Here is a 57,671-nt window from a genome sequence, read left to right on the forward strand (position 1 = left end):
AAACGGGTGAAGGCTGGGTGTGGGGTACGGGCGGACGAATTGCGGACGAGCTTGCTCACTATGACGCTCCCTTTCTGCTTTTTATTTTTATTTTTGTCATACGTCGTCGTACAACATTGGCGCAGATATTTGCGGGATTTTCAGGGGTTGTCAATCGGAAGTTATACGATGACCTGTGGCAGGAAGCTGGCTGTCTCAGGGCGAGTGTTGCGTCGCCGAATTCGCGTTCGCCTTCTATTACTGGCCAACCTCAAACGCGTAAGCGCCTTCGCTCTTGTGACTATCGACCGACACGACATGCCACTCGACTTTGTAGTCGCCTTCGGTCAAGGGGACAGCCGGGGTGACAATCAGAGTCCTTTTATCAGGACCTTGAGTGACCAGGCTTTTTACCAGAATGTCGTCACCATCGTGGCTGATCGTGACTGTGCACAAGTCGGCTTCGACACCTTCGGAAAAAGTCAGGCTCAATTCCGCGGGGGCGCTGACGGTGCTATCGGCGGCGGGCATCTGGCTTTTTAGATGGGCGTGAGCAAACACGGATGAGGCGCAGAAAAGCGAGGCGAGCAGGGCGGCGGTCAGGGTGTTTTTCAAGCGCATGTTGAGTCCCTCAGCGGCAGGTTCGAAGTGAGGTCAGTCTAGCCGCGCAAGGCCGGTTGCACGAAGTTTGCCAGTCCCCTGTCGCCGCGAGGTAGAGCGGATGCTAGTCTTGTTTAATGTTGTTGTCAGGGAGCCCTCATGGGCAATCACAAGATCGAGATTCGTCGCAGTAACGTCGAGAAAATTCTGCTGGGGGCCGAGAAGGTCTTCGCCGAGAAGGGCTTTGGCAGCACCGCCATGGCCGACATTGCTGCCGAAGTGCAACTGCCGCGCTCCAACCTGCATTACTACTTCAGCACCAAGACCGAACTGTACAGCGCCGTGCTGTTCGACCTGCTGGAAGTGTGGAAGCAGGACGCCCTGTGCTTCGAGATGTTCGACGACCCCCGCGTGGTGCTCAGCAGCTACATCCGCGCCAAGATGAACCACTCGCGCAGCCGGCCCTACGGCTCGAAAGTCTGGGCCAACGAAATCATCCACGGCGCGCCGACATTGGGTGCGACACTGGATGCGAGCCTGTACGACTGGGCCAAGATGAAAGAGGCGAAGATCCGCCAGTGGGTGGAGGACGGGCGCATCCTGCCGGTGGAGCCTTCAAGCCTGCTGTATATGATCTGGGCGTCGACCCAGCACTATGCCGACTTCGATCATCAGGTGAATATCCTCAATGATCACCAGCCGCTGTCGGACATGCAGTTCGAGCGGGCGGTGCAGACGGTGACGAGTGTGATATTGCGGGGGATTGGGTTGGAGCCGTAGTCAGTTCAGAAACACGAATCGCCGGAAGAGGTGGCGGCCTCGTCGCACTCGACAACTTCTACAAGACAGAGCACGGGAGCAACGGATAAGCCGCATGGGAGCTGTCGAGTGAAACTAGCTGCGATCTCATGTTGGCTATTGATCAAAAAGCCACATAATTATGCAGATCGTGATTACGGCCCCAAAAACGACATGTCACTGTCCACTCATAGTCGATCACTACATACTAATTCCTATTATCCGCTTGCCTGAGACTCGAACGTACGTCGGTGTCACTCTTGAAAAAACACAGCCTCGTTGCACCCGACAACCAGGTGCTCCAATCGGTCGCGTATGTAAATTTTCTTGAAGATCTGCAGGGTGAGTCATGTCCTTGGTTTTGTACTTTTTCTCATGTTGGCTTCCCAACTATCATAGCTCTTTTCTTTGATCTTCAGGTGCGTAATGGCAAGAGCTTCTAGTGTGATTTGTTGGGGGGACGCAGCTGGAGCTTCACGGATATGCGCGCGGAGTTCTTGAATCACCTGAGATTGTTTTGATGTTACTAGTCGGGTAATGCGCCCCTGTGGAACAAGGTTGTCATATATCTGTGCTTTGTACACACTATTACTCATGTCTGCTTTTTTTAGTTTTTCTTCAGGTAAATATCGTATAAGGGTTGTGGTCGACGGGACATCTTGCTCGACGATATCCGGAATTGATGGTCGTGTAGGTCGTGATGTGCCGGGTGCCGATTCCAAAGTATTAAAGTTTGACTGTTGTGAGCGATCCAACGATCTAGGGCCGCTCGCTGAAGGGCGCCTTCGGCTAATGTTGATGGATGAGGCAACTAAAGGAACCTTTATTTGAGGAGGATTTTTTGGTGTGGTGAAGACGGGTGCGTTGCCAGTTGGATCATAACGATTTATCGGGTCGCCCTTACAGTAGGCATAAGGGTTGATCCCGCCTTCCCCAAAGGGACTTAGGTTGTCCGGACTATTGAACCGCATCAATACCGGATTGAATGCGCGCTTCCCCCGTCCCAGCAGATAGTGCCCGGTTACCGCATCAGGAGATTCGCCATTAAACCCGAGCAAACTGCTAAAACCGCTTTCAGCCGGGTAATGGCCGTAAGCTGTATGAGCGAAGTACTCGGATTCGTATTGGGTCAAGCTGTGCAGCAACGAATGGGCTTGGTCGGCTGCCAGCAGTGTGTTTTCGTTTAAGCTAGCTGCGGCTTTACGCTGTGCAAGTGGCTCAGCCTCATGGCGAAAAATCGCCCGTTGCGAATGCTCTCCCAGTTCCGTCGCCAGGTAATTGCCCTGATAGAACCGTTGGATGCTTCCGTGAGCCGAAATGCCCGTGGCTGACAGACGATCCACGGCGTCGTAGTGATACCGCTGGAGCATTTTCAAGGAGGAGGGCATGAGGGCGGTCCCTGGAGATAACGTGCTCTCAGAATGTGATTTCCCTCGGTCCTTGTCTACTAGCAGAACTGATAGTCCGTACGTCGGTGTTGCGCTTGAAGATCGCAGCCTCGTTGCACTCGACAGCTCCTACAGGGGGCTTTGGCGCCTCGGAACCCGGTTAGAGCTGTCGAGTGCAACGAGGCCGCGATCTTTTGCTTGCTAGCGATCAAACAGCCACATGGTGCGGATTGCGCGGATCGTGGCTCCAGTCCAGGAACGGCTTGCCGCCTTCCATCGGTCCCATCTCCAGTGCGGTTTAAAGGGCTTAATTCGGCGACATAGCTGAAGTCGATTGAATTTTAGGTGACAGGACCGCTCCTGATAATTTCGTTAGAAGTCTGCTGGTAGTTTTCGATACTTGTTTGCATGATTTTCATCCTGGGCTTTTGAAGTTTTTGTATAAGTTCCTCTCGTTTACTGGTTGGCCCAACAAAGCCTCCGAGCTTACCTGTAAGTCTCAAAAAATCTTTCCTATCTGCTTCATGGGCATAGGCAGAAAAATTGGGATTATTTTTAATGTGATTTTTAAAATTTAACTCAACATCAGATAGCTTGAGCAGTGCTCCAGGTGTTGCATTGTTTGATGAAAGGTGGTGGGTGGCGGTATGCGAAAGATCGTATTCAAATGGCCGTGGGTGATTTTTAGAAGTGTCAGACGGCGATGATCGCGTCTTTTTAAATGTTCGAATCTTGATGTGCTTTATAGTCCTGTCGACGGTTGAACCTCTAAGGCTTAATGGGTCTCGCGGTTGAGTGACAAATTTTAATGTGTGCGCATTTGTCTGCATTGTAGGAGTGATTTTAGGCGCTGCCGGGGGCCTCATACGGACATTCCCGGTGGGGTCATAATAATTTATAGAATCGCCCTTACAATAGGCATAAGGATTGATCCCGCCTTCGTCAAAAGGGCTCAGGTTGTCCGGACTATTGAATCGCATCAATACCGGATTGAAAGCGCGCTTTCCCCGTCCCAGTAGATAGTGCCCGGTCAACGCATCAGGAGGTTCGCCATTGAATCCGAGCAAGCTGCTCAATCCGCTTTCAGCCGGGTGATGACCGTAGGCCGTGTAAGCGAAATGCTCGGCTTCGAATTGCGTCAAACTGTGCAACAACGAATAGGCTTGGTCAGTCGCCACTAGTGTATTTTCGTTTAAGCCATGCGTGGATTTATGCTGTGCCAGGGGCTGTGACTCGTGGCGAATGATCGTCCGCTGCGAATGCTCTTGCAGTTCCGTCGCCAGGTGGTTGCCTTGGTAGAAACGCTGGGTGCTTCCGTGAGGTGAAAGGCCCGTGGCTGACAGACGATCTACGGCGTCGTAGTGATACCACTGGAATATTTTCAAGGAGGAGGGCATGAGGGAGGTCCCTGGAGGTAACGTGCTCTCAGAATCTGATTTCCCTCGGTCCTTGTCTACTAGCAGAACTGATAGTCCGTATATCGGTGTCGCGCTTGGAAGATCGCAGCCTCGTTGCACTCGACAGCTCCTACAGGGGGCTGTGTTGACCCTGAGATCCGGGTAGCGGCTGTCGAGTGCAACGAGGCTGCGATTTCTTGGGTGCTAAAAATCAAACAGCCACATGGTACGGATTTCGCGGATCGTGGTTCCAGTCCAGAAACGGCTTGCCGTTCTCCATCGGCACCATCTCGATACAATCCTGCACCGGGCACGTGATCTGGCACAGGTTGCAGCCCACGCACTCATCCTCGATCACTTGGTACTTATGCGTGCCGTCCGCCTGCTTGACGCTGGCCACCGCCTGGTGCGAGGTGTCTTCGCAGGCAATATGGCAGCGACCGCAACCAATACACGCCTCCTGATCAATCTTCGCAATCACCTGATAGTTGATATCCAGGTACTTCCAGTCGGTGGTATTGCCCACCGCGCGCCCGGAAAACTCGGCGATGCTGGCGTAACCCTGACTGTCCATCCAGCGTGACAGGCCGTCCTTCATCTCCTCGACAATCCGGAAGCCATGCAGCATCGCCGCCGTGCACACCTGCACCGAACCGCTGCCGAGCGCAATGAATTCGGCGGCATCGCGCCAGTTGCCGATGCCGCCAATGCCGCTGATCGGCAGGCCTTGGGTCTGCGGGTCGCGGGCGATTTCGGCGACCATGTTCAAGGCGATCGGCTTGACCGCCGAGCCGCAATAGCCGCCATGGGTGCTTTGGCTGCCGACCATGGGATTGGCGACCATGCGCTCGAGGTTGACGCTGGTGATCGAGTTGATTGTATTGATCAATGACACTGCATCCGCACCGCCACGGTGCGCCGCGCGGGCAGCCACGCGGATGTCGGTGATGTTTGGCGTCAGCTTGACGATCACTGGCAATGAGCAATAGGTCTTGCACCAGCGGGTGACCTGCTCGACGTATTCCGGCACCTGGCCGACCGCCGCGCCCATGCCGCGCTCGGGCATGCCGTGGGGACAACCGAAGTTCAGCTCGATGCCGTCGGCCCCCGTGGCCTCCACCAGCGGCAGGATGTGTTTCCATGATTCTTCGACGCAGGGCACCATCAGCGACACGATCAGCGCGCGGTCCGGCCAGTCCTTTTTGACCTGGGTGATTTCCCGCAGGTTGATCTCCAGCGAGCGATCGGTGATCAGTTCGATGTTGTTAAAACCGAGTACTTCCCTGTTGGCACCGAAGTGCGCCGAATAGCGCGACGAAACGTTGACCGCCGCCGGGTCTTCCCCCAGAGTTTTCCAAACTACGCCACCCCAGCCGGCCTCGAAGGCGCGGACCACGTTGTAGGCCTTGTCGGTCGGCGGTGCGGAGGCCAGCCAGAACGGGTTGGGGGACTTGATGCCAGCGAAGACAATCGACAGATCGGCCATTTACGCAGCCTCCACGTTGAGCATCAGTTGAGCGTTGATCGCCTCGGCGGCGCGTTTGCCGTGTTGTACTGCCTGCACGGTGAGGTCCTGGTCGAGGCTGGTGCAGTCACCGCCGGCATACACGCCGGGGATGCTGGTGCGCAGTTGTTCGTCCACCAGGATGCGATCGCCCTGACGCTTGAGTTCTCGGGCTAAAGGGTCGGCGAGGGCGCTGGAATCGAAGCTTTGGCCGATGGCTTTGAAGATCGCATCAGCGGCCAATTCAAAGGATTCACCGGTGGTTTGCAGGCGACCTTCAACCAGATGTGTGCGAGCGAAGCGCATGCCGCGAACGTTGCCCTGGTCGTCGAGCAGCACTTCCTCGGGCTGTGCCCAGGTCAACAGGCGCACCTGATTGGCTTTGGCGATGTCTTGTTCGTGATGGGTGGCACCCATGTCTTCCACGCCACGGCGGTACACGAGGTTGACGTCGTGTGCCCCAAGACGCGCCATCTGCACGGCCATGTCGATAGCCGTGTTACCGGCGCCGAGCACGATGCAATGGTCGGCCAGCGGTAACAGGCTCAGGTCATCGGCCTGGCGCAGTTCGCGGATGTAGTCGGTGGCGGCCACCAGACCGGGCGCGTCTTCATGAAGTAGACCAAGCTGTTTGCTGGCCGCCAGGCCGATGCCGAGGAATACGGCGTCGAATTGTTGATGCAGGTCGCTGAGGGTCAGGTTCTCTCCCAGTTTCTGCCCGTGGCGGATTTCGATCCCACCTATTTCCAGGAGGAAGTCCAGCTCCTTCTGTGCGTAATCGTCCACCAGTTTGTATTTGGCGATCCCGTATTCATTCAGGCCGCCGGCCTTTTCCCGGGCTTCGAAAATCACCACGTCATGGCCGTGCATCGCGCTGCGGTGGGCGCAGGACAACCCGGCGGGACCGGCACCGACCACGGCGATGCGCTTGCCGGTGGCAGCACTGCGCGCGAACGGGTGCTCGTGGAAGTGCGCGTTGTCCACGGCATAACGTTGCAACAGGCCGATCAACACCGGCGCGCATTCATGGGCGTTGTTGCGCACACAGGCTTGCTGGCAAAGAATTTCCGTCGGGCAGACCCGGGCGCAACTGCCACCGAGGATGTTGGCAGAGAGGATTTTCTGCGCCGCACCCTGCACGTTGTCCTGGTGGATGTTGCGGATGAACGACGGGATATCGATTTCGCTCGGGCAGGCATTCACGCAGGGTGCGTCGTAGCAGTACAGGCAGCGCGAGGCTTCCAGATGGGCCTGGCGATCGTTGAGTGGTGGCGCCAGGTCGGTGAAATGGCCGGCGAGGGCGGCCGCACTTTCATAGGGGTGCGGTAGGTGGGTCAAGGTCTTGATCACGGTATTTGGCCTCACGGTTATTTGAGGTGCTGCCTCTGCTGGGCATTGTTTTTGTGTTGTCTGTGCGGGCCTCATCGCGAGCAAGCTCGCTCCCACAGGGATCTCGGGTGTTCACAAAACCTGTGGGAGCGAGCTTGCTCGCGATAGGCCGCAGGCCGCTTTCAGCGTTTAACAGCAGTAGGCTGATTCAACTCAGCCCGCTTGCTCAGCAAATCGAATACCGCCGGATAAGCCGGCCGTTCGATGTACCGCCCGGCACCGCGCTCAGCCCGCAAATCGCCATCGGCCCAGACCACGCGGCCTTGGCTGATGGTATGGCTCGGTACACCGCGCACGATCTTGCCTTCGAAAATATTGAAGTCGACCTGCTGGTGATGGGTCTTGGCGGAAATCGTCCGCGTACCTTGCGGGTCCCACAGCACCAGGTCGGCATCGGCACCGACGCGGATCGCGCCTTTACGCGGATAGAGGTTGAAGATCTTCGCGGTGTTGGTGGAGGTCAGCGCGACGAATTGCTGCATCGAAAAGCGCCCGGTGTTCACGCCTTCATCCCACAACACGGCCATGCGGTCTTCGATGCCGGCGGTGCCGTTGGGGATCTTGCTGAAGTCGTCCTTGCCGGCGGCTTTCTGCTCGGCGCAGAAGCAGCAGTGATCGGTGGCGGTGGTGTGCAGGTTACCCGCCTGCAAACCGTGCCAGAGGGCCTCTTGATGACCGCGAGGACGGAACGGTGGGCTCATCACGTAGCCGGCGGCAGTCTGCCAGTCCGGGTGTCGGTAGACGCTGTCGTCCAGCAGCAGATGCCCGGCCAGCACTTCGCCGTAGACCGGTTGGCCCTTGGCGCGGGCGTAGGTGATTTCGTCGAGGGCTTCCTTGGTCGAGACGTGGACCAGATATAGCGGCGTGCCCAGGGTTTCGGCAATGCGGATGGCGCGGCTCGCGGCCTCGCCTTCCACCTGCGAGGGGCGCGACAGTGGATGCGCTTCGGGCCCGGTCATGCCCTGGGCCATGAGTTTGCGTTGCAGGTGATACACCAGCTCACCGTTTTCCGCATGCACAGTCGGCACCGCGCCCAGTTCCAGGCAGCGCTCGAAACTCGCCACCAGGGTGTCATCCGCCGCCATGATTGCGTTCTTGTAGGCCATGAAATGCTTGAAGCTGTTGACCCCGTGATGAATCACCAACTCGGCCATTTCTTCGCGAACCTGTTCGCTCCACCAGGTAATCGCGACGTGGAAGCCGTAATCGGACGCCGACTTCTCGGCCCAGCCGCGCCACTGATGGAAAGCCTCCATCAAGGATTGCTGCGGATTGGGGATCACGAAGTCGATGATCGACGTGGTGCCACCGGCAAGACCCGCCGCCGTGCCACTGAAAAAGTCTTCGCTGGCCACGGTGCCCATGAAGGGCAGTTGCATGTGGGTGTGGGGGTCGATGCCGCCAGGCATCAGGTATTGACCGCTGCCGTCGAGTATCTCGGCACCTGCGGGAACGTCGAGGTCTTCGCCGATGGCTTTGATTACGCCGTCTGCGCAATACACATCGGCGCGATAACTTTCATCATGGGTGATAACGGTAGCGCCACGGATCAACAGAGACATTCCGAGTTCCTCGCAGGCATGACCGACTGATGCCGGTTCTAGATGTTTTATATGACGTCAGCGTCAACCGTTGTATTCCTGTCATCGCTGTCAGGATTAAAAGCTAGTCTGAGTTATGGGAATGAGCAAGAATATTTTTTATAAGCTTATGACTGGTTTAACTAATTGATAAATAAAGAAATAAAACTTAAATCACCAAAATGGTGAGGCCTCTCACCATTTTGACGCACTTGACAGGATCCAAATATGGTCAAGATTTCTTATGTGAAATCAGCCGTTTGAGGATGGTCTATGGTTGATGCGCGACTTTGAAAAAAACATCAATGCACCAGATTGAGTCCTGACTGTTCGGACAACTTGGCTGGCATTCGGCCTGAGTGACATGACAAGTAACCGTGGACGACCGAGTAAAACTGATAAACATCAGTTGGTTACAGAGTGTTTATGGATCTGCCCGATGCGCAAGCGGGGCAACCGGCACGTTTATTGAAGCCGCCAGCCCCTGATGAGCAAAAAATAATTCAAAGAACAGTGGAGCGGCCATGCAACAGATCAGATCGCAAGTGAACGAGCGCGACGGCTTGTTCGAGCTGGAAGCCGGCAGCGATGTCCTCGACAGTCCCCGTTACAACCACGACATAGCACCGACCAAGGTGCGCGAACGAACCTGGAACAAATGGCACATCACAGCGTTATGGGTGGGCATGGCGATTTGCGTGCCGACCTATACCCTGGGCGGGGTGCTGACGGCGTACTTCGGCCTGAGTGTCGGTGAAGCGCTGCTGGCGATTCTGTGTGCCAACATCATCGTATTGATCCCGCTGACGCTCAACGCCTTTCCCGGCACCAAGTACGGCATCCCGTTTCCGGTGTTGCTGCGCTCGTCCTTCGGCATCTTCGGTTCCAACATCCCGTGCCTGATCCGCGCCCTGGTGGCCTGTGGCTGGTTCGGCATCCAGACGATGTTCGGTGGCCTGGCGATTCACCTGTTCCTGGGTTCGGTGTTCGAGGGCTGGAAATCCCTGGGCGGCACCGGCGAGGTCATAGGCTTCATGGTGTTCTGGGCGCTGAACCTGTGGGTGGTGATTCGCGGCGCCGAGTCGATCAAATGGCTGGAAACCCTCTCGGCACCGCTGTTGGTGCTGGTGGGGGTCGGGTTGCTGGTGTGGGCCATGCCGAACGTGTCGATGACCGAGCTGCTGGCGATCCCGCCCAAGCGTCCCGAAGGCGCGGGCGTGGCCAGTTACTTCGCGGCCGGGCTGACCGCGATGGTCGGGTTCTGGGCCACGCTGTCGCTGAACATCCCCGACTTCAGCCGCTACGCGAAAAGCCAGAAAGACCAGATTGTCGGGCAGATCATCGGCCTGCCACTGACCATGTTCCTGTTTGCCTCCCTGGGCGTGGTGATGACAGCCGCCTCGGTGAAGCTGGTGGGCGTGACGGTGTCCGACCCGGTGACCCTGATCGGCCATATCCAGAGTCCGGTCTGGGTGGCGCTGGCCATGGCGCTGATCATCATTGCCACGCTGTCGACCAACACCGCGGCCAACATCGTTTCGCCAACCAACGACTTCCAGAATATCGCCCCCAAGGTGATCAACCGGACCAAGGCGGTGATGCTCACCGGGCTGGTCGGGCTGGCGTTGATGGCCCATGAACTGCTGAAAAAGCTCGGGCTGATTGTTTCGGATGTGAGCCTGGAAACGGTCTATTCCAACTGGTTGCTCGGCTATTCCAGCCTTTTGGGGCCGATTGCCGGGATCATGGTGGTGGATTACTTCCTGATCAAGAAACAGCGGCTGGATCTGGCGGGCCTTTATCGCGATGACGTGTATCCGGCGTGGAACTGGAACGGTTTTATCGCCTTCGGGGTGCCGGTGGTGTTGACGCTGCTGTCCCTGGGCAGCGACGTGTTCAGCTGGTTCTACAGCTATGGCTGGTTTACCGGCTCGGCCCTTGGCGGGTTGATTTACTACGGGCTGTGCGCGATGCGGTCCAGCCCATCAGTCGCGAAATCTGCGGTGTGATGACTGGCCCCTTCGCGAGCAGGCTCGCTCCCACATTTTGGAATGCAATCCTATGTGGGAGCGAGCCTGCTCGCGAAGAGGGCCTCGAACACAGCAAAAAAAATGCCTGAAGAAACCTATAAGAACAGCCAGAGGAGATCCCCATGAACGCGGCCATAGACGTTCTGCAGTCCACCCATCAGCACATCAACCGCGACCGTCTGTGGCAGTCGCTCATGGAACTGGCCAAACTCGGCGCCACGGTCAAGGGCGGTGTTTGTCGCCTGGCCCTGACCGACCTCGACCGCCAGGCCCGGGACACCTTCGTCAAATGGTGTATCGATGCCGGCTGCACCGTCAGCATCGACGCCGTCGGCAATATCTTCGCCCGCCGTCCCGGACGCAATCCGGACCTGCCACCGGTGATGACCGGCAGCCACATCGATACCCAGCCCACTGGCGGCAAGTTCGATGGCTGCTTCGGTGTGCTGGCCGGCGTCGAAGTGCTGCGCACCCTCAATGACCTGGGCATCGAGACCGAAGCGCCGCTGGAGGTGGTGGTGTGGACCAACGAAGAGGGCTCGCGTTTCGCTCCGTGCATGATGGGCTCCGGCGTATTCGCGGAAAAATTCACCCTCGAAGAAACCCTGGCCAAAGTCGATGCGGAAGGCGTGACCGTCGGCGAAGCCCTGAACGCCATCGGTTACGCCGGCCCGCGCAAAGTCAGCGGCCACGCCGTGGGTGCCTATTTCGAAGCCCACATCGAGCAAGGGCCGATTCTCGAAGACGAACGCAAAACCATCGGCGTGGTAATGGGCGCCCTTGGGCAGAAGTGGTTCGACCTGAAACTGCGCGGCGTCGAAGCCCACGCAGGCCCCACGCCGATGCACCTGCGCAAGGACGCCCTGGTCGGTGCCGCGGTGATCGTCGGCGCCGTCAACCGCGCAGCCCTCGGCCACCAACCGCACGCCTGTGGCACCGTCGGTTGCCTGCAAGCCTATCCCGGTTCGCGCAACGTCATCCCCGGCGAAGTGCGCATGACCCTGGACTTCCGTCACCTGGAACCGGCGCGACTGGACTCGATGATCGCCGAAGTCCGCGAAGTCATCGAAACCACCTGTGACGAACACGGCCTGACCTATGAACTGACACCCACCGCCGACTTCCCGCCGCTGTACTTCGACAAGGGCTGCGTCGAAGCGGTACGCGGCGCCGCGCAAGGGCTTGGCCTGTCGCACATGGACATCGTCAGCGGCGCCGGGCACGACGCAATCTTCCTTGCCGAGCTGGGCCCAGCCGGGATGATCTTCGTGCCGTGCGAAGGTGGCATCAGCCACAACGAAATCGAGAATGCCGCCCCGGATGACCTGGCGGCCGGATGTGCGGTGCTGTTGCGGGCGATGCTGGCGGCTTCGGCGGCGGTGGCCAAGGGGGCGCTGGCTGCTTGAACCCTGTGACGTGCGCTGAATGATTCAGCGTACGTCACTAGTCATGGGACGACCGTCTCCCGAAGATTTTCACTGACCACAAGATCCACTTGATGAATCGGTTTGCGCCGATGCCTGAGCATCCCGCCCTGGCGCTGATTCATCACCGCCGTCATCTCGGCGAGTATCGCCAGCGCCACGCTCTGCGGCGTATCGCCACCCAGGTCGAGGCCCATCGGGTAGTGCAGCGCGGAGTTGCCCGGGCCGATTTGCGCCAGCAAGCGTTCGGTGCGTTCTTTGGGGCCGAGTTGGCCGATGTAGGCGGGCGCGGCTTGCAGCGCCAGCCCGAGCCAATGGCGGTCCTGGCGGTAGCTGTGGGTCATCACCGCCACAAAGGCGCCGTCGATCAGCGGGGCCAGGTCGAACGGGTTGTCGAGGCTGGCGAGGACAACGGCATCGGCTTGTGGGAAACGTTCGGCCCGGGCGAAGTGACTGCGGCTGTCGACAACGCTGACGTGCCAGTCCAGCAGTTTGGCCATGCGCACCAGCGGCTGTGCGTCGTGGCCGGCGCCGATAATCACCAGGCGGGGCGGCGGGGCGATGTACTCGAAAAATACTTCGACCTCACCACGTGCGTTGCTGTAGAGCCGTGTCGAGGACTTTTTCTGCGCCAGTGTCTTGTGCAGGTCACGGCTGATCGCAATATTCAGTTGCTGGTTGCGCAGGCTGCCCTCGGTGTCTGACAGCAGGCGGTCACCGACCCGGGCAGAGGCATCGCGGGAACTGGCAATCACCGTGGCCATGGCGGCCGGTTGTTGACGGTCGCGCACGCGTCGCAGCAGTTCGATTGCCGGTGAAGGCGATTTTGCCCGAAGGCGTTCGAGCATGACGAATACCGTGCCGTTGCAACCCAGGCCAAAGGTCAGGGCACTTTGCTCATCGTCTTCGTCCTCGGTGGCGCCCGTGCTGTAGCGGCGCACCACCGGTTCGCCGGAATCGGTGAGCCACCAGGCTTTTTTCGCCAGGTCCTGTTCCAGGCAACCACCGCTGACGGTGCCGACGGTGCGGCCGTGGATGGGGATGAGCATCCGCGCACCGGGCCGGCGGTAGGCCGAGCCTTCCACCTTGACCACGGTGGCGAGGATGGTTTCTTCGCCGTGGTGGGCGGCAGTGTCGATGGCTTGTAAGAGATCGTTGAGGCCGGACATGGAATCAGTTCCAAAAGATGATGGAGATCCCTGTAGGAGCGAGCATGCTCGCGATGGACGTCAACGATAACGCGGGGCATCAGATAGCCCTTGTCGCCCAAGCGATCATCGCGAGCATGCTCGCTCCTACAGGGTGGGGGTGTTGATCAGTCGTCGATGTTCATCAACTGCCGCACCCCATCCCACGCCTCGGCCCGCATCCGATGCACATCCAGCCCCGGGATCACGCCGTTATCGACCACCACCCGGCCACCGACCAGGCTGTACTTCACCGTAATCGGTTCACCCGCCACCACCGGCGCTACGGCAATGTCGTGGAAACCGAAGAAGCGCGGATGCTCGAGACCGTAGATCACCAGGTCCGCCGCCTGGCCGATTTCCAGGGTGCCGACCGCCCCCAGCCCCAGCACCTGGGCACCGCCGGCCGTGCCCCAGTGGATGACATCTTCGGCGGTGGTGGCCGATGCGCCTTGCTGCGCCCGGTGAATCAGCCACGCGGTGTTCGCTTCGCCGACCATGCTCCCGGACTCGTTGGACGCCACGCCATCCACGCCAAGGGAAATCGGCACCCCGGCCTCGAACATCTGCGGCACCGGCGCGACGCCGCTACCGAGGCGCGCATTGCTCACCGGGCAGTGGGAAATGCCGGTGCCGGTTTGCGCGAGCATGCGGATTTCACCGGGTTGCAGGTGCACAGCGTGGGCGAACCACACATCCGGGCCGAGCCATTCGTGTTCGGCGACGAATTCTACCGGCAGGCAGTTGTATTTCTCGCGGCAGAAATTCACGTAGTTCTGCGTTTCAGACAAGTGTGTGTGCAGGCGCAAGCCGAGGCCGCGGGCGGTGTGGGCAAGTTCACGCAGCAGCGTCGGCGGCAGCGAGAAAGTTGGAGTGGTCGGCGCGACCACCACCCGGCGCAAGGCGTCCGGGGTGTCCTGGTGATAGCGCGACTTGAGCCGTTCGATGTCACCCACCATCTGGTCGAGGGTTTCCGGTTGCAACGCGGTTTTCGAGAAACCTGGATGGGCGCTGGCCGACTCCAGCGCGCCGCCGCGGCACAACACGAAACGCAAGCCGAACTCATCGGCCATATCGAACAGCAGGTCGCCGGTCTCGGTGGTGCCGTTGGTGTGGTAGAGGTAATGGTGATCGGCGCAGGTCGTCACGCCCGACAGCAGCAGTTCGGCCATGCCCAGTTGTGCGGCGATCCGCGCCAGTTGCGGGGTGAAGCGGTTGAGGCGCGGGTAGGGCACGCTGGCCAGCCAGCCTTGCAGGTCCTGGTTCAATCCTTCGGGGACGGCTTTGAGCAAGTTCTGGAACAGGTGATGGTGGGTGTTGATCCAGCCCGGATACACCACCGCGTGGCGCGCATCGATCAGCCGTTCGCCGGGTTGCGCTTCAAGACCTGCGGCCATTTCGGTGATGCGGCCGTCGACAATGCGGATGTCCACGGCGCCGGCCCTGGCCCGCGGGCCACGCAGGCCGGTCATCACCGCCACTGGGTTCTTGATCAGGATGTTTTGCAGTTGAGTCATGGTCGGCTCCAGTCAGAGGCTGTGGGTGGCGGATTTGCTGGTGGCGGCATCAGGCACGCTGACGCCGTTGAGGGTGGCGTTGAGCAGCACCGACACCAGGCAGGCGATCACCACACTGCTGTGTAGGAACGGCTGCGACCACTCGGGCAATTGTTTGAACAGGGCCGGGGCCAGTACCGGCACCAGGGCGGCGGCGATGGTGAAACCGACGATCAGCACGTTGTAGCGATTGCGCTCGTAGTCGACCTTGGCCAGGGTCTGGATCCCTGCTGCCGCGACCACGCCGAACATGGCGATCCCGGCACCGCCGAGGGCCGCGGTCGGCATCGAGGCGATGATCGCCCCGGCCTTGGGCACCAGCGCCACCGAGCACATCAGCAAGCCGCTGATGGCGACCACCCAGCGACTGCGCACACCGGTCAGGATCACCAGCCCGACGTTTTCCATGAAGGCAATGAACGGAAAAGCCGCGAACATCCCGGCAATGGTGCTCGCCAGGCCATTGGCGCGCAGGCCGTTGATCACCTGTTTTTCTTCCACCGGTTTATCGACGATGTCGCCGATGGCCACGAACAACCCCATGGATTCGACCATCTGCACGATCATCACCACCACCATGGTGGCGATGGGAATCAGGCTGAAGGTCGGCAGGCCGAAGTAGAACGGGTAGGGCACGGTGAGCCACGGCGACTCCTGCACGCTGTGAAAACTGCCCATGCCCAGCCCGTAAGCCAGCGCCGCGCCCACCAGCATGCCCACCAGCACCGCCATGTTGCGCAGCATCGGGCTGCCGTAGCGGGTGACCAGCAGGATGCTCAGCAGCACCACCGCCGCGACGGCCAGATACGCCGGCGCTCCGAAGTCGCTGGCATGCCGCCCGCCGCCAACCCATTCATAGGCAATCGGAAACAGCTGCAAGCCGATCACGGTGACAATGCAACCGGTGACCACCGGTGGAAAGAAGCGGCGTAATCGACCCACAAACGGTGCTATCAGCATGGTAAAAATCCCCGCGCCGATCACCGCTCCGCAGACCCCGGCGAAACCGATTTCCGGATTGCTGCCGATGGCGATCACCGGCCCCACGCTGCTGAACGCCACGCCTTGGAGGATCGGCAGGCGCACGCCGAATTTCCAGAAACCGACGGTTTGCAGCAGGGTGGCGATGCCCGAGCAGAACAGCGTGGTGCTGATCAGCACCACCGTGTCGGCCTGGGACATTTTCAGGGCACTGGCGACAATCAACGGCACGGCGATGGCGCCGATGTACGAGACGGCCATGTGTTGCAGGCCGAGGGTGAGCATTTGCCGGACCGGCAGAATCCGGTCGACGGGGTGGATGGAGGATGTTGCAGGGGTATTGGCTGACGACATGGAGAATCACCTCTAGCTGTTGTAATTCGGTAAAGAGGGGTATTCGTTCTGATGCCGATCGCAGGAACACCATTGATCCCTGTGGGACCGAGCTTGCTCGGGATGACGGAGTGTCAGCCAACAGGGATGTTGGATGTGACGGCCCTATCGTCGGAACGCCGCCCGGAGCAAGCTCGCTCCCACAGGTTTTTTGCTGTCCTGACTGGCTGGCATCAGTCATTCGTGTGCCCGGAACCGCCATCCACCGGCTCCGATGCCTTTTTTCAGCCTGCCAGGCAGGCGGCAAAGCCCTGGTTCAGGGCCGCGCGGTCCAGGTCGCGGCCGATGAACACAATCTTGCTGGAGCGGGGTTCGGCGCCCCATGGGGTGGAGGCACGAAACTCGACGAGGCTGTGCACCCCTTGCAGTACGTAGCGCTGGTCCTGATCCACCACTGCCAGCACGCCCTTCATGCGGTACAGGTTGTCGGCTTGCTCGGTGCGCAGTCGGGTGATCCAGCGGTGGAAGTCACCCAGGTTCACCGCGCCATCCACGGCGATGCCTACCGATGTCACGCTCGGGTCGTGCTCATGGTCGGGTTCGTCATGCGCATGGTGATGCTCATCGGCGTGGTGATCGTGGTCGGCACCGATTTCCATGAGTTTTTGCGTGGACTCGAAGGCGCCGATGCCAAGGATTTTCGACAGATCAATTTCGGCATAACTGGAGGTCACCAGTTCCGCCGTGGCATTGAGCCCGCGGATTTTCTCGCTCAAGGCCGCCACTTCATCATCACTGACCAGATCGACCTTGTTGATGACAATGCGGTCGGCGCAGACGATCTGGTCCACGGCCTGGTTGTCCACGCCATCGAGTTGCAGGTCTTCCAGGTGCTGGGCGATGTGCTTGGCATCGACCATGGTGACGATGGCGTCGAGTTCCACTTCATCGGCAATCGGGTCGTTGATGAAGAAGCTCTGGGCCACCGGGTACGGGTCGGCCAGGCCACTGGTCTCGATCAGGATGTGATCGAGGCGCACCGGGCGCGCCACCAGTTCACGGACGATGCGCACCAGGTCTTCGCGAACCTCGGCGGTGCAGCACACGCAGCCGTTGACCATCTCGTAGATTTCTTCGGTTTCGGAACTGAGCACCAGGTCGCCGTCGATGCCGACTTCACCGAACTCGTTCTCGATCACGGCGATCTTGCGCCCGTGGTTTTCCTTGAGGATGTAGTTGAGCAGGGTGGTTTTGCCGGCACCGAGGAAGCCGGTGAGGATGGTCACCGGGATTTTGGTGTTGGGGGTCGGGGCGGTGAATGGGGTGTTCATGTGATGCTCCTAAATAACTAAATGGTCGGAGTGCGATCAACTGTGGGAGCGAGCTTGCTCGCGATGGCGGTGTGTCTGGCAACGGGATTGTTGGATGTGATGGCCTCATCGCGAGCAAGCTCGCTCCCACAAGGTTTTGTGTGTTCTCCCCAGCGCAGCGCGGTGCCGGCGTCGAGGCCGAACAGGTCGAGGACGCGGCCGAGGCTGTGGTCGACCATTTGCGCCAGGTCTTGCGGGCGGGCGTAGAAGGCTGGAACGGGCGGCGCGATGATGCCGCCCATCTCGGTGACAGCCGTCATGTTGCGCAAATGGGCGAGGGTCAGCGGGGTTTCCCGAGCCATCAGCACCAACCTTCGACGTTCCTTGAGGGTGACGTCGGCGGCCCGGCCGATCAGGCCTGAAGAGGTGCCGGTGGCGATTTCCGCCAGGGTGCGCATGGAGCATGGCGCGACCACCATGCCCAGGCAGCGGAACGAACCGCTGGCGATCCCGGCGGCCACGTCATCGGCGCGGTGATAATGGCTGGCCAGCGCCGTGACGTCGGCCAATTTGTAATCGGTTTCGTGGGCCATGGTCAGCAGCGCGGCGCGGCTGATGATCAGGTGGCTTTCTATGTCGAGCTCTGCGAGCAATTGCAGCAGGCGCACGCCGTAGATGAAACCCGACGCACCGCTGATGCCGACCACCATGCGCCGGCGGTTCATGATTGCAGTCCTGCGAGCAGTTGGCGGGCACGGTCAAGCACGTCCTGGTCCAGTAGCGCCTTGACCCCGTCGAATCCCGAACCGCGCGTAGCGTCCAGGCCCATGCGCGAGGTGGTGCCGTCGACGGACGATGACGGGTCCAGCGGGCTGCCAGGCAAGCCATCGATGACGAAAATGTCCTGGTGCGGCTGGAAGTGTGTGGCCAGCGCCCACAGCACCTGACTGTCGTCGCTGATGTCGATGTCGCTGTCCACCGCGATCACGGTTTTCAGGTACGGGTCCCAGCCGAGCAGGGCCAGCATGATCTGCCGCGCTTCGCCGTCGCGGCTTTGCTCCAGGGCGACGTAGCAATGAAAATGGGTGCCCGAATTGGGGTAGTGCACGGCGGTGACGGCGGGGAAGCGCGCCTTGAGTTTCTCGCTCATCTCCGCTTCCCGGGGCAGTCGCGCCAAGGTCAGGTGTTCGGCGTAGCGGCCACCGACCACGTCCACCAACCAGGCGTCCTTGCGCCGCATCAGGGTATCGACCCGCAGCACATTGTTGGTCGAGCGATCCGAGGAGTAGCCGCTGAATTCACCGAACGGACCTTCATCGGCATAGGCCGCCGGATCGATCGCACCTTCGAGGACAAACTCCGCATACGCCGGGACGCCGATGCCGTAGCGCGGGGTTTTCACCAGCTCCAGCGGTGCGCCGAACAAACCGCCCGCCACCGCGCGTTCATCACTGCCGAAGGGCAAGCGTGCCGCCGCCGCGAGCATGAACAACGGATGCGCGCCGACCACCATGGCCACGCGCAATTCCTCGCCGCGCTCGCGGGCGGTTTGCAGCATGCGCCACAGGTGACCGCGTGAGTGCAGGCTGGTGGCGAGGGTCTGCCGGGCGTGGCGCATCGAGCGGTGGTAGCTCATGTTGGCGATGCCGGTGACAGGGTCCTCGGCGATGATGATCGCGTTGGTGATGTAGGGGCCGCGATCACTGGCGAAATGCTTGAGCATCGGCAACAGCGCCAGGTCCACGGCTTCGCCTTCGAAAATCTCATCCAGCACGGGGCCGGTTTCGACATAGCGCGGGGCGATGGGATGGTTGGCGCGCTTTTGGAAAGTCTCGTGCAGTTGCGCAGGGGCAACACCGAAGATCCGCGCAATACGGGTGCGGGAGGCGAAGAGGTTGGTGGCTACCGGCACTCCGAGGTTACCCACCCGTTCGCAGATCAGCAGCGGATCGCGGCCTTGGGCGGCGAGGGCGTCGACCAGGGCGGTGACGTCCTGGTCGGCGCTCAGGGAGTCGTGAATGGTCAGCACATCGTCCGGGTATTGCCGGCGATAGGCATCGATGAAATCGTGAAAATCCTGGGTATCGCCGAGCGTCGAGAGGGTCATGGTTTCACCTCGTGAAAAACAATGCTGTGCGTTCAAATCATCTTCGGGACAGCGAGGTACCTGTGGGAGCGAGCCTGCTCGCGAAGAGGCCGTGTCAGGCGACATCCGCGCTGCCTGACACTCCGCTTTCGCGAGCAGGCTCGCTCCCACAAGGGTTGCGCGTGAGGCTAGAGGTACGTGGTGGTCAGGCGAATGTCCGCCTCGGCCAGGTCCTTGGGTGGCGGTGTCGGTTCGATGCCGCACAACCGGGCAATGTTGTTGCCCAGGTAATCCTCAAGGTGGTCCTCGTCTATGCCCAGGCCTTGTGGTGCGGGCGAGCACAGCACCTCAAGCTCGCGCAACCACATGCCCGGTTCATTCGGCGGCGAGTCGGTGCCGAACACGATCTTGTTGCGTGGCAAGTCCTTGGCAAACTCGACGATCCGCGACTGGAAGCACCAGCCGGATTCGCAGTAAACGTTCGGTGTGTCCATGGCCATCCAGAACGCTTCGAACGAGTAGTTGCCGCCGGTCTGGATGCCGAAGTGACCGATGATGAAATTGACCATCGGGAACTCGCGGATGATCGGGTAGAACATGGTCGGAATGGTGTACGGGCCGTCGCCGGTGTGGATCAGCACCACGATGTTGTACTTGGCACACACTTTCATCGCCGGACGCAGCCAGTCCAGCGCCCGGTCCGGGCGATATCCGTGCATGTTGGCGTGCAGCTTGAGCATCTTGAAGCCGTATTCCTTGATGTGGAATTCCAGCTCCGCCGCACCGTTTTCCGGCCCCCAGCGCGGGTTGAAGTTGAAGTTGCCGATGAAACGGTCGGGGTACTTCACGCACAGTTCGGCGACGTAGGACATGTAGTCACGCACACCTTCGCGGCCACGGCGGTTGCCGTCGCGGTAGCCGGTGTTGCCGGGCGGTGGCTGGATGAAACCCATGTCGATCCGGCGCGGCTTGCCGTTGATCATGTACGGGCCGTCCATCAGCTTGAGCATGCGCTCGCCGGTGAAGGGTTCGCCGGTGTGGCGCCAGGCCTCGTCGACCAGGTTGGTGGGGTGCAGATGGGTATCGATAATCATCGGTTCAACTCCTGGCCAGTTGCGTGATGACGGGGCGCTTGAGTTGCGCCTCTGCTTCGGAAACGGAACGCGGCGGCGGTGTCGGCTCCAGGCCGATCATCCGTGCGGTGTTGTTGCCCAGGTATTCTTCGAGGGTGTCCTCGTCGAGGTTCAGGCCTTGCGGCGGTTCGTGGCACAGCACTTCGAGCAGGCGCAGCCACATGCCCGGTTCGTTCGGCGGCGTATCGGTACCGAAGAGAATTTTGTGGGTCGGCAAGACCTTGGCGAACTCGACGATCCGCGATTGCAGGCACCAGCCCGATTCGCAGTAGACGTTGGGCAACTCCATCGCCCATTGCATCGGTTCGAACACGTAGACGCCACCGGTCTGCACGCCGAAGTGGGCCATGATGAAATCGACGTTGGGAAACTCCTTGATCATCGGCACCCATTCCGACGGGATGCTGTACGGCCCGTCGCCGGTGTGCAGCTTGACCGGGATGCCCAGCTCGGCGCATTTCTCGAAGGCCGGGCGCACCCAGTCGAGGGCGCGGTCAGGACGGTAGGCGTGCATGTTGGCCTGCATCTGGACCATCTTGAAGCCGTGTTCGGTGACGTAGCGTTCGATCGCCTCGACGCCGTTTTCCACGCCGCAGCGCGGGTTATAGACGAAGCAACCGATGAAGCGATCCGGGTAGGTCTGGACCATTTTCAGCGTGTAGGCCATGTAGGCGTCGATGGATTCGCGTCCGCTGAGTTCACCGTCGGTCCAGGTGTAGATGGTGTTGCCCTGTGGGGGCTGGATGAAGGCTTTGTCGATGCGGCGAGGTTTGCCGTTGACCATGTACGGGCCATCCATCATCTGCAGCAGACGCTCGCCGGTGAACGGGTCACCGTCATGCCTCCAGGCGAGGTCCACCAGATCGGTGGGATAGCAACTGATATCGATGATCATTGAAGTCGATCTCCTGATAGCGGGAAGGGAACCTTGCGGTTCGCTAGCAGCCACGTTCGGGCAATCGGCCATTTCTATGCGCAAAGACTCGCGCATTCCCTCGCCTGGTCGCATCCGGCTCGGGACGCTGGCTGCTTGGGGAGGAGTATTGGAAGGGGGTGAGAGGTTCGTACAATATTAATTGGGCGGAGGTTTGATATGCGTTCGATATGGGGCGGGGATATGGGGTGGCTGTGCGGGCCTCTTCGCGAGCAGGCTCGCTCCCACAGGGGTGTGATTTCAACTGTGGGAGCGAGCCGGCTCCGGGCGGCGTTCCGACGAAGGCGTCAGTCCAGAGTGTGCCGGGCCAACTGACGAATCACCTCGACCACCGGCGCCACTCGCTCGGCCTGCCCAGGTGGCCATACTGCATACAGGTTGTAATGCGCCGCAATCTGCGCGTCGTTCAACGCCACCAACCGCCCGCTGCGCAACGCATCCGCCGCCAGCAATCCGCGCACCAGTCCCGCACCTACACCCGCTTCGGCGGCGGCAATCAGGTTGGCCGCATTGTCGAACACCACCCGCGCCGGTGGCTCGGTCGGCGGCATGCCCGCCGCATCCAGCCACGGAATCCACGACCGTCGCGTATAACCCAATAGCGGCAACTCCAGGATTTGCGCCGGACTTAACGGCCTCTGCAATGCATGCCGCTCAAGCAAGTCGGGCGAAGCCACCGCCATCACCCGATCCCCGCAAATCTGCGTCATCTCGCAGTCTTCCCAATCGCCATAACCGTAGCGCAAGGCCAGGTCCACGCGCTCGAATGCACTGCGGTCCGAGCGCGGCATCGACAGCAACACCACCTCATGGTCAGGCAACAGATCCAGCAACTGCGGCAGGCGCGGATTGAGCCAGCTCTGGGCCAGCTCACTGTCGACATCCAAGGTCAGCCTCTGCGCCACGCTGCGGTTTTTCACTGAGGACAGCGCCCGGTCGATTTGCGCCAGACCATCGGACAGCACACTGGCGAACAACTGCCCGGCGTCGGTCAGGTTGCTGCCACCGCCTTCACGCACGAACAGCGGCTGGCCGATGAAGTCTTCCAGGGAGCGGATCTGCTGGCTGATGGCGCTGTGGGTCAGGTCGAGTTTGCGCGCGGCGCTGGAAAAACTGCCGCTGCGCGCGGCCTGGATGAAAGCACTCATGGACTGCACCGACGGGTATCGCTTGTACATGCTGTTAGTCCTACTTACACAGGGTGGCAGAAATCGTCGCTGGCCCGATTGGCCCCGGTTTCCCACTATTCGATCACCAGGCCTGCACAAAGACGGGCCGCTCTTTTGGAGCCTGACAATGATCGAATTCACGGTAAACGGCGAACGACGCGAGCTGGTGGAGACATCGCCCTCCATGCCCTTGTTATGGGTGTTGCGTGACCACTTGAAACTCACCGGCACCAAGTTCGGCTGCGGCATGGGCCTGTGCGGCGCCTGCACGGTGCACCTGGACGGGGTCGCGGTGCGTTCCTGCCAGTTGCCGGTCGCCGCCGTGGCGGGGCACAACATCACCACCATCGAAGGCTTGTCGCCGTCCGGGCAGCATCCGCTGCAACTGGCCTGGGTTGCCGAAGATGTGCCGCAATGCGGTTACTGTCAATCCGGCCAGATCATGTCCGCTGCCGCGTTGCTCAATACCGGTGCCGCGGTGACTGACGATTCGATCCGCAATGCCATGACCGGCAACCTGTGCCGCTGCGGCACATACGGGCGCATCAACAAGGCCATCAAGCGCGCGGCCAACGCGCCGAAGGAGGCGTGATGACGAGCACTCGGATCGAGCTGCCGCGCCGGCAGTTTCTCAAGCATTCCGCGACCATTGCCGCCGGTCTGGCCGTTGCGTTCTACCTGCCTGCAGGCGTAAGCGCCAGCGACCCGAAAGCGCCGGCGCAGGCGTTGGCCTTCGAACCCAATGCCTGGGTGCGCGTGTTGTCCGATGGCACGGTAAAACTGGTGGTGCACAAGCACGATTCCGGCACCGGTACTCACACCGCGCTGGCAGCGTGCGTGGCCGAGGAGTTGGACGTCAACCCGATGACCGTGCAGGTGATCACCCCGGAAAATCCGTTCTTCGAGACTTACATTCACCCGGTGTGGAAAGTCTTTTCCACCGGCGGCAGCACCAGTGTGTCGCTGGAATATGATCGCCTGCGCATTGCCGGGGCCACGGCCCGCGCCCTGTTGATTGCGGCGGCAGCCCGGCAATGGAAGGTCAGCCCCGACAGCTGCACCACCGAGGCGGGGCGTGTGCTTCACCGTAACAGCGGGCGCAGCCTGGGTTACGGGGAACTGGTCAGCGTCGCTGCGCACCTGCAGGCGCCGACCGACGTCAAATTGAAAGATCCGGCGCAGTTCAAGTACATCGGTAAATTGCGCCATAAACGCGATGCAGCGGCGAAGGTGTGTGGGCGCTTCAAGTACAGCATCGATGTGGAATTACCCGAGCTGCTGGTGGCCGTGATCCTGCGCACGCCGGTAGTCGGGGCGAAAGTCTTGCAGGTCGATGCTGCAGCGGCGTTGCAGGTGCCGGGTGTGCGCAAGGTGATCGCGATCCCCGGTCGCCCGGACGTGCTCGGTGGCAATCAGGAGGGCGTCGCGGTGCTGGCCGACACGTACTGGGCAGCACAGCAGGGCCGGGCGCTGCTGGTGGTGCAGTGGAGTGATTCACCGCTTTCCGGGTTCGACAGAGAGCAATTGCCCGCAGCGCAGGCGGCGGCCATCGCCGATAAAACCGCGCAGCGGGTGACCGCGATGCAGGCCGGCGATGTCAACGCTCAGTGGGCCGGCGCGGCGCAGTTGCTGGAAGCCGATTACCACATGCCCTACAAAGTGCAGAACCCGTTGGAACCGGTGTGCATCACTGCCCAGGTCAAGGACAACGCGATCACCTACTGGGGCGGTGTGCAGGTGCCGTCATCGGCCTTGGAGGCGGCACAAACCGTGTGCCGCATCGCCAAGGAAAAAGTCACCATCAACGAGATGGTCTCCGGGGGCAGCTTTGGTGCGCGGGAGGCCAAGTACTGGTTGTTCGAAGTCGCCTACCTGGCGCAGCAGGCCAAGGTCCCGGTGAAGCTGATGAACAGCCGTGAAGATGAAATGCGCTCGCTGTTCATGCACCCGGCCACGCTGCATCGGGCAAAAGGCGCACTGGACGCCCAGGGTCGTTTGACTGCCCTGAGACTCGAAGCGGTGTCGCCGGCCTCGCCGGAGCAGTGGGAACCGGGCTACTTCGAACGCCCCGATCACATGGACTACAGCACCACCGAAGCGATCACTGCGTGGGATTTTGCCTATCGCCCGGCGCACCTGGACCTGGTCTGGGTCAAGCATGAAAGCCAGGTGCCGAGCGGCTGGTATCGGTCGGTGAGTTTCATCCCCAACGTGTTTGCCGTGGAAAGCTTCATGGATGAGCTTGCACAAGGTGCCGGGCAGGATCCGTTGGCGTTCAGGCTGGCCCATATGCACGAGCGTCCGCGCCACGTCGAGGTGCTGAAAAGAGCGGCCGAGCGCGCGGGATGGGGTCAGCCGCTGCCAGAAGGCACGGCGCTGGGGATCGCCACCAATCAGGGCTACACCAGCTTCATCGCAGTGGTAGCGCAGGTGGCCAAAAAGGATGGCGTGGCTCACGTGGAGAAGTTGACGTGCGTGGTCGATTGCGGCCTGGCGGTATCACCCGGCGGCGTCGAAGAACAAATCTACGGCGGCCTGATGTGGGGCCTCGGCCATGCGTTGTTCGACCGCATGGACATCAAGCAGGGCAGGGTGGTGCAGAACAACTTCCATGATTACCGGGTGCCGCGCATGTCCGACATGCCGGCCGTGGACATCCTGGTGCTGGACGGTGAACCGGGCAAACCTGGCGGCGTCGGTGAGTTGGGCAGCCCATCGGTGGCCCCGGCCATCGCCAATGCCCTGTTCAGCCTGACCGGCGTGCGCCAGCGCTCGACGCCGTTGAACCTGGGATAGGCGTCATGGACTTGCGTCTGTTGCGCTACTTCATGGCGCTGGCCGAAGAGCTGCATTTCGGCCGGGCCGCCACCCGCTTGCACATCTGCCAGCCACCGCTGAGCCAGCAGATTCGTTTGCTGGAGGAGGAGCTCGGCACGCCGCTGTTCGAGCGCAGTCATCACCGGGTCGAGCTGACCGCCGCCGGGCAAATGCTCAAGGAACAGGCGCCGCTGGTGTTCGAGCAGCTCAACCGTGCCCTGGACCTGACGCGGCAAACCGGCCGCGGCCAGTTGGGCAAGCTGGAAATCGGCATGATCAGTTCGGTGATGGTCGGTGTGCTGCCACGGGCCTTGCACCTGTTTCGCGAGCGTTATCCGCAGGTGTCCTGGCGCCTGCATGAGATGACGCCAGCGGCGCAGGTCAAGGCGCTCAAGGAAAAACGCATCGACGCCTGCGTGTTCCGGGTCGGCTATGACGATCCGCAGTTGCGCAATGAACTGCTGATCTACGAGCCGATCCGGGTGGTCATGCCGGTCGATCACCCGTTGGCCGCAAAACAGCTTCTGGCGCCTGCGGATCTGGCGCCCGAGCCGTTCGTGGCGCTGGAGCTCAAGCAATCGCGGTTTGCCGATTTTCTCTATCAGTGCTGCCTCCAGGCCGGATTCACGCCGCAGATCCGCCAGCAGGTAATCGAGGTACAAACCTTGCTCAGCCTGGTCCGGGCCGGTTTCGGCGTGGCCTTGTTGCCGGCATCCATCGAACAGATGGCCCCGGCAGGCCTGGTGTTCCGGCGTCTGACCCCGGCGTTGCCGGAGGTGCCGTTGTACGCCACCTACCGTGCGGACGATGATTCGCCGGTGCTCAAGCTGTTTCTCGATACGCTGCGGGAACTGGTCCTGCAAGACCGCAACAACCCTCCCCTGTAGGAGCTGCCGCAGGCTGCGATCTTTTGATCTTCGGCGCCAGCATCATTGCCAAAGATCAAAAGATCGCAGCCTGCGGCAGCTCCTACATTGGTCGCGTGCGCAGGCTGCACGATCATGAGCGCGTGTGGTCGTAGACTTCACAGGGTCACCATACTTGTGGAGTCGCAATGAGCCAGGACGTCCTGACCACGGAAACCAATCGCCGCCAGTTGCAGCAAATCATCGCCGGTCTGTCCGACGGCGTGATTCTGCTGGATCCCGACCAGAGCATCCTGTGGGCCAATGACGCGGCGCTGGCCATGCACGGCGTCGAGCAGATCAGCGATCTGGGCAGCAATGCCAAGGAATACGCCAGACAATTCGCCCTGCGCTATCGCAATAATCACGTCGTACCGGCCGACAGCTATCCAATCAACCGGTTGGCGCGCGGCGAGACCTTCAGTGATGTGCTGGTAGAGGTGACGTGCGAAGAGCGTACCTGGGTTCATCGCGTGCGCAGCCTGGTGCTGGCCGACAGCCGTGGCGAACCGGAATCGCTGGTGCTGATCATGGACGATGTCACCGACTGGGCCAGCGCCGAGCAACGCTTCGAGAAAACCTTCGCCGCCAACCCGGCACCGGCAGTCATCTGCCGCCTCAGTGATTTGCGCTACATCAAGGTCAACCCCGGATTTCTTGAAATGACCGGCTATGCCCGCGACCAGGTGATCGGCACTTCGACCTACGAGCTGGATGTGCTGGAGCAGGCCGAGAACAAGGATCTGGCCAAGCAGCGTTTACGCGAAGGTAGCACCATCCCGCAGATGCAGGCCCAGTTGCGCCTGGCCGATGGTAGCAGCAAGCAAGTGATCGTCGCGGGCCAGTCCCTTGAACTCCATGACGAAGCCTGCATGCTGTTTTCCTTCGTCGACATGGAACCCCGGCACAAGGTCGAAGTTGCCCTGCGCCAGAGTGAGGAGCGGTTTGCCAAGGCCTTTCGCCTGACTCCGGTGCCGACCATGGTGTGCAGCGCCAGCGATCAGGTAGTGATGGACGTGAATGACGCGTTCCTCGATACCTTCGCGTATTCCAGCGAAGAGGTGTTCGGCAAAACCATCGCCGAGATCGACTTCTTCCATGACAAAGGGGCGCGGACACGGCTCTTCACCGCCCTGGAGAAAACTGCAAGTTTGGACCGTGTTGACGTACGTCTGCGCAGGAAAGACAGCGAACTGATCGATTGCGCCGTTTCCGCCGACACCGTGAACATTCAGGACAGTCCTTGCTATCTGCTGGTAATGATGGACATCACCGAGCGCAAACGCACCGAGCTTGAGTTGGTGGCGGCCATTGAAGAGGTGATGAAGGATGCCTCATGGTTCAGTCGCACGCTGATCGAAAAACTCGCCAACGTGAAGAACGTCAACTCGCCGCAGTTACCCAGCGTGTCCTTTACCGACCTGACCGCCAGGGAGCGCGACGTGCTGGAACTGATCTGTGAGGGCCTGGCGGACAAGGAAATCGCCGCGCGCCTGAAACTGGCGACAAACACCGTGCGCAACCATGTCGCGACGGTCTATTCCAAACTCGATGTGCATAGCCGCAGCGAGGCGATTGTCTGGGCGCGCGAGCGTGGATTGTTTTCCAGTGCATGGCGCCCCAAGGGGCAACGGTAAGGTGCAAATGCACTACGCGATGGGGTGCAAACTCACGTTTTGGCAGGCAGGTGGCAGGCCTTAGGCTAAAAGCGGGTGAATGACATTTTCGGATCACTCCCCGCCCTTGGTCGCTAAAGGAACAGCCATGCACGACGAACGCACTACCAACGCAGTTGCTTGCCGCAGTGGGCTATCGCAATGATTCACGTGTCCCAGCTGCGCACGCAGCTAGAACGGACCTTTTCACCGCTGGCCTGTGAGTGCAATTTCACCGGCGATCATTCGTTGACCATCAAGCTCTACCACCCAGTGTCAGGCCAAGTCGATCTGGTGGTCAGCGGGTTGAACGTGGCCATGCTGCAAACCCCCGAATCGGTGGCCGCTCTCATCGACGAACTGCGATATGAGCTGCAGAGCAACAGCCTGCAACGCCCGGACCCGGTAGTGTAGGAATTGCCAGGTTTGCTATGTCTGGACGACTGAATACGCGATAAAAAGGTACAAAAGTGATTTTTCTGCAGCCCCGCCGTGAACTTTCCGGCGGTGTTCTGTTGTCACACAAATGTGTACATCCTTTTTCGCGGGTCATCCTATGAAAAGTCTTGGGAAACGCGTTTTCGCTCCTGTTGCACTCTGTGCCGTGATTCTCGGTGGCTGTTCCAGTCCGCCGCCACCTCCACCTGCTGCGCCACCCCCTCCGCCTGAAACCACCTGTCAGACCTCGGATAACACCCAGGTGATGGGCGAAGTGCGGGCGGAAGGGCAGGTGACGCGCGAAACCACCGTGACGCGGTGCGTCACACAGTAAAGATCCGGCAAAACGCAAATCCTGTGGGAGCGAGCCTGCTCGCGATGGTCGCCAACGATAACGATGGGAACCTGACTCCCCGTGGTTATCTCAGGTCCATCGCGAGCATGCTCGCTCCTACAGGGGGGGACATCACATCAGGACAGAAAACCGCCATCCACGTTCAGGGAAACGCCGGTGGTGTAGCTTGATGCGTCGCTCGCCAGGTACAGCACGGCGCCGGCCATCTCGCTTGGATCTGCCACACGCTTGAGCGGAATCTGCTGCAGCGCAGTGTTCAAGATCGCCTCATTCTTCACCAGCGCCGAAGCGAACTTGGTGTCGGTCAGGCCCGGCAGCAGGGCATTGCAGCGGATACCGAACTGCGCGCATTCCTTGGCGAACACCTTGGTCATGTTGATCACCGCCGCCTTGGTCACCGAGTAAATTCCCTGGAATATGCCGGGCGAGACGCCGTTGATCGACGCGACGTTGATGATGCTGCCGCCGCCGTTTTCGCGCATCAGCTTGCCGGCTTCCACCGACATGAAGAAGTAGCCGCGGATATTGACGTCGACGGTTTTCTGGAAGGCGCTGAGGTCGGTGTCCAGGACGTTGCAGAATTGCGGGTTGGTCGCGGCATTGTTGACCAGGATGTCCAGGCGCCCGAACTGTTCCTTGATGCCGGCGAAGACCTGGCTGATCTGCTCCATCTCGCCGATGTGGCAGGCGATGGCGGTGGCTTTGCCTCCGGCGGCGGCGATCGCGTCGGCCACGTGCTGGCAGCCCTCGAGTTTACGGCTCGACACGATTACGTGGGCGCCTTGCTGGGCCAGCAGTTTGGCGATGGCTTCACCGATGCCGCGGCTGGCGCCGGAGACGAAAGCGATCTTGCCGTCGAGGTCGAACAACTGAGTCTTGGACATGAGAGTTCCTTGTTATTGAGCCTGAATCGCTGTTCGTAGGAGCCAGGCTTGCCGGCGAAGGCGGCCTCAAGTACGCCTTCGCCGGCAAGCCTGGCTCCTACAAGAGGTGTGTTGTATCAGAGGCTGGATTTCTGGATGACCTGCAAGCTCATCTGCTCCAGCAGTTTGTTCATGTGAATGAACTGCGCGAAGCGTTTGTCCTGGGTCTGGCCATGGTAGAAGCGGTAGTAGATCTGCTGCACGATACCGGCCAGGCGGAACAGGCCATAGGTGTAGTAGAAGTCGAAATTGTCGATTTCAATGCCTGAACGCTGGGCGTAATAGTCAACGAATTCGCGACGGGTCAGCATGCCCGGGGCGTGGCTGGGCTGACGGCGCATCAGCTGTACCGGCGCCGGATCACTGGCTTCGATCCAGTAGGCGAGGGTGTTGCCCAGGTCCATCAGCGGGTCGCCCAGGGTGGTCAGTTCCCAGTCGAGCACGCCGATGATCTGCATCGGGTTGTTCGGGTCGAGGATGACGTTGTCGAAGCGGTAGTCGTTGTGCACGATGCTGGAGGTCGGGTGATCGGCCGGCATCTTGTCGTTGAGCCAGGCTTTCACCACTTCCCACTGCGGCGCGTCGGGGGTCAGGGCTTTCTCGTAGCGATCGCTCCAGCCTTTGATCTGCCGCGCCACGTAGCCTTCGGGTTTGCCGAGGTCGCCCAGGCCATAGGCGTTGTAGTCGACACGGTGCAGTTCGACGAACTTGTCGATGAAGCTCTTGCACAGGGCTTCGGTTTGCGCTGCGTCCAGCCCCAGTTCCGACGGCAGTTCGGAACGCAGGATGATGCCGTTGACCCGCTCCATCACATAGAACTCGGCGCCGATCACCGATTCATCGGTGCAGTGCACGTAGGCCTTCGGGCAATACGGAAAACCGTCGCGCAGTTGATTGAGGATGCGAAACTCGCGGCCCATGTCATGGGCGGACTTGGCCTTGTGACCGAACGGCGGCCGACGCAGGACGAACTCCTGTTCGGGGTATTCCAGCAAATAGGTGAGGTTTGACGCACCGCCCGGGAACTGGCTGATCCGTGGCAGGCCGCTCAAGCCCGGAATGTGGGCCTTGAGGTAGGGATCGATCAGGCTGGCATAGAGTTCTTCGCCAGTGCGGGTGCGGGTGGATTGGTCAGTAAGCGTCATGCTTATCCCTTCTGCTTATTCTGGAGGCCTGAAACTATTGGCTAATCTAATGCGCGTACCCGTCACCCACAACCTCGGACGGCCCTTATAGGTGAGCGTGTTGCCGGGCAATCATTGCTTTTGATACACCTGTTTGAATTGCCTTACTGGACGGCCTGCGTGACGGCTAGCGGTAGCTCGATGGGGGTCAGCACAGGCTGGCCGGAAAAAAACGCCACCAGGTTGCGGCCTACCAGTTCTACGGTGCTTTGGGTGGCCTCGGGGGAGAGTCCGGCCACATGCGGGCTCAGGATGACGTTCGCCAGGACCTTGAGAGCATCCGGCACCTTGGGCTCGGCATCGAAGACATCCAGCGCGGCACCGGCGATTCGCCGTTGCTCGAGCGCGGTGATCAGGTCGGCGGTGACCACCACGCTGGCACGGGCGATGTTGACGAAAAAACCGTTGGGTCCCAGGGCCTCGAGCACTTGTCGGTTGATCAGGTGCTTGGTGCCCAGGCCTCCCGGGGTGGCGACGATCAGGAAGTCCGAGGCTCGGGCCAGTTCGGTGGGCGTCGAGCAGAACTTGTAGGGCACATCGCTGCGGTGCTGGCGGTTGTGGTAACTCACGCTCATGTCGAAGCCCAGGGAGGCACGTTTGGCGATGGCCATGCCGACCGCGCCGAGGCCGAGAATGCCCAGGCGCTTACCGGCCAGGGAGGGGCGCATGATCTTTGGCCATTCACCCCGGCGTACGGCAGCATCGCAGCGGGGGATGTCGCGCACCAGCGACAGCAGCAACGACATGGCATGGTCCGCCACCGAGGAGGCGTTGACCCCGGCGCCATTGGTGACGGTGATGCCCCGGTCGGCAGCGGCTTGCAGGTCGACCTGTTCGAAGCCTGCGCCAATCACGCAGATGATCTTGAGGTTGGGCAGGGCGGCGATTTCATCGGCGTAGAGGCCAAGCGGGCCTCGGGTCAGGACGGCGTCGATCTGGCCGCTGTGCCGGGTGATGGCCTCGGCGCGCTCGGCGGGCGTGGGCGCCAGGATCAGGTGAAAGCCCTGATGTTCGAGAATGGGCAAGTAATCATTGATGGTTTCAACCAGTACCAGAACGGTTGCAGGCATGCTTTGCTCCTGTGGGCAGCGTAAAGTCGGGCTCGAACGTCGGTTGAGAGTGCTGGCTGCGGGAGCTTTTGGCAATCTTCCAAGCACCCGTCTTCGTAGCCATGCACCTCAGTGTAGGAGCTGGCGAAGCCTGCGATCTTTTTTGATGCGCCGAATGTTCAGGACCTCGCCGGAGGCTCTGTCAGAAAGGTCTGGGCCGCCTCGAGGATTTCCTCCGACAGGGCGTCGCCCCGGGTGGCCCGCGCCAGTGTCAGCGCGCCAACCATCAGCGAGTATTGCACCAGCGCCTGCTGCCGATTTTCACCGGCATCGTCCGAGTCCATCAGTTCGCCCAGGGCATCGAGCAGCCGGTTCAGGCCGGCCATGAACGGCTCGCGCAGGCCGCTGTCGGCGCGCTCGTGACACATGTCGCCGGCAAAGGCCACCACCGGGCAGCTTTCACCGGGGTTGTCGCGGCTGTAGACCGACAGGTAAGGCTCGATCAATGCCCGCCGCGCCGCCGCTTTGTCGTCGCCAGCGGTGATTCGTTCGCGCCATCGCGCGCCCACCTCTTTGAATGCCCGTTCGCTGGCCTCCCTGGCCAGCGCTTCCTTGGATTCGAAGTGACCATAGAAACCGCCATGGGTCAGGCCCGCCGCCGCCATCACGTCGACAACGCTGATCCCGTGCAGGCCGCGTTCGCGAAACAACCGTGTGGCGGCCTCGACGATGATTTCGCGGTTGAGGTCGGCTTGTTTGCGGGAAACGCGGGGCATGGGCGGCTCACAGGTCAATAAGTTGGCTATCAGAGTGCGTATTGGGCAATGCCATTGCCGAACGACCAGTTCTCTTTCTTCACTTCCACCAGATTAATGAAAACATCCTCCAGGCGCACGGCCAGTTGCGTGTTGAGGTTTTCGACGATGGTTTGATAGAGCAGCTTTTTCTGCTCCAGGGTTCGGCCTTCGCTCAGGGTGATCTGGATGACCACCAGGTTGTCGGTGCGCTGGATGCCCAGGTATTGCGGATCGAAGATGAAATGCTGTTCGTCGTGTTCGGCGAGGATCTGGAAGTTATCGTTTTCCGGCACGCCAATCGCGCTGCGCAGGGCGGTGTAGATCAGTTGCCCGACGCGTTTGGCGTAGGTGGGGTCCTGCTGTTTCTTGAGGTCGACGCGAACCAGTGGCATGGGATGACTCCGGAAGGTGGACAGGTTCATTAAAAATACATGATGACTGACCTTTATCAAGGGCGGCTCGGCGTTTGCCGATGAAACGATGCAAATCCCTGTGTGCGAGCCTGTGTGGCGAGGGGATTTAGCGAAACGTCGCACCGCCCCGTTCGGCTGCGAAGCAGTCGCAAAGTCAGACAACTCGGTGTGCCTGAAAGAATGCTGGGGCCGCTTCGCAGCCCAACGGGGATAAATCCCCTCGCCACAGGCTTGCTCCCACAGGGTTATGCATTGCTGGAAATTTCCCAATTGGAACCACCGTTCCTCACCTAAGTCTTTGCTTCTGTTCACTAATCCTCCAGAATCGCGCCCCTGTTTCGGCCAGGGCGCTGCCTGTCGGGTATTCCGACGCGTTCTGGCCGGGTGGCAAGTGACCGGAATGTGGAGATCCCACCGGATGAATGATCAGGCCAATAGCGTTAACGAACGCTTTGTAGCAGCGACACCCGCAACCCTTTCGAGCTGGAATCGCCAGGACACCACCTGGATGCTGGGCCTGTTTGGCACGGCGATTGGTGCGGGAACCCTGTTTTTACCGATCAACGCGGGCTTGGGTGGCTTCTGGCCGCTGCTGGTCCTGGCGGTACTGGCGTTCCCGATGACGTTCTACGCTCACCGCGGCCTGACCCGCTTTGTGCTGTCCGGCCGTGAAGGTGCGGACATTACCGAAGTGGTGGAACAACATTTCGGCATCAAGGCCGGTGCCGTGATCACGTTGCTGTATTTCTTCGCGATCTTCCCGATCCTGCTGATCTATAGTGTGGCCCTGACCAACACTGTGGGCAGCTTCCTTGAACATCAGCTGCACATCATGCCGCCACCGCGCGCGGTACTGTCGCTGGTGCTGATCCTTGGCTTGCTGGCGGTAGTGCGTTGCGGCGAGCAGATGATCGTCAAGGCCATGAGCCTGATGGTCTACCCGTTCATCGTCGCGCTGCTGTTCCTGGCGGTGTTCCTGATTCCACACTGGAACGGCGGCATCCTGACCACGGCCACCACGCTGCCTGAGCCATCGGCGTTGCTGCACACCCTGTGGCTGGCGATTCCGGTGATGGTGTTCTCGTTCAACCATTCGCCGATCATCTCGGCGTTCGCCGTGGACCAGAAGCGCCGATACGGCGAGCATGCCGAAGAACGTAGCTCGCAGATCCTGTCCCGGGCCCATGCGTTGATGGTGGTGATGGTGCTGTTCTTCGTGTTCAGCTGCGTGCTGACCCTGTCGCCGGCACAACTGGCCGAGGCGAAAGCACAGAACCTGTCGATCCTGTCGTACTTGGCCAACCACTTCAGCAACCCGACCATCGCCTTCGCGGCACCGTTGATTGCCTTCGTGGCCATCTCCAAGTCGTTCCTGGGGCACTACATTGGCGCCAGCGAGGGTCTCAAGGGCTTGATCGTCAAGACCGGCAAACGTCCAGCGCCCAAGACCCTGGACCGTATTGTTGCGGCGTTCATGCTGGTGGTGTGCTGGATCGTCGCCACGCTGAACCCGAGCATCCTCGGCATGATTGAAACCCTGGGTGGCCCGGTGATTGCGGCGATCCTGTTCCTGATGCCGATGTACGCCATCCGCAAGGTACCGGCGATGGCGCGTTATCGTGGCCAGGCGTCCAATGTGTTTGTGGTGGCCGTGGGCCTGGTGGCGATTTCGGCGTTGATCTATTCGCTGAAATCAATCCTTTGGGGGCTGTGAATCCGCTTTGATCGTTCCCACGCGCAGCAAAGGAATGCCTCAACGGACGCTCCGCGTTCAGCTTTGAAGGGACGCAGAGCGGCCCGGGATGCATTCCCACGCAGAGCGTGGGAACGATCGGCGACGCAGAACAGGCATAAAAAAACGCCGCCCATCTTACGATGGGCGGCGTTTTTTATTGCTGTGCAGCGTTAGGCTTGAACGACCGGGATGTTGGCGTTCGCAGCAACTTCACGGAACTCGGCAATCTGGTCGAAGGACAGGTAGCGGTACACATCGGCCGCCATGCTGTCGATCTTGCCAGCGTATTCCATATACTCCTCGACGGTCGGCAGGCGACCCAGGATGGAGGCCACGGACGCCAGCTCGGCCGAAGCCAGGTAGACGTTCGCGCCGTCACCCAGACGGTTCGGGAAGTTACGGGTCGAAGTCGACACAACAGTCGAGTTCGGCTCTACACGTGCCTGGTTACCCATGCACAGCGAGCAGCCTGGCATTTCCATGCGCGCGCCAGCCTTGCCGTAGATGCCGTAGTAGCCTTCTTCGGTCAGTTGGTGAGCGTCCATCTTGGTCGGCGGCGACAGCCACAGACGGGTTGGCAGCTGACCCTTGACCTGCTCCAGCAATTTACCGGCAGCACGGAAGTGACCGATGTTGGTCATGCACGAACCGATGAACACTTCGTCGATCTTCTCGCCAGCAACGCTGGAGAGCAGACGGGCGTCGTCCGGATCGTTCGGCGCGCAGAGCACAGGCTCCTTGACGTCGGCCAGGTCGATTTCGATGACTTCGGCGTATTCGGCGTCGGCATCGGCTTCCATCAGCTCAGGATTGGCGATCCAGGCTTCCATCGCTTGAGCACGACGTTCCAGGGTACGTACATCGCCGTAGCCTTCGCCGATCATCCAGCGCAGCAGGGTGATGTTGGACTGCAGGTACTCGGTGATCGAGTCTTTCGACAGCTTGATGGTGCAACCGGCAGCCGAACGCTCGGCCGAGGCGTCGGACAGTTCGAAAGCCTGTTCGATGCTCAGGTTGTCCAGGCCTTCGATTTCCAGGATGCGGCCGGAGAAGGCGTTTTTCTTGCCTTTCTTCTCGACGGTCAACAGACCTTTCTGGATGGCGAAGTAAGGAATCGCGTGAACCAGGTCACGCAGAGTGACGCCCGGTTGCATCTTGCCTTTGAAGCGCACCAGGATCGATTCCGGCATGTCCAGCGGCATGACGCCGGTGGCTGCGGCGAACGCGACCAGACCGGAACCGGCCGGGAACGAAATGCCCATCGGGAAACGGGTGTGCGAGTCACCACCGGTACCCACGGTGTCTGGCAGCAGCATACGGTTCAGCCACGAGTGGATGATGCCGTCGCCCGGACGCAGGGAAACGCCGCCACGGGTCATGATGAAGTCAGGCAGGGTGTGGTGGGTGGTCACGTCGATCGGCTTTGGATAAGCCGCGGTGTGGCAGAACGACTGCATGACCAGATCGGCCGAGAAGCCCAGGCACGCCAGGTCTTTCAGTTCGTCACGGGTCATTGGACCGGTGGTGTCCTGAGAACCCACGGTGGTCATTTTCGGTTCGCAGTAGGTGCCAGGACGCACACCGACTACGCCGCAAGCCTTGCCGACCATTTTCTGCGCCAGGGTGAAACCCTTGGTGCTTTCAGCTGGAGCTTCAGGCTTCTTGAACAGGTCGAACGGTGGCAGACCCAGTTCGGCGCGAGCCTTCTCGGTCAGGCCGCGGCCGATGATCAGCGGAATACGGCCGCCGGCGCGAACTTCGTCCAACAGGACCGGAGTCTTCATTTCGAAGGTGGTCAGGACTTCGTCGGTGCCGTGCTTGCAGACTTTGCCAGCATGCGGGTACAGGTCGATCACGTCGCCCATGTGCATGTTGGATACGTCGAATTCGATTGGCAGGGCGCCGGCATCTTCCATGGTGTTGTAGAAGATTGGAGCGATCTTGCTGCCGAAGCAGAAACCGCCGGCACGCTTGTTCGGAACATAAGGAACGTCGTCGCCGAAGAACCACAGAACCGAGTTGGTCGCCGATTTACGCGAAGAACCGGTACCAACCACGTCACCGACGTAGGCGATCGGGAAGCCGGCGTTGCGCATTTCTTCGATCTGCTTCATCGGGCCGGTGACGCCTTGTGCGTCAGGCACGATGCCGTCGCGAGCCATTTTCAGCATGGCCAGGGCGTGCAGCGGGATGTCCGGGCGGGACCAGGCATCAGGAGCAGGGGACAGGTCGTCGGTGTTGGTCTCGCCCGTAACCTTGAACACGCGCAGGCTGATCTTGTCGGCCAGGGTCGGGCGGTTCTTGAACCACTCGCCGTCAGCCCAGGACTGCAGCACGCCTTGAGCGTGAACGTTGCCGTTCTTGGCTTTTTCCGCGACGTCGTGGAAAGCGTCGAACATCAGCAGGGTGTGCTTGAGTTCTTCGGCGGCTACTGGCGCCAGCTCGGCGTCGTCCAGCAGGTTGACCAGGGTCACGATGTTGTAGCCGCCCTGCATGGTGCCGAGCAGTTCAACAGCGCGCTTCTTGTCGATCAGGGGGGATTTGGCTTCGCCCTTGGCGATGGCAGACAGGAAGCCGGCCTTGACATAGGCTGCTTCGTCCACGCCTGGCGGAATGCGATTGGTGATCAGGTCAACGAGGAATGCTTCTTCGCCAGCCGGGGGATTCTTCAGCAGCTCGACCAGGCCTGCAGTTTGTTCGGCGTTTAGCGGCTGGGGAACGATACCCAGTGCTGCGCGCTCTTCGATATGTTTGCGGTAGGCTTCAAGCACAGTTATTACCCTCATCAGTGGTCCCAAATGGGTGTCCGGGACGCTCATCCCGAAATTGCCGTACTCATGCGCTGCATGGCGTTGTGGGCCACTTAGCCAGAATTACCGACAATTCCTTACAGAAGCTGCTTTCAAAGTTTTACGCCTGCAGAACGGGAGCTGATGAGGGTTGGCGTCAGGCTTTTCCCCGCTGGAAAAACCCTTCGCCAACACCGCTCTGAAGGAACGACTGTGCTCGTGACGCTTTGAAAACAGCTTCTAACGGACATTGGCGCCTAAAAAGGCAGGCTGATTCTACGGCAAAAAAAAATTAAAGGTAAGTTGGCACCTGAAACTTTGAGGGGTGATCAATGTTAGACAAAGGGCTAACATGCCGTCCTGTTTTGCTTTTTCGCGTTTTGCCTACCTATGCCCAATCAGACCATCAAGACCCCCTGCGTCGGCCTTTGCTCCACTGTTTACGGTGATTTGGTGTGCCGTGGCTGCAAGCGCTTCCACCACGAAGTGATTCACTGGAACGGCTACAACGAGGAAGAGAAACGCGCGGTGTGGCTGCGTCTAGAGCAGTTGTTGTCCCAGGTGATGGCCGCCAAGGTGGAAATTTTCGACCCGGCGCTGCTGAGAATTCAGCTGGAGCAGCGCAAGATCCGCTTCGTGCCGCATCAGTCCGAGTATTGCTGGGCCTACCAGTTGATCGCTCGGGGCGCGCGGGTCATCAACGTTCTGGAAGCCTACGGGATGGTGCTGTTGCCGGAGTTTCGCGACTGGAACCTGCCGGAACTGCGCGATGCCATTGATCGGGAATTTTTCCTGCTCTCCGAGGCGCATTACCAGCGATATATCGCGCCGGGGTTCCTGAAAGACGCCTTTGGCGACTAATTTTAAAAGCTTCGCGAGCAGGCTCGCTCCCACATTTGGAATGCATTCCCCTGTGGGAGCGAGCCTGCTCGCGAAGACGGCCTGACAGGCGCGACGAATCTCAATGCTTTACCGCCAGCTCCTCAAGGTGATCCTCAACCTCCTGGGGTTTGAGTACCAACACATCGCTCTCCACCGCGTCGAGCACCACTTCCGCGGTATTGCCGATCAACGTCCCCGATAATCCGCTACGCGCCACGGTGCCGATCACCGTCACGGCCGCCTGCAGTTTGTGCACCATGAACGGAATCAGCACATCCGCCGGGCCCTCGGCGATGTGCAGGTGTTCGTTGTCGATGTCGAACTCGGCCTGGAACGCCGTGCATTGTTCGCGATAGCGCGCCTCGATGGTTTCGCTGAGCTGCAACGTTGGGTCGGCCGCCGACAGCATGGGCGACGGATGAGCACTGATCACATGCAGATGTGCCTTGGCCAGGCTGGCGATGTCATAGCCGTAATCGATGATGGTGTTGTGCAAATGGCGGTGTTCACTTTCCATATTGCCAACGTCGACGGCCGCCAGGATCACTTTGTCCTTCCAGGAACCGGCGGTTTTGACCAGCAGCACCGGGGTAGGGCAGTGGCGTAGCAGTTTCCAGTCCACCGGCGTCAGCAGGGCCTTTTTCAGTGAGCTGTCGGGGAAATGCTGCTTGACCACCAGCCCGCAGCCTTCGGCCTGCTGCACGTCGACGATGGTTTCGTGCAAGCTCTGGTTCCAGGCCTGCTCGGTGGTGACGCTGTAACCGTCCTCCAGCAACGCTGACTTGAGCACGCTGAGCATGGCGCTGTGATCATGCTTGGGATCACAGACCAGCAGGTGCAGGTGCGCCTGGGTCACGCCGGCGATCAGTTTGGCTCGTTTGAGCGCCAGGCTTTCCGAATGCTCGGGGTCGATGACCACCAGAATGCTGCGAATGGCTTGCATGATCGGGATCTCCTGAAAATGAAAAAGCACGGCGTTGCACAACTATAGTTCCTGCGCGGCATTCGGCGACTTGATGCATATCAACGGTGTGACTGGTGGTCTTGGGGCAGGCCGGTATAATCGGCGCCCTTCGTTTTATACCTATCTATATCTTTTTTCCGTGAGCCCCATGATCCTTCCCGAAATTCACGAGTTCCTCGGCTGCCGCACCCCGGATGGCTGGGTTCAGGCCGCTTTGGCCGATCAGGACACCCTGCTGATCGACCACAAGAATTGCGAGTTCAAGGCGGCCAGCACGGCGCTTAGCCTGATTGCCAAATATCACTCCCACGTCGATTTGATCAACATGATGTCGCGTCTGGCCCGGGAAGAGCTGGTGCACCACGAGCAGGTCATGCGCCTGATGAAAAAACGCAAGATCGAGTTGCGTCAGTTGTCCGCCGGGCGTTACGCCTCGGGGCTGCGCAAAGTGGTACGCAGTCACGAACCGGTCAAACTGGTGGATACATTGGTGGTCGGTGCGTTCATCGAAGCCCGCAGTTGCGAGCGTTTTGAGGCTTTGGTACCGCATCTGGACGAAGAACTGGGCAAGTTCTACTTCGGCTTGCTCAAAAGCGAGGCCCGGCACTTCCAGGGTTACCTGAAGCTGGCTTACCAGTACGGTGACGCCAAGGACATCGCTCAGGTAATCGACAAGGTGCGGGCCGCCGAGCAGGAACTGATCGAATCGCCGGATGTGGAGTTTCGCTTTCACAGCGGTGTGCCTGTAGCGGCTTAAGGAACTTTGCTCTAACGGCTCAAACCCAGGCGTTCATGCCACTCTGCGATCGATTCTTCGGGGTAAACGTCGAACTGTTTATCGCCAGGCTTCACTTCGGCCTCGACCCAGGGGGCCTTGGAGTCCAGCAGCAAATGCGTGTGCTGCGGTGGCACCGGTAGCGGTGTGTCGATGGCCGAGGCGAAGGGGTGGATCAGTTCCGGCCATTCGGGGCTGAACAGCCATAAACCCGAGCCGCACAGCGAACAGAAATGCCGCTCGGCGCTGCTACGGTGGGCGCGCTTCTCGCCTTCGTCCTTGAGCAGGGCATGGTAGATCGCGATGTTCTTGCGCCCGCGCACTTTGAGGCTATTGGCGTCCCCGGCAATATTGATCGCATAACCGCCACCACCCTGGGTTTTGCGGCAGATCGAGCAATAGCAGCGTTGATAGGGGTAGGGGTGGGCGCTGGTCAGGCTGAACGACACCGCGCCGCAATGGCAAGAGCCTTCGAGTTGCATGGTGGTCTCCGCTGGCTGAAGTGATTCGGTTCAGCCTAGAAGATATGTGGCGCGATTGCCGACGCCTTCGCGAGCAGGCTCGCTCCCACATGTGAAATGAATTCCCTGTGGGAGCGAGCCTGCTCGCGAAGAACGAAAACGCTGTCCCACTGGACGCCCACGGTCCATCGGATCAGCATGGGCGCCTCGAATCCCGGACCTGACCCGATGCGACGTCTCCCTTCCCTGGCAGCCCTCAGAACCTTCGAATGCGCCGCCCGTCACGCTCATTTTGGCCGGGCGGCGGCGGAGTTGTGCGTCACCGACAGCGCCGTCAGCCATCAGATCCGCCAGTTGGAAGAACAGCTTGGCGTCTCGCTGTTTGTGCGCGAAGGCCGGCAGATTCGCCCGACCATGGCCGCCGGTCGCCTGATGCAAAGCCTGCAACAAGCCTTCGAACTGATCGGCGATGCCTGCGATGAACTACGCGACCCATCGTCCCTGGCGGTGTTGCGCCTGGCGGTCACCGCCGAGCTCGCGCAAAAGTGGTTGATGAGTCGTCTCTCGGATTTCTATGCGCGCTATCCGCACATCACCTTGCACCTCTACGAACAACCGATCGACGCCACGGCACCGGGAGAGGACATAGACCTGGCGATCACCTACGGCACAGGCCCAGTGGACAGCAGTGCGTATTTCGTCCGGCCATTGCCGGCGCTGCAGTTCTTCCCCGTGTGCAGTCCCGGTCTGTTCAACCAAGGCACGCTGAAAACACCGAAGGACCTGACACGCCATTGCCTGCTGCATGACGATCAGGACGGCAAGACCTGGACCGCCTGGCTCACCAGCCATGCCGGCGATCAGCGCCCGGAACGGCAACTGTATTTCGCCCACGCCGGGTTGGCCCTGGAAGCCGCGGCCCAAGGGCAGGGCGTGGCCATGGGCGATAACCTGACGGCCCAGGAAGATTTACTCAGTGGTCGCCTGGTCCGGCCATTCACTTCAAGCATGACGGCATTGGGGCAATACGCGCTGGTGTGCGAGCGGGTTCGCCTGGAGCGGCCCGCCGTGGCGCAGATGCTCGAATGGTTCAACGATCAGCTGGTCGATTGATGAGTTGAATTCAAGTGTTCCGAAATAATCATCGTTGGCGAGGAGGACGCCAGCGAACTTAGCCTGTGGTCATTCCAATCCCCGCTGATGAGGTTTGCCCATGGCACGTTTGCTCGATTCCACTCCCAAACTCGACGGTTTCCGTTTGCCCGGCGAATTCGAAACCAAGTCCGGCTGCTGGCTCGGCTGGCCTGAGCGTACCGACGTCTGGCGCAATGGCGCCAAGCCTGCGCAAAAAGTCTGGGTGCAGATCGTCACCGCCATCTCCCAAAGCGAACCGGTCACCGTCTGCGCCTCGGCCGCGCAATTCGCCACCGCTCGCCGGCAGTTGCCGCCACAAGTGCGGGTGGTGGAAATGACCTGCAACGACACCTGGTTCCGCGACAGCGGGCCGTGCTTTGTGGTCAATGATCAGAGCGGCGAAGTGCGCGGCGTCGACTTCGAGTTCAACGCCTACGGCGGCCTTGACGGCGGCTTGTACTATCCGTGGGACAAGGACGACCAGATCGCCAGCAAAATCCTCGAAATCGAACGCTTCGACCGCTATCGCGCGCCGTTGATTGCCGAACTCGGCGGCATCCAGAGCGACGGTCAGGGCAGCATACTCACCACCGAGCAATGCCTGCTCAACCGAAACCGCAACCAGCATCTGGGCAAGGACGAAGTCACCCGGCGGCTGACCGATTATCTGGGCGCCGAGCAAGTCATCTGGTTGCCACGGGGCTGCAAGTTCGACGAAACCGACGGCCACGTCGACGATCTGGCGTGCTTCGTGCGCCCCGGTGAAGTGGTGTTGCAGTGGACCGACAATCGCGACGACCCGCAGTGGGAAATCTACCAGGAGGCCTACGATATCCTGCGCAGCACCCGCGACAGCCGTGGTCGCGAGTTGATTGTGCACAAGCTGCCACAACCGGATGTGCTGGAATGGACCGCTGAAGAGGCCGAGGGGCTGGATCAACAGGACAGCACGCATACTCGTCAGGCTGGAACAAAAATCTGCGCGTCCTATATCAATTACTACGCCGGTAACACTTCGATCGTGGTGCCGCTGTTTGGCGATCGCAATGATCAGGTGGCACTGGCGACCCTCGCCGAGCTGTTCCCGCAGCACAAGATCGTCGGCATCGAGAACTCCCGGGAAATTCTCCTCGGTGGCGGCAACGTCGCGTGCATCACCATGCCGCAGTACGCTGGCACTGCCTGCAACAAAAAGGGAGTGTAACCGTGGGCCTGCACAAACTGACTCAAGCAATATTGCTGGTGCTTGCACCCCTGTGTGTGCAGGCTGCCGACACCGCCAAACCGGTGGTGAATCTGTATATCTGGGGCGAGTACCTGGCCCCGGACACCTTGACCAATTTCGAGAAGAAAACCGGTATCCATGTCGTCGCCGATCACTTCGATTCCCTGGAAACCGTCGAGACCAAACTGCTGACCGGTCGCAGCGGTTATGACCTGGTGCTGACGGCGGGGCAGCATCTGTCCCGAGCGATCCAGAGCGGCGCCATTCAGACCGTCGACAAGCAGCAAATACCGCATTTTGCCGGTGTCGGCGAGGAGTTCCGCCAGCACATGGCGGTGTTCGATCCGGGCAACCGATATGCCGGGATCTACGCCTGGGGCACCACCGGCGTGGGTTTTCAGGAAGAGGCGGTCAAGCAGCGCCTGCCCGATGCGCCAACGGACAGCTGGGCAATGCTGTTCGATCCGGCGGTGGTGTCGAAATTCGCCGATTGCGGGGTCAGCCTGCTCAACGACCCTAACGAAGTATTCGCGGCGGTGATGAAATACATGGGGCTGGACATCAACCGCCAGAACCTCGATGACCTGAAACTGGCCGAACAGCAACTGGCGAAGATTCGCCCGTACATTCGCTACTTCGACAACGACCTGAACATCAGCGACCTGGCCAATGGCAATACCTGTGTGGCGATGTCGTGGAACGGTAACGTGGCCATCGCGGCCGGTCAGGCACAAGCGGCTGAAAAGCCGTTTTCGTTGCAGTACCGGATACCGAAAGAGGGCACGCTGATCTGGTTCGATGCCATGGTCATTCCCAAGGATGCCCCGCATCCCGAGGCGGGGCTGGCATTGATGGATTACCTGATGACGCCTGAAGTGATCGCGCCGATCACCGACACTATCCACTATGCCAATGCGATTACGGCGGCGGATACCTTGATCGACCCGGCGATTCGCAATGATCCGGGGACTTATCCGACGCAGGCGGTGCGGGCTTCGTTGTACAGCAAGAATGACAATGGCAAGGCGTTCAACCGGGCTTTGATTCGGGCGTTTACGCGGTTGAAGTCGGGGTTGTAATGACTGACGCCTTCGCGAGCAGGCTCGCTCCCACATTTGAAATGCGTTCCCCTGTGGGAGCGAGCCTGCTCGCGAAGAACGATAACGCGGTCTACCTGCCAGGCACCCGCCACAAATACCACGACGCCACAGTCCGATACGGGCTCCACGCCAACCCGATCTCAATCATCTGCTTGCGCGACGGCTGCACCTCCAACCCCTTGAGCCGGCGATAACCCTCGCGCACGCCAAAGTCATCCGCCGGCAAAATGTCAGGCCGCTCCAGGCTGTAGATCAATAGCATCTCGACGGTCCAGCGCCCCACACCGCGCAGGGTGATCAGGCGTTCGATCAATGCTTCATCGTCCATGGCCAGCGCCGTGGCGTAATCCGGCACCACGCCGTCCAGTGCAGCCTGGGCGATGCCTTGAATGGTCGCAATCTTGCTGGCGGAAAAGCCGCAACTGCGCAGTCGATCAAAATCTGTCGCCACAATCTGCTCAGGCCGCGGAAACGCCACCGATGGGTACAGCGCCAGCAACCGGCCGACAATTGCATCCCCGGCCTTGGCGTGAAGTTGCTGGTAGGCAATCGCCCGCACCAGCGACTCATAGGGATCTCGGGCCGCGTGAGGTTGATGCAGGCACGGGCCGATGGCGTCGATGTGGCGACGCCAATCCTCATCAAGGGACGCTAGAAACTCGGTGGCGGGTAAATAATCGTCCGGCATGGGCTCAGGCTTTCCCCGGCGGTTTGAGCAACGCGTTGACTTCGCCATAGGTGAAAGCCTTGAGGTCATGGCTGTCGAGCTTGCCGGTCTGCAGAAAGTTTTTTGCCAGTGTGGCCATGGCGCCATAAAGGAACTCGGCGATGCCGGAGCCGGCGCTCAAGCGGCGCACGCCCAGTGTTTGCAACTCTTCCAGTGACGGCAGGCCAGGGAAACCGAGCACATTGAGTGGCAGCGTGGTGCCCCGGCACAGCGCCGCGATCTCGTACTCCGATGTAACGCCAGCCGCGAACAAACCGTTGGCACCCGCCGCCTGGTACAACGCGGCGCGCCTCAGGGTTTCCGCCACGCGATCTTCGGCGGGAACCAGGCTCCTGAGGTACACATCGGTGCGTGCGTTGATAAACAGGTTCACGTTGCGGCGATCGGCAACCTGGCGCGCGATTTCAATCTTGTGCACGAGCAGTTCAGGCGGCGCTGCACCGTCCTCGATATTGATCCCGACCGCACCGGCGGCGATGACCGCATCCACCACTTCGGCAACCCGTGCCAGATCGTCGGAGTAGCCAGCCTCGATGTCCACGGTCAACGGCACCGAAATTACCCGGGCGATGGATTCGACCGTCGACACCAGTCGCTCAAGGGGCAGGGTGTTGCCGTCCGGATAACCATGGGCCCAGGCCACTGCCGCGCTGCTGGTCGCCACGGCCTTGTTGCCCAGTTGCTCCACCAGCCGCGCCCCGGCAGCGTCGGCGACGTTGGTGAGGATCAGCAGACCGTCGTGATGCAGTGCATGAAGTTGATCATCAAGCCTGTCCATCGGGATTCCTTCCTTTTGAAATGGGTGGGATCAGAACGCGAGTTGTTGGGTGATCTGCATTGCCGCGTTTTCCAGTCTGAGCAGAAACGCTTTGCGCGGTTGGCCTCCAGCGTAGCCCGTAAGCGAACCATCAGCACCGATCACACGGTGGCAGGGCAGCACAATCGAGAGGCGGTTGCGACCGTTGGCCAGACCCACCGCCCGACTGGCGCCGGGTTTGCCGAGGCGGGCAGCGATCGCGCCGTAGGTGGTGGTCTGGCCATAGGGGATGTTTGCCAGTTCGGCCCATACCTGGCGGGAAAATTCGCTACCGGGCATGTGCAAGGCAACGCTGAATTCAGTACGTTCGCCGGCGAAATACCCGGTCAGTTGGTCTTCGATTTGCTGCAAATGCCCGTTATGCCCCGGCGCCACGGCATAACCGAAGCGGTTTTGCAGCGCTTGCACTTCCCGGGTCAGGTTGGGTTGGTCGAGGAACTCCAGTAACACCAGTCCGCGACGTTCGGCCATGGCGATCATCGGCCCCAGCGGGGTGGTTAGACGCGTGAACAGCAGCGGCTCACTGTTGGCGGCGCGGCCCGGTGTAATGTGGAAAGACTTCTGGAATGCATCGCGAAAGCCGCTGAGGGATTCGTAACCGGAGTTGTACGCAGCGTTGTCGATGGAATCCCCCTGCTTGATCCCGCCCAAGGCCATGCCGAGGCGTCGGGTGCGCAGCCAGGCATGAAAGGTCATGCCGAAATGCTGCTTGAACCAGCGGCGCAGTTTCAGCGGTTCGATGCCTTCGGCCATTAACTGGGCGTCGGTCCAGCGTTGCTCGGGATCGGCGTCCACTGCCTTAAGCAGCTGCTGCACCCAGTGCGGTGCAATCGCGGCGGCGTCCATGGGTTTGCAACGCAGGCAAGCACGGTACCCCGCCGCCAGGCACTCATCGGCGTGGGCGAAGAACTCGACATTCGCAGGTTTCGGGCTGCGAGCGGTACAACCAGGACGGCAGAAAATACCGGTTGTCTTGACTGCAGTGAAAAACACCCCCTCGTAGGTGGTGTCTCGTTCCAGCATGGCGCGAACCATCTCGGCGTGGGGCGGCAGTAGCGTGTCTTGTAGGTTCATGGGTGCAGCATAGAACGGGGCAGGGACAGGCTCCACCGGAAATTCGACAGAGAATTCCGTTTCGTTGAGATGACCTGTAGGAGGTTGCCGAAGGCTGCGATCTGTTGATCTTTCTCAGTTCTTTAGGCCAGACGCGCCATCAGCAACACTGAAGCCGCCGCCGACAATAACCCCGCGCAGCAGCGATTGAAAATACGCTTGCCCGACGGTTTGGCAAACCAGCGGCGCATGTGCAGGCCCATGTAAGCGTAGGCGCCGATGGCGATCCATTCCAGGATCAGGAACAGGGCGCCCAACACCGCGAATTGCGGTGCGATGGCGTGGGTCGAGTCGACGAATTGCGGCAGGAACGCGGTGAAAATCAGGATTGCCTTGGGGTTGCCGGCCGCCACCAGAAACTCTTGCCGGGCCAACGCCAGCATCCCCACCGGCGGGGCGCTTACCGCGGCTTCCAAGCCGGGGTTGGCGCGCCACAACTGCCAGGCGAGATAAAACAGGTACGCCGCTCCGAGAATCTTGATCCCGTAGAACAACAATTCCGAGGTTTGCAGCACCACCGCCAGACCGGCCGAGGCGAGGGCGATCATGGCGGCGAAGGCGAGCAAACGACCAATACCGGCCAGGCACGCGATGCGGTAGCCATAGCGGGTCGAGTTGCTGACCGATAGCAGGTTGTTCGGACCTGGCGCCATGTTCAGGGCGAAGCAGGCCGGAAGGAAGAGGGTGAGGGTGGTGAGGTCCATGATCGGCTCCAACAGCAGGAGCCGTATTTTTATCACAGCTGCCCAGCGGCTTGACCCATACAGTCATGGACGCAGGCAGCGTACCAGTGGCTAGCGCGCGAACTTTTTCGCCCCGGCCACACACAGGATCACCGCCACGGTGACGCCCAGCATGCCCAGGCTAACGTGTTCATGCAGCAAGGTCGCGGCCAGAGCCAGGCCGAAAAATGGTTGCAACAGTTGCAGTTGCCCAACGGCGGCAATGCCCCCTTGCGCCAGTCCGCGATACCAGAACACAAAACCGATCAGCATGCTGAACAGCGACACGTAGCCCAGGCTGAACCAGGCCGGTGTACTGATGCTGGCGAACGAGGCGGGCAGCCGCCACCAGGTCAATGCAGCCATGACCGGCAGTGCCAGCACCAGCGCCCAGGAAATCACCTGCCAGCCGCCGAGTGTGCGGGACAACTTCGCCCCTTCGGCATACCCCAGTCCGCAGGCCAGGATCGCCAACAGCATCAGGATGTCGCCTTGGGGTGAAGCCGTCAGGCCCTGGGCAACGGCGAACCCGACCACCAGCAGACTGCCCAGCACCGAGAAGATCCAGAACACTGGCCGGGGGCGTTCGCCACCGCGCAAGACGCCGAACACTGCGGTAGCGAGCGGCAGCAGGCCGACGAACACGATGGAATGCGCAGACGTGACGTATTGCAGCGCCAGCGCAGTTAACAGCGGAAACCCCACCACCACGCCCAGCGCCACGATAAACAAGGGCACAAGCTGATCACGCGCGGGGCGTTTTTCCTTGAACAGTAACAACAGGCACAGCGCCAGAATCGCGGCGATGGTAGCGCGGGCCACCGTCAGGAACACCGGATCAAATTCCAGCACTGCCACTCGCGTCGCGGGCAGTGAGCCGCTGAAAATCACCACGCCGATCAGGCCGTTGATCCAGCCGCTGGCGTTGCTATCCAGTGTCGGGTTTTGCAAGTTCGAAGTCCGTTCCATCAGGCTCACGCTCATTGATTGATTGCACGAAACCCATCCTATGGCTGACTATCGATACAATCAAAAAATTGTCATGGATACATCTCGACATGCCCCGATCCCGCTACAAAACGCTGGTTGACGCCTTTGCCGCTGACATCCGCTCGGGGCGTTTGCCCCCCGGTACACGCCTGCCGACTCACCGGCAACTGGCCACTGAGCAGGGATTGGCATTGGTCACCGCCAGCCGGGTGTATGCCGAGCTCGAGAGCATGGGCCTGGTCAGTGGCGAAACCGGACGCGGGACTTTTGTCCGGGAGACCTCGTTGCCTCCGGGCCAGGGCATTTCGCAGTCGGTGGTGGCGGCGGGGATGATCGACCTCAACTTCAACTACCCGTCATTGCCAGGTCAAGCTGATCTATTGCGCAACGCCCTGCGCCAGCTCGCGTTGTCCGGTGATCTGGAGTCCCTCCTGCGTTACCAGCCCCACGCCGGGCGCCTGCACGAGCGGGCTTCGTTCGCGCGTCATCTGGGCGAACGTGGCCTGAACGTGCCGGCCGAACAGGTGCTGATCGTCAGTGGCGCCCAGCACGGCCTGGCGGTGGTGATGATGACCCTGCTCAAGCCCGGCGATGTGATTGCCGCGGACGCCTTGACCTATCCGGGCTTCAAAACGCTGGCCGAAACGCTGCATCTTGAAGTCCTGCCCATTCCCGTCACGGACAAAGGGCCTGATCTGCCTGCCCTGGACAAACTGTGCCGGATTCGATCAGTGCGAGCCGTGTACTCGATGCCGACCTTGCACAATCCGCTGGGTTGGGTGATGGACGCCGATCAGCGCAAGCAGCTGGTGGCCATTGCACGCCGGTATGACCTGACGATCATCGAGGACGCGGCCTACGCTTTCCTGGCTGAAGACGCACCGCCACCCCTGGCTGAAATGGCGCCGGAAAGAACGGTGTACGTCAGTGGTTTATCCAAGAATGTCGCCACCGGGTTGCGCGTCGGTTTTGTCGCCGCGCCGGCGCAATGGATTGGCGGATTTGAACGCACCATCATGGCGACCACCTGGAACACCCCCGGGGTGATGACGGCCATTGCCACGGCCTGGCTCGACGACGGCACTGTCAGCAAACTCGAGGCGCAAAAGCGCGCGGACGCACAGGCCCGGCAAGCCTTGGCCCGTGAGGTGCTGGCGGGGCTGAAGACCATCAGCCATCCGTCGTCGTATTTCATCTGGTTGCCCTTGGCCGAGGACGCCCGGGCCGACCAGATCGCCATGGCGTTGATGCGCGAGCAGGTGTCGGTGTCGCCCGCCGAACCCTTTGCGATTACCCATCATGTTCCGCACGCGATACGCCTGGCGCTAGGCTCGGTGGACATGGTCGCGCTACGCCAGGCGTTGGTGAAGGTGAAGAGGGTGGTCGGCTATTACTCATAGCGGGCACCTCCGAGGGCAGTTTTCTTCAATACGCGCACCACAGGGCTCCTTACATTGACGTCTGGTTCAATTGACTGAGCAGGTGTGCGATGAGTTTGATCATGTCCATGGCGGCGTTTGCGTTGGCCGCTTCAATCACGCCGGGGCCGGTGAATATCGTGGCGCTGGGTTCGGGGGCGCGCTTCGGCTTTCGCGCCAGTCAGCGGCATGTGGCCGGGGCGACGCTGGGGTTCGTGTTGCTGCTGGTACTGATGGGGTTGGGCTTGCATGAGCTGCTGCAGTTGTGGCCGGCAATGACGCAAGTGGTGCAGTGGGCCGGGGTGGCGTTCCTGTTGTACATGGCGTTCAAACTGGCCGCCGACAACGGGCAGCTGGAGGCCAAGGACTCGGGCCGCGCGCCGTCGATGCTCTACGGCGCGGTCATGCAATGGCTCAACCCGAAAGCCTGGCTGGCCTGCGTGGCCGGCATGGGCGCGTTCGTCGCCGATGGCGAGGCTCGCCTGGTGTGGCAGTTCGCGGCGGTATACCTGGTGATCTGCTACCTGTCGGTCGGCTGCTGGGCCTACGCCGGGACGTTCTTGCGCGGCTACTTGAACAACCCGGCGGGGATGCGCTTGTTCAATCGGGGCATGGCGTTGTTGCTGGCGGTGAGTGCCATTTATCTGGTGTTGCCATAGACACTGGTTCAACCAATTTTGAAGCGAGGAAAAACCTGTGGCGAGGGGATTTTTGTGGCAAGAGGATTTTTGTGGTGAGGGGATTCAGCGAAACGTCGCACCGCCCCGTTGGGCTGCGAAGCGGCCCTATGCATTCTTTCTGGTAAACCGTGCTTGCTGGTACTGCGACGGCTTCGCCGCCGAACGGGGCGGTGCGACGTTTCGCTGAATCCCCTCGCCACAGAAGCTCTGCGCACACAGTGAGCGAGTTCAACCGCGATACTGCCCCGGCGTTGCCGCCAGATGCTGCTTGAACGCCCGCTGGAAATGCGCCTGATCGGCAAACCCTGCTTCCAGTGCTACGTCAGCAATCAGCTTGCCATTGCGCAGTTGATCCCGGGCGAACTGGATGCGTCGGTTGACCAGGAAGGCGTGGGGCGTCATGCCGTAATGCTGCTTGAACGCGCGGATCAGGTAGGACGGCGACAACTGCGCCGCTTCGCAGATATCTTCGAGCTTGAGCATTTGCGTGCAGTGCACGCGGATGAAGTCGGCGGCGCGCTCGAGCTTGAAGTTCGGCTCGCGCAGCGGTTGTTCGGCCGGGTTCAGGCGTAGCTGCACCTCGGTGAAAAACTCCACGGCCGCGCTGTGTTTACGTAACACGTCTTGCTGCTCATCGATCAACACCTGATACAACGCCTGCAAACCAATTAACAATGCACGGTCCGCGGTATGGGTGACCGCGAACCGGCGAAACGCCAGATCGTTGCTGAACCCGAGCTGATGCTGCAAATCCGTGAGCCACGGGGTGTCGACATACAGCATCAGGTACGACCAGGGCTGATCATCGATCGGATTGCAGGCATGGACATCATCGGGGTTCATCAGCACGACGGTGCCGGCACTGACCTCAAAGTTCGATTGCTCATGGACATAGGTGCTACGCCCGGCGGTGATCGCACCGATGGAAAAGTGCTCGTGGGCATGCCGCGTGTAACAGACCTCGCGCCCGTCGGCGATGGAGCGGGCTTCGATGAAGGGCAGGGCATCGTCGCGCCAGAAGCGCGGGGCCTTGTCGGCGTCCCTGGTCTTTGCGAGCTTCATGGTCAATCCTTGGCAGATCAGCGCCTGAGTGTATTAGCTCTCGCCGTCAAAGGCTCGTTTCAGCTCGGCGATATCGAGTTTTTTCATGTGCATCATCGCCAGCATCGCGCGCTGGGATTTTGCCGTGTCGGGGTCTTTGATCATCTCCATCATCGCCATCGGGACGATTTGCCAGGACACGCCGAATTTGTCCTTGAGCCAGCCGCATTGCTGTGCCTCGACCGGTCCGCCAGCGGACAGGCGTCCCCAGAAGTGGTCGACTTCTTCCTGGGTCTGGCAGTTGACCTGGAACGAGATCGCTTCGTTGAAGGTGAAGTTCGGGCCACCGTTGAGGCCGGTAAAAGTCTGCCCGTCGAGTTCGAAGCTGACCGTCATGACCGAACCGACTTCCCGGCCATGGAACTCCTGTCCGGCCTCGCCGTAGTGAGTGATGGCGGTGATTTTCGAATGATCGAAGATCGCACAATAGAACTTTGCGGCCTCTTCGGCCTGACCATCGAACCACAGGCAGGGCGTGAGTTTTTGCACGTGAAGCATGGCGCGTCTCCTTGGCAGGTTTTTGCATGCTGGACTATCAGCGTAGCTAGCCTCCGCGGGTCTGGCCGTGCCGTAGATCGCCGAGTGTGTAAGGATTTCCTACAGGGTGCGGTCGATATGACTACGGCCTGAGTCATACCGACTATTTTTGCGGCGAGTCGTTATGACACGTGGTTCCTCACGTGCCTGATTTGTAAGGGCTAAATATCTGGCACGAGACTTGATACATCCCACGTACAACTGAACTGCTACAGGAGTACGGAAAATGTTCCATTTCTTCAGCAATCCTCAGAATGTCCTGCACCTTTCCAGCCGTGTGCTCGGCGTCGGCCTGGCGATGCTGCTGGCAGGTATCTACGGCGCTTACCTCTATGCTGGTCATCTGTCGATCGTGGCGCTGGTGTCGCTGCACGCCATGACCATCGTCGGGCCGACCCTGCTGAAAATCGGTTATGTCATGCGCCTGCTGGCCCAGCACCGTTTGAGCAACACTCAGATCGTGGCGCTGGCCTGATGCGCAAACTGGCCGCCGCTCCCGTCTTCAGTCTCGGTTTTCGCCCGTTCTTTCTCGCGGGTGCCGCATTTGCCGCATTGGCGGTGGCGATCTGGGCCCTGTGGTTGTACGGCCGATTGCCCGGTGCGCAACCGGTGGGCGGTATGCTCGCCTGGCATCGGCACGAAATGCCGTTCGGGTTCGCCGTGGCGATCATCGCCGGGTTTCTGCTGACGGCGGTGCCGAACTGGACCGGTCGACCGGGGCTCAGGGGCTGGCCGTTGATCGGGCTGGTGCTGGTCTGGGTGGTCGCACGAATGGCCTGGTTGCTGCCGATTGCTCCTGGTGCGCTACTGCTGTTGCAACTGCCTTTCCTGCCGCTGCTGGCTGGGGTGCTGGGCCGCGACCTGATAGCCGCTGGCAAGCGCGACAACTATCCGATTCTATTGATGGTCATGCTGCTGGCCGGGTGTCAGGCCATGACGCTTTGGGGTCTCTCGACCGACGATGTGGGCCTGCAACGCCGTGGCGTGCTGGCTGCCCTGTGGCTTGTGGCGGCGCTGATGAGCGTGATCGGCGGGCGAGTGATCCCCTTCTTCATCCAGCGCGGCTTGAATCGCCCGGCTTCACCGGCGGCCAACCCATGGCCGACGCGGGTTCTGGTAGTGAGTGGTTTGTTTGCTGCGCTGACATTTGCCCTCGGTTTGCACGACGTGCCCCGGGGCTGGTTAGCGGCGTTGTTTGTCTTGATCGGCGTTTTGCACGTGCTGCGGTTGTGGCGGTGGCATGACCTTGGTATGTGGAGTGTGCCGCTGTTGTGGTCGCTGTATCTGTCTTACGCCTGGCTGGTGGTGGCGGTGTTTGCCATGGCGCTGTGGCACCTCGGCTTGATGCCGCAACAGAGCCTGGCCACTCATTCACTGGCGTTGGGGGGCATTGGCGGGTTGATTCTGGCGATGATCGCCCGGGTCAGCCTGGGGCATACCGGGCGGGCGCTGCAGCCGTCGAAAGTCATCGTTGCGGGATTTGTCCTGGTGTTGATCGCAGGCGTGGCGCGGGTGTTGCTGGTGCCGTTTTCCGGGTTGGGATTGGGGTTGTCGGCGTTGCTTTGGTGTACTGCGTTTGGGTTGTTTTTGCTTGGTTATACGGGGGGGTTGCTCAAGCCCAAGCTGTAGTGAAGGCGTTCTGACAGCCGACCTTGATTTTGTTGACTGTGTACATATCCATTCCTGCGGTAACGGCCACTTATGGTTTCGCTTTTACAGCGAGTCACTTGGAAAAGCCCCAAGTAACCAAGGGCTCTTGCCCCTGGCGTTCGGTGCCTCGCTAATGCTCGGCATGCCCTCGCTCCGGTCCTGCTCCGTGGGCCCGCCGCGATGGGCCATCCTTGGCCCAGCGCGGCTAAACCGGCATCCATGCCGGATTGCCCACTGCGCAGAACCTCCACTCGGCCTCTCGATGTGGCAAGAAAATCAAAAGCAACAGCCAAAGCGAGGCGGCCTGACAGCCGACCTGATTGCAGGTCTGTCCGCGATCCAACTGTGGGAGCGAGCTTGCTCGCGATGGACTTCCAGACAACGCGTTCATCCAGACAGGGCTCGTTATCGTTGACGACCATCGCGAGCAGGCTCGCTCCCACAGGGGAGCAGGTACAGCCGTAAAAGTCAGGTCGGCTGTCAGGCCGCCTCGCTTTGGCTTTAGATTTGGGCACCCCGTTAACCACGATGGCCGAACGCAGGCATTGCGCAGTGGGTAAACCGGCAGGACGCCGGTTTAGCCGCGCTGGGCCAGGGATGGCCCATCGCGGCGACCGACGGAGCAATGCCGGAGTGAGGGCATGCCGAGCCCTAGCGAGGCACCGAGTGGTGGGGCAGAGCCTTTTGCTTACTTTTCGGCGTTTGGAAAAGTGAGTCGCCGTAAGGGCGAAACCATAAGCGGCCGTTACCGCAGAAATGGATATGTACTCAAACAACAATCCCCACAGGCTTTGACGCGGCATGGATCAACATTGGTAGAGGCGCCAATGGAGGTAGTCACAGATTGACGGACGGGCTCAGGGCGTGAGGGGGCAAGAAAAATCAAGAGCCAAAGCAGAGCGAGGCGGCCTTAAAGCCGACCTGATTGCAGGTCTGTCCGCGATCCAACTGTGGGAGCGAGCCTGCTCGCGATGAACGTTTAGACAACGCGATCATCCAGACAGGGCTCGTTATCGTTGACGACCATCGCGAGCAGGCTCGCTCCCACAGGGGATCAGGTACAGCCGTAAAAGTCAGGTCGGCTGTCAGGCCGCCTCGCTTTGGCTTTAGATTTGGACGCCCCGTTAAACCACGATGGCCGAACGCAGGCATTGCGCAGTGGGTAAACCGGCAGGACGCCGGTTTAGCCGCGCTGGGCCAGGGATGGCCCATCGCGGCGACCCACGGAGCAATGCCGGAGTGAGGGCATGCCGAGCCTAAGCGAGGCGCCGAGTGGTGGGGCAAAGCCTTTTGCTTACTTTTCGCTGGGCCGGCATTCCGGCGTTTGGAAAAGTGAGTCGCCGTAAGGGCGAAACCCTAAGTGGTCGTTACCGCAGCAATGGATATGTACTCCGTCAACGCTACCAGGCCGCTTTTGTGACCGGTGGTCGATACACCTCGGCCTGCCGGGCAATTTGCGCTTAGCTGTAGGGATAACCCAAAGGCGCGCGTAGGTTCTCGATCGCCACAGCGGCGCCAACTTCAGAACACCGTGAGTCTGAGGACCTTGGCAATGCTGACCCTGAATATCAATGGCAAGGACCAGGAGCTGGATGTCCCCGCGGACATGCCGCTGCTCTGGGTCCTGCGCGATGTCGCGCACCTGACCGGCACCAAGTTCGGCTGCGGCATGGCCCAGTGCGGCGCCTGTACCGTGCACGTCGACGGCACGCCTTTGCGCTCGTGCATCACACCTGCCACGGCCGTGGCCCATGGGCAGAAAATCCTCACCATCGAAGGCCTGTCCATCGATGGCTCGCACCCGGTGCAACAAGCCTGGGCCGAACTCGATGTGGTGCAGTGCGGCTACTGCCAGTCCGGGCAGATCATGTCGGCGGCGGCCTTGTTGGCAAAGATCCCGCAACCGACCGACAGCGATATCGACCAGGCGCTATCGGGCAATATCTGTCGTTGCGGCACCTATCCAAGAATCCGCGCCGCGGTCAAGCGCGCCGCACAATTGGGTTGATGGGCATGAACAGTATCGATCCGCTGTCGCGTCGGGGGTTTCTCAAGGGCAGTGCCGTGCTGGGCGGCGGGCTGGTGGTGGCGTTTGTCATCCCCGGGGCCCATCGCTTTGCCCTGGGCGCGGAAAACCAGGGCAACGTGTTCGCACCCAATGCCTTCCTGCGCATCGGCAATGACAACAGCGTCACCGTGTTGCTCGGTCATTCGGAAATGGGCCAGGGCATCTGGACCGGGTTGACCATGCTGATCGCCGAAGAACTGGACGCCGACTGGTCGAAAATCCGCGTTGAGCACTCACCGGCTTCGGCCGCCGATTACGGTCTGGCCGGGTTCGGCGGCATGCAGATCACCGGCGGTTCGACCTCGACCTGGATGGAGTTCAACCGCTACCGTCAGGCCGGTGCGGCGGCGCGATTGCTGCTGGTCGAGGCCGCAGCCAAGCGCTTCAACGTCGCGCCCACCGGGATTCGCACGGAGTCGGGCGTGGTGATTGCCGGCGACCAGCATGCCACCTACGGCGAACTGGCGGATGACGCCGGCAAGCTACCAGTGCCGGACCCTGCGTCGATCAAGCTCAAGGAGGCCAAGGACTGGAAAATCATCGGCAAACCTACCAAGCGCCTGGATACGCCGGAGAAAATAACCGGACGCGCCAAATTCGGCATGGACGTGCAGTTCGACGGCCTGATGACCGCGATGGTCGCGCGTTCGCCAGTGTTCGGTGGCAGCGTCAAATCCTTTGAAGGCGCCGAGGCCCTGGCGATACCTGGTGTACACAAAGTGGTGCAGGTTCCGACCGGCGTGGCGGTGATCGCCGATCACTACTGGGCGGCGAAACTGGGGCGTGATGCGCTGCATGTCGAGTGGGACCTGGGGCCGAACACAGGGCTCGACAGTGAGCAATTGCTCGAGGATTTTCGCAAGCTCGCTGCCACGCCCGGGCTGCCTGCCAGCCAGGCCGGCGATACCCAGGCTGCACTGGCCAAAGCGATCAAGACCCTCGACGTCCAATACAGCGTGCCCTACCTGGCCCATGCGCCCATGGAGCCGCTCAACTGCACCGTGAAGATCACCCAGGACAAATGCGAGATCTGGACCGGTACGCAGTTTCAGACTTTGGATCAGATGATCGCCGGCAAAATCACCGGGCTCAAACCCGAGCAGGTCGAGATCCACACCGAATTCCTCGGCGGCGGTTTCGGCCGGCGAGCCAATCCGACATCGGACTTTGTCGCCGAAGCGGTCCAGGTCGCCAAAGCCGCGGGCGGGCCGGTGAAGACCGTGTGGGCGCGGGAGGATGACATCCGTGGCGGCTATTATCGCTCGGCGTTCCTGCATCAGGCGCGAGTCGGCCTGGGCGCCGATGGCCTGCCGCTGGCGTGGAAGCATGTGCTGGTCGGACAGTCGATCATGGCCGGCACCTCGCTCGAAGCCATCAGGGTCAAGGATGGCATCGACAAGACGTCCGTGGAGGGCGTGGCGGACAGTCCCTATCTGGTGAAGCTGGCCAATCATCAGGTGGACCTGCAC

51 protein-coding genes (2 of these 51 cut by a window edge) are annotated in these 57,671 nt (G+C 60.6%); 20 read left to right on the forward strand and 31 right to left on the reverse strand.

Translation table 11 applies throughout. The features are described 5' to 3' along the window. Both ACA054_RS13295 and copC read right to left on the reverse strand, forming a co-directional pair. Positions 1-59, reverse strand: the 5' end (the start) of a protein-coding gene (locus tag ACA054_RS13295) for an OprD family porin (protein ID WP_497689789.1). Its footprint begins 1,240 nt before the window's first position; only the first 59 of its 1,299 coding nucleotides appear in the window; the start codon lies at positions 57-59; its stop codon lies off the left edge, out of view. A gap of 178 nt (positions 60-237) precedes the next feature. Then, positions 238-600, reverse strand: coding sequence for a copper homeostasis periplasmic binding protein CopC (gene copC / locus ACA054_RS13300; protein WP_497689790.1), 363 nt, complete (start codon positions 598-600; stop codon positions 238-240). Between the two features lie 138 nt (positions 601-738). Here copC and ACA054_RS13305 point away from each other — a divergent pair, with 138 nt between their 5' ends. After that, on the forward strand, positions 739-1,359 hold the full coding sequence (locus tag ACA054_RS13305; RefSeq protein ID WP_497689791.1) for a TetR/AcrR family transcriptional regulator: 621 nt from the start codon (positions 739-741) through the stop codon (positions 1,357-1,359). A gap of 365 nt (positions 1,360-1,724) precedes the next feature. Here ACA054_RS13305 and ACA054_RS13310 read toward each other — a convergent pair whose 3' ends face one another. The 5 genes from ACA054_RS13310 to hydA form a co-directional block, all read right to left on the reverse strand. After that, the gene (locus ACA054_RS13310) at positions 1,725-2,765 is read right to left on the reverse strand and encodes an RHS repeat-associated core domain-containing protein (protein WP_497689792.1); all 1,041 of its coding nucleotides are present in this window, start codon (positions 2,763-2,765) and stop codon (positions 1,725-1,727) included. A gap of 341 nt (positions 2,766-3,106) precedes the next feature. Beyond that, positions 3,107-4,162, reverse strand: coding sequence for an RHS repeat-associated core domain-containing protein (locus ACA054_RS13315; protein WP_497689793.1), 1,056 nt, complete (start codon positions 4,160-4,162; stop codon positions 3,107-3,109). 211 nt (positions 4,163-4,373) lie between these two features. Continuing rightward, complete coding sequence (gene preA / locus ACA054_RS13320) at positions 4,374-5,648, reverse strand: NAD-dependent dihydropyrimidine dehydrogenase subunit PreA (RefSeq protein WP_497689794.1); 1,275 nt, start codon at positions 5,646-5,648, stop codon at positions 4,374-4,376. Further along, positions 5,649-7,016: an NAD(P)-dependent oxidoreductase gene (locus ACA054_RS13325; protein WP_497689795.1), complete on the reverse strand. Its 1,368-nt coding sequence runs from the start codon at positions 7,014-7,016 to the stop codon at positions 5,649-5,651. It abuts the gene before it with no gap. Positions 7,017-7,177: 161 nt separating this feature from the next. Then, positions 7,178-8,617 (reverse strand): dihydropyrimidinase, encoded by a 1,440-nt coding sequence (gene hydA, locus ACA054_RS13330; RefSeq protein ID WP_497689796.1) that lies wholly within the window; start codon positions 8,615-8,617, stop codon positions 7,178-7,180. A 542-nt stretch (positions 8,618-9,159) separates the two neighbouring features. On the opposite strand from hydA, the gene ACA054_RS13335 reads away from it, so the two are divergent. Both ACA054_RS13335 and ACA054_RS13340 read left to right on the forward strand, forming a co-directional pair. Further along, entirely contained in the window at positions 9,160-10,644 is a 1,485-nt protein-coding gene (locus tag ACA054_RS13335; protein ID WP_497689797.1) for an NCS1 family nucleobase:cation symporter-1, read from the forward strand. 143 nt (positions 10,645-10,787) lie between these two features. Then, entirely contained in the window at positions 10,788-12,071 is a 1,284-nt protein-coding gene (locus tag ACA054_RS13340) for a Zn-dependent hydrolase (protein WP_497689798.1), read from the forward strand. 41 nt (positions 12,072-12,112) lie between these two features. Here the strand turns inward: ACA054_RS13340 and ACA054_RS13345 are convergent, their stop codons facing one another. The 9 genes from ACA054_RS13345 to ACA054_RS13385 all read right to left on the reverse strand — a co-directional run bounded on the left by ACA054_RS13345 (position 12,113) and on the right by ACA054_RS13385 (position 22,787). Continuing rightward, positions 12,113-13,258, reverse strand: a complete 1,146-nt coding sequence (locus ACA054_RS13345; protein ID WP_497689799.1) for an XdhC family protein — start codon at positions 13,256-13,258, stop codon at positions 12,113-12,115. Positions 13,259-13,404: 146 nt separating this feature from the next. Beyond that, positions 13,405-14,793: an amidohydrolase family protein gene (locus tag ACA054_RS13350; protein WP_497689800.1), complete on the reverse strand. Its 1,389-nt coding sequence runs from the start codon at positions 14,791-14,793 to the stop codon at positions 13,405-13,407. A 12-nt stretch (positions 14,794-14,805) separates the two neighbouring features. Beyond that, entirely contained in the window at positions 14,806-16,167 is a 1,362-nt protein-coding gene (locus ACA054_RS13355) for a nucleobase:cation symporter-2 family protein (RefSeq protein ID WP_497689801.1), read from the reverse strand. A gap of 263 nt (positions 16,168-16,430) precedes the next feature. Continuing rightward, a complete protein-coding gene (locus tag ACA054_RS13360; RefSeq protein WP_497689802.1) occupies positions 16,431-17,477 on the reverse strand; it encodes a CobW family GTP-binding protein in 1,047 nt (348 codons plus the stop codon). A 17-nt stretch (positions 17,478-17,494) separates the two neighbouring features. Continuing rightward, positions 17,495-18,181 carry a UbiX family flavin prenyltransferase gene (locus tag ACA054_RS13365; RefSeq protein WP_497689803.1) on the reverse strand — a complete coding sequence of 229 codons (687 nt, stop codon included), beginning with the start codon at positions 18,179-18,181 and terminating at the stop codon, positions 17,495-17,497. After that, on the reverse strand, positions 18,178-19,563 hold the full coding sequence (locus ACA054_RS13370) for a UbiD family decarboxylase (protein WP_497689804.1): 1,386 nt from the start codon (positions 19,561-19,563) through the stop codon (positions 18,178-18,180). The genes ACA054_RS13365 and ACA054_RS13370 overlap by 4 nt, the downstream gene beginning before the upstream one ends. A gap of 167 nt (positions 19,564-19,730) precedes the next feature. Next, complete coding sequence (locus ACA054_RS13375) at positions 19,731-20,636, reverse strand: amidohydrolase family protein (RefSeq protein WP_008059304.1); 906 nt, start codon at positions 20,634-20,636, stop codon at positions 19,731-19,733. A 4-nt stretch (positions 20,637-20,640) separates the two neighbouring features. After that, positions 20,641-21,570 carry an amidohydrolase family protein gene (locus tag ACA054_RS13380; protein ID WP_497689805.1) on the reverse strand — a complete coding sequence of 310 codons (930 nt, stop codon included), beginning with the start codon at positions 21,568-21,570 and terminating at the stop codon, positions 20,641-20,643. A 326-nt stretch (positions 21,571-21,896) separates the two neighbouring features. Further along, positions 21,897-22,787: a LysR substrate-binding domain-containing protein gene (locus ACA054_RS13385; RefSeq protein WP_497689806.1), complete on the reverse strand. Its 891-nt coding sequence runs from the start codon at positions 22,785-22,787 to the stop codon at positions 21,897-21,899. Between the two features lie 118 nt (positions 22,788-22,905). Between ACA054_RS13385 and ACA054_RS13390 the strand changes: the two genes are divergently transcribed. The 5 genes from ACA054_RS13390 (at position 22,906) to ACA054_RS13410 (ending at position 28,569) form a co-directional block, all read left to right on the forward strand. Beyond that, complete coding sequence (locus ACA054_RS13390) at positions 22,906-23,370, forward strand: (2Fe-2S)-binding protein (protein WP_497689807.1); 465 nt, start codon at positions 22,906-22,908, stop codon at positions 23,368-23,370. After that, the gene (locus ACA054_RS13395) at positions 23,370-25,574 is read left to right on the forward strand and encodes a xanthine dehydrogenase family protein molybdopterin-binding subunit (protein WP_497689808.1); all 2,205 of its coding nucleotides are present in this window, start codon (positions 23,370-23,372) and stop codon (positions 25,572-25,574) included. The genes ACA054_RS13390 and ACA054_RS13395 overlap by 1 nt, the downstream gene beginning before the upstream one ends. 5 nt (positions 25,575-25,579) lie before the next feature. Next, the gene (locus ACA054_RS13400) at positions 25,580-26,482 is read left to right on the forward strand and encodes a LysR substrate-binding domain-containing protein (protein WP_497689809.1); all 903 of its coding nucleotides are present in this window, start codon (positions 25,580-25,582) and stop codon (positions 26,480-26,482) included. 167 nt (positions 26,483-26,649) lie between these two features. Then, complete coding sequence (locus tag ACA054_RS13405) at positions 26,650-28,137, forward strand: helix-turn-helix transcriptional regulator (RefSeq protein WP_497689810.1); 1,488 nt, start codon at positions 26,650-26,652, stop codon at positions 28,135-28,137. Between the two features lie 180 nt (positions 28,138-28,317). Continuing rightward, complete coding sequence (locus tag ACA054_RS13410; protein ID WP_497689811.1) at positions 28,318-28,569, forward strand: DUF1652 domain-containing protein; 252 nt, start codon at positions 28,318-28,320, stop codon at positions 28,567-28,569. A 495-nt stretch (positions 28,570-29,064) separates the two neighbouring features. Here the strand turns inward: ACA054_RS13410 and ACA054_RS13415 are convergent, their stop codons facing one another. The 5 genes from ACA054_RS13415 to ACA054_RS13435 form a co-directional block, all read right to left on the reverse strand. Next, positions 29,065-29,832 carry an SDR family oxidoreductase gene (locus ACA054_RS13415; RefSeq protein WP_497689812.1) on the reverse strand — a complete coding sequence of 256 codons (768 nt, stop codon included), beginning with the start codon at positions 29,830-29,832 and terminating at the stop codon, positions 29,065-29,067. Between the two features lie 116 nt (positions 29,833-29,948). After that, positions 29,949-31,016 (reverse strand): phosphotransferase family protein, encoded by a 1,068-nt coding sequence (locus ACA054_RS13420; protein WP_497689813.1) that lies wholly within the window; start codon positions 31,014-31,016, stop codon positions 29,949-29,951. A gap of 143 nt (positions 31,017-31,159) precedes the next feature. Continuing rightward, positions 31,160-32,125, reverse strand: coding sequence for a 2-hydroxyacid dehydrogenase (locus tag ACA054_RS13425; protein WP_497689814.1), 966 nt, complete (start codon positions 32,123-32,125; stop codon positions 31,160-31,162). A gap of 158 nt (positions 32,126-32,283) precedes the next feature. Continuing rightward, positions 32,284-32,880: a TetR/AcrR family transcriptional regulator gene (locus ACA054_RS13430; protein WP_497689815.1), complete on the reverse strand. Its 597-nt coding sequence runs from the start codon at positions 32,878-32,880 to the stop codon at positions 32,284-32,286. A 29-nt stretch (positions 32,881-32,909) separates the two neighbouring features. Then, the gene (locus ACA054_RS13435; RefSeq protein ID WP_497689816.1) at positions 32,910-33,293 is read right to left on the reverse strand and encodes a tautomerase family protein; all 384 of its coding nucleotides are present in this window, start codon (positions 33,291-33,293) and stop codon (positions 32,910-32,912) included. Positions 33,294-33,732: 439 nt separating this feature from the next. Here ACA054_RS13435 and ACA054_RS13440 point away from each other — a divergent pair, with 439 nt between their 5' ends. Next, complete coding sequence (locus tag ACA054_RS13440) at positions 33,733-35,028, forward strand: serine/threonine transporter (RefSeq protein WP_497689817.1); 1,296 nt, start codon at positions 33,733-33,735, stop codon at positions 35,026-35,028. Between the two features lie 191 nt (positions 35,029-35,219). On the opposite strand, the gene acnB is transcribed toward ACA054_RS13440, so the two are convergent. Then, complete coding sequence (gene acnB, locus ACA054_RS13445; protein ID WP_497690294.1) at positions 35,220-37,820, reverse strand: bifunctional aconitate hydratase 2/2-methylisocitrate dehydratase; 2,601 nt, start codon at positions 37,818-37,820, stop codon at positions 35,220-35,222. A 408-nt stretch (positions 37,821-38,228) separates the two neighbouring features. Here acnB and ACA054_RS13450 point away from each other — a divergent pair, with 408 nt between their 5' ends. Further along, entirely contained in the window at positions 38,229-38,699 is a 471-nt protein-coding gene (locus ACA054_RS13450; protein ID WP_497689818.1) for a DUF1289 domain-containing protein, read from the forward strand. 100 nt (positions 38,700-38,799) lie between these two features. Here ACA054_RS13450 and uspL read toward each other — a convergent pair whose 3' ends face one another. Continuing rightward, positions 38,800-39,663 carry a universal stress protein UspL gene (gene uspL / locus ACA054_RS13455; RefSeq protein ID WP_497689819.1) on the reverse strand — a complete coding sequence of 288 codons (864 nt, stop codon included), beginning with the start codon at positions 39,661-39,663 and terminating at the stop codon, positions 38,800-38,802. Between the two features lie 169 nt (positions 39,664-39,832). Here uspL and ACA054_RS13460 point away from each other — a divergent pair, with 169 nt between their 5' ends. Then, a complete protein-coding gene (locus ACA054_RS13460) occupies positions 39,833-40,441 on the forward strand; it encodes a MiaE family protein (RefSeq protein WP_497689820.1) in 609 nt (202 codons plus the stop codon). A gap of 11 nt (positions 40,442-40,452) precedes the next feature. Here ACA054_RS13460 and ACA054_RS13465 read toward each other — a convergent pair whose 3' ends face one another. Then, a complete protein-coding gene (locus ACA054_RS13465) occupies positions 40,453-40,941 on the reverse strand; it encodes a GFA family protein (RefSeq protein WP_497689821.1) in 489 nt (162 codons plus the stop codon). 207 nt (positions 40,942-41,148) lie between these two features. Between ACA054_RS13465 and ACA054_RS13470 the strand changes: the two genes are divergently transcribed. The 3 genes from ACA054_RS13470 to ACA054_RS13480 all read left to right on the forward strand — a co-directional run bounded on the left by ACA054_RS13470 (position 41,149) and on the right by ACA054_RS13480 (position 44,358). Then, on the forward strand, positions 41,149-42,033 hold the full coding sequence (locus ACA054_RS13470; RefSeq protein WP_497689822.1) for a LysR substrate-binding domain-containing protein: 885 nt from the start codon (positions 41,149-41,151) through the stop codon (positions 42,031-42,033). 100 nt (positions 42,034-42,133) lie between these two features. Continuing rightward, a complete protein-coding gene (aguA, locus tag ACA054_RS13475; RefSeq protein ID WP_497689823.1) occupies positions 42,134-43,258 on the forward strand; it encodes an agmatine deiminase in 1,125 nt (374 codons plus the stop codon). Positions 43,259-43,260: 2 nt separating this feature from the next. Next, positions 43,261-44,358, forward strand: coding sequence for an extracellular solute-binding protein (locus ACA054_RS13480; protein WP_497689824.1), 1,098 nt, complete (start codon positions 43,261-43,263; stop codon positions 44,356-44,358). Between the two features lie 91 nt (positions 44,359-44,449). Here the strand turns inward: ACA054_RS13480 and ACA054_RS13485 are convergent, their stop codons facing one another. From ACA054_RS13485 to ACA054_RS13505, 5 genes are all read right to left on the reverse strand, one after another. Further along, positions 44,450-45,067: a DNA-3-methyladenine glycosylase family protein gene (locus ACA054_RS13485; protein ID WP_497689825.1), complete on the reverse strand. Its 618-nt coding sequence runs from the start codon at positions 45,065-45,067 to the stop codon at positions 44,450-44,452. 4 nt (positions 45,068-45,071) lie between these two features. Then, positions 45,072-45,884: an isocitrate lyase/PEP mutase family protein gene (locus ACA054_RS13490; protein ID WP_497689826.1), complete on the reverse strand. Its 813-nt coding sequence runs from the start codon at positions 45,882-45,884 to the stop codon at positions 45,072-45,074. 30 nt (positions 45,885-45,914) lie between these two features. Continuing rightward, positions 45,915-46,997 carry a bifunctional transcriptional activator/DNA repair enzyme AdaA gene (locus tag ACA054_RS13495; RefSeq protein ID WP_497689827.1) on the reverse strand — a complete coding sequence of 361 codons (1,083 nt, stop codon included), beginning with the start codon at positions 46,995-46,997 and terminating at the stop codon, positions 45,915-45,917. A gap of 122 nt (positions 46,998-47,119) precedes the next feature. Next, positions 47,120-47,740, reverse strand: coding sequence for a LysE family translocator (locus ACA054_RS13500; RefSeq protein ID WP_497689828.1), 621 nt, complete (start codon positions 47,738-47,740; stop codon positions 47,120-47,122). 90 nt (positions 47,741-47,830) lie between these two features. Continuing rightward, on the reverse strand, positions 47,831-48,727 hold the full coding sequence (locus ACA054_RS13505) for a DMT family transporter (protein ID WP_497689829.1): 897 nt from the start codon (positions 48,725-48,727) through the stop codon (positions 47,831-47,833). Between the two features lie 89 nt (positions 48,728-48,816). Here ACA054_RS13505 and ACA054_RS13510 point away from each other — a divergent pair, with 89 nt between their 5' ends. Then, the gene (locus ACA054_RS13510; RefSeq protein WP_497689830.1) at positions 48,817-50,148 is read left to right on the forward strand and encodes an aminotransferase-like domain-containing protein; all 1,332 of its coding nucleotides are present in this window, start codon (positions 48,817-48,819) and stop codon (positions 50,146-50,148) included. Positions 50,149-50,237: 89 nt separating this feature from the next. Continuing rightward, the gene (locus ACA054_RS13515; RefSeq protein ID WP_497689831.1) at positions 50,238-50,825 is read left to right on the forward strand and encodes a LysE family translocator; all 588 of its coding nucleotides are present in this window, start codon (positions 50,238-50,240) and stop codon (positions 50,823-50,825) included. 249 nt (positions 50,826-51,074) lie between these two features. On the opposite strand, the gene ACA054_RS13520 is transcribed toward ACA054_RS13515, so the two are convergent. Together ACA054_RS13520 and ACA054_RS13525 are read right to left on the reverse strand one after the other, a co-directional pair. Then, on the reverse strand, positions 51,075-51,908 hold the full coding sequence (locus tag ACA054_RS13520; RefSeq protein ID WP_497689832.1) for an AraC family transcriptional regulator: 834 nt from the start codon (positions 51,906-51,908) through the stop codon (positions 51,075-51,077). A 33-nt stretch (positions 51,909-51,941) separates the two neighbouring features. Next, a complete protein-coding gene (locus tag ACA054_RS13525) occupies positions 51,942-52,445 on the reverse strand; it encodes a VOC family protein (RefSeq protein WP_497689833.1) in 504 nt (167 codons plus the stop codon). Positions 52,446-52,710: 265 nt separating this feature from the next. Between ACA054_RS13525 and ACA054_RS13530 the strand changes: the two genes are divergently transcribed. From ACA054_RS13530 to ACA054_RS13545, 4 genes are all read left to right on the forward strand, one after another. Further along, complete coding sequence (locus ACA054_RS13530; RefSeq protein WP_497689834.1) at positions 52,711-52,959, forward strand: transmembrane sensor/regulator PpyR; 249 nt, start codon at positions 52,711-52,713, stop codon at positions 52,957-52,959. Continuing rightward, positions 52,959-54,113, forward strand: coding sequence for an NnrS family protein (locus tag ACA054_RS13535; RefSeq protein WP_497689835.1), 1,155 nt, complete (start codon positions 52,959-52,961; stop codon positions 54,111-54,113). Before ACA054_RS13530 ends, ACA054_RS13535 begins: the two co-directional genes overlap by 1 nt. A gap of 1,573 nt (positions 54,114-55,686) precedes the next feature. Further along, positions 55,687-56,142 (forward strand): (2Fe-2S)-binding protein, encoded by a 456-nt coding sequence (locus tag ACA054_RS13540; RefSeq protein ID WP_497689836.1) that lies wholly within the window; start codon positions 55,687-55,689, stop codon positions 56,140-56,142. A gap of 5 nt (positions 56,143-56,147) precedes the next feature. After that, positions 56,148-57,671: the 5' portion of a xanthine dehydrogenase family protein molybdopterin-binding subunit gene (locus ACA054_RS13545; RefSeq protein WP_497689837.1), read on the forward strand. The gene runs 645 nt beyond the window's last position; the window shows 1,524 of its 2,169 coding nt (coding positions 1-1,524); the start codon lies at positions 56,148-56,150; its stop codon lies beyond the right edge, outside the window.

The organism is Pseudomonas sp. LBUM1653 (assembly GCF_059716115.1).

Bases quoted from the DNA above. Each gene is read 5' to 3' on its own strand.
- copC (WP_497689790.1), bottom strand. From the start codon at position 600: ATGCGCTTGAAAAACACCCTGACCGCCGCCCTGCTCGCCTCGCTTTTC.
- ACA054_RS13305 (WP_497689791.1), top strand. From the start codon at position 739: ATGGGCAATCACAAGATCGAGATTCGTCGCAGTAACGTCGAGAAAATT.
- ACA054_RS13310 (WP_497689792.1), bottom strand. From the start codon at position 2,765: ATGCCCTCCTCCTTGAAAATGCTCCAGCGGTATCACTACGACGCCGTG.
- ACA054_RS13315 (WP_497689793.1), bottom strand. From the start codon at position 4,162: ATGCCCTCCTCCTTGAAAATATTCCAGTGGTATCACTACGACGCCGTA.
- preA (WP_497689794.1), bottom strand. From the start codon at position 5,648: ATGGCCGATCTGTCGATTGTCTTCGCTGGCATCAAGTCCCCCAACCCG.
- hydA (WP_497689796.1), bottom strand. From the start codon at position 8,617: ATGTCTCTGTTGATCCGTGGCGCTACCGTTATCACCCATGATGAAAGT.
- ACA054_RS13335 (WP_497689797.1), top strand. From the start codon at position 9,160: ATGCAACAGATCAGATCGCAAGTGAACGAGCGCGACGGCTTGTTCGAG.
- ACA054_RS13340 (WP_497689798.1), top strand. From the start codon at position 10,788: ATGAACGCGGCCATAGACGTTCTGCAGTCCACCCATCAGCACATCAAC.
- ACA054_RS13345 (WP_497689799.1), bottom strand. From the start codon at position 13,258: ATGTCCGGCCTCAACGATCTCTTACAAGCCATCGACACTGCCGCCCAC.
- ACA054_RS13350 (WP_497689800.1), bottom strand. From the start codon at position 14,793: ATGACTCAACTGCAAAACATCCTGATCAAGAACCCAGTGGCGGTGATG.
- ACA054_RS13355 (WP_497689801.1), bottom strand. From the start codon at position 16,167: ATGTCGTCAGCCAATACCCCTGCAACATCCTCCATCCACCCCGTCGAC.
- ACA054_RS13360 (WP_497689802.1), bottom strand. From the start codon at position 17,477: ATGAACACCCCATTCACCGCCCCGACCCCCAACACCAAAATCCCGGTG.
- ACA054_RS13365 (WP_497689803.1), bottom strand. From the start codon at position 18,181: ATGAACCGCCGGCGCATGGTGGTCGGCATCAGCGGTGCGTCGGGTTTC.
- ACA054_RS13370 (WP_497689804.1), bottom strand. From the start codon at position 19,563: ATGACCCTCTCGACGCTCGGCGATACCCAGGATTTTCACGATTTCATC.
- ACA054_RS13375 (WP_008059304.1), bottom strand. From the start codon at position 20,636: ATGATTATCGATACCCATCTGCACCCCACCAACCTGGTCGACGAGGCC.
- ACA054_RS13380 (WP_497689805.1), bottom strand. From the start codon at position 21,570: ATGATCATCGATATCAGTTGCTATCCCACCGATCTGGTGGACCTCGCC.
- ACA054_RS13385 (WP_497689806.1), bottom strand. From the start codon at position 22,787: ATGTACAAGCGATACCCGTCGGTGCAGTCCATGAGTGCTTTCATCCAG.
- ACA054_RS13390 (WP_497689807.1), top strand. From the start codon at position 22,906: ATGATCGAATTCACGGTAAACGGCGAACGACGCGAGCTGGTGGAGACA.
- ACA054_RS13395 (WP_497689808.1), top strand. From the start codon at position 23,370: ATGACGAGCACTCGGATCGAGCTGCCGCGCCGGCAGTTTCTCAAGCAT.
- ACA054_RS13400 (WP_497689809.1), top strand. From the start codon at position 25,580: ATGGACTTGCGTCTGTTGCGCTACTTCATGGCGCTGGCCGAAGAGCTG.
- ACA054_RS13405 (WP_497689810.1), top strand. From the start codon at position 26,650: ATGAGCCAGGACGTCCTGACCACGGAAACCAATCGCCGCCAGTTGCAG.
- ACA054_RS13410 (WP_497689811.1), top strand. From the start codon at position 28,318: ATGATTCACGTGTCCCAGCTGCGCACGCAGCTAGAACGGACCTTTTCA.
- ACA054_RS13415 (WP_497689812.1), bottom strand. From the start codon at position 29,832: ATGTCCAAGACTCAGTTGTTCGACCTCGACGGCAAGATCGCTTTCGTC.
- ACA054_RS13420 (WP_497689813.1), bottom strand. From the start codon at position 31,016: ATGACGCTTACTGACCAATCCACCCGCACCCGCACTGGCGAAGAACTC.
- ACA054_RS13425 (WP_497689814.1), bottom strand. From the start codon at position 32,125: ATGCCTGCAACCGTTCTGGTACTGGTTGAAACCATCAATGATTACTTG.
- ACA054_RS13430 (WP_497689815.1), bottom strand. From the start codon at position 32,880: ATGCCCCGCGTTTCCCGCAAACAAGCCGACCTCAACCGCGAAATCATC.
- ACA054_RS13435 (WP_497689816.1), bottom strand. From the start codon at position 33,293: ATGCCACTGGTTCGCGTCGACCTCAAGAAACAGCAGGACCCCACCTAC.
- ACA054_RS13440 (WP_497689817.1), top strand. From the start codon at position 33,733: ATGAATGATCAGGCCAATAGCGTTAACGAACGCTTTGTAGCAGCGACA.
- ACA054_RS13450 (WP_497689818.1), top strand. From the start codon at position 38,229: ATGCCCAATCAGACCATCAAGACCCCCTGCGTCGGCCTTTGCTCCACT.
- uspL (WP_497689819.1), bottom strand. From the start codon at position 39,663: ATGCAAGCCATTCGCAGCATTCTGGTGGTCATCGACCCCGAGCATTCG.
- ACA054_RS13460 (WP_497689820.1), top strand. From the start codon at position 39,833: ATGATCCTTCCCGAAATTCACGAGTTCCTCGGCTGCCGCACCCCGGAT.
- ACA054_RS13465 (WP_497689821.1), bottom strand. From the start codon at position 40,941: ATGCAACTCGAAGGCTCTTGCCATTGCGGCGCGGTGTCGTTCAGCCTG.
- ACA054_RS13470 (WP_497689822.1), top strand. From the start codon at position 41,149: ATGCGACGTCTCCCTTCCCTGGCAGCCCTCAGAACCTTCGAATGCGCC.
- aguA (WP_497689823.1), top strand. From the start codon at position 42,134: ATGGCACGTTTGCTCGATTCCACTCCCAAACTCGACGGTTTCCGTTTG.
- ACA054_RS13485 (WP_497689825.1), bottom strand. From the start codon at position 45,067: ATGCCGGACGATTATTTACCCGCCACCGAGTTTCTAGCGTCCCTTGAT.
- ACA054_RS13490 (WP_497689826.1), bottom strand. From the start codon at position 45,884: ATGGACAGGCTTGATGATCAACTTCATGCACTGCATCACGACGGTCTG.
- ACA054_RS13495 (WP_497689827.1), bottom strand. From the start codon at position 46,997: ATGAACCTACAAGACACGCTACTGCCGCCCCACGCCGAGATGGTTCGC.
- ACA054_RS13500 (WP_497689828.1), bottom strand. From the start codon at position 47,740: ATGGACCTCACCACCCTCACCCTCTTCCTTCCGGCCTGCTTCGCCCTG.
- ACA054_RS13505 (WP_497689829.1), bottom strand. From the start codon at position 48,727: ATGGAACGGACTTCGAACTTGCAAAACCCGACACTGGATAGCAACGCC.
- ACA054_RS13510 (WP_497689830.1), top strand. From the start codon at position 48,817: ATGCCCCGATCCCGCTACAAAACGCTGGTTGACGCCTTTGCCGCTGAC.
- ACA054_RS13515 (WP_497689831.1), top strand. From the start codon at position 50,238: ATGAGTTTGATCATGTCCATGGCGGCGTTTGCGTTGGCCGCTTCAATC.
- ACA054_RS13520 (WP_497689832.1), bottom strand. From the start codon at position 51,908: ATGAAGCTCGCAAAGACCAGGGACGCCGACAAGGCCCCGCGCTTCTGG.
- ACA054_RS13525 (WP_497689833.1), bottom strand. From the start codon at position 52,445: ATGCTTCACGTGCAAAAACTCACGCCCTGCCTGTGGTTCGATGGTCAG.
- ACA054_RS13530 (WP_497689834.1), top strand. From the start codon at position 52,711: ATGTTCCATTTCTTCAGCAATCCTCAGAATGTCCTGCACCTTTCCAGC.
- ACA054_RS13535 (WP_497689835.1), top strand. From the start codon at position 52,959: ATGCGCAAACTGGCCGCCGCTCCCGTCTTCAGTCTCGGTTTTCGCCCG.
- ACA054_RS13540 (WP_497689836.1), top strand. From the start codon at position 55,687: ATGCTGACCCTGAATATCAATGGCAAGGACCAGGAGCTGGATGTCCCC.